The sequence below is a fragment of the Bacillus seohaeanensis genome, assembly GCF_042684945.1.
Classification (GTDB): domain Bacteria; phylum Bacillota; class Bacilli; order Bacillales; family Bacillaceae_B; genus Rossellomorea; species Rossellomorea seohaeanensis.
The window spans coordinates 1-57,671 of sequence record NZ_JBHUMF010000021.1 but is presented as its reverse complement, the minus strand read 5'-3'; the positions used below and the strand labels follow the sequence as shown (position 1 = coordinate 57,671).

Genomic DNA, 57,671 nt, shown 5'->3' with positions numbered 1-57,671 from the left:
GATCCCCGTCCCCATACCGAACTGTCTCTCCATCCCAGAAAGTTATCTCTGCAGGAATGGAGAAAGTACTTTTTAATAACTTTTTATAAAACATTTTATCAATCATTTATAACACCTCAAAACATTGAATTAGACATTCTCCTTACCATCCCTATAAAACCGATAAGCTAAATCGGAAAAGATATCAAAAAAATATATTAGTTGAAGTCTGCGCTTCAATAGGATTATTTCCAGAAATGTATTTACATGTAGAAAATTTCTATTGTCATTATTAGTAAAATACATCTTCATTTTTATTTTACACACGCTACCAAAATCAAACAAATATTTAAACTCAAACATTACTACTATACAATTACCATTCTAAAAGGATGAAGACAAAAAAGACTGCCTTTAAAAGAGCCATTCGAATCTTCTAAGACAGTCTTTATTAAATAATGATTAGGATTGTTTTATATAGAAATTATATTACTACTCTCAAATCCGAGTATATTTCTTATATCGATACAACTAATTCTTCTTCATAGGTAGTCAATGCCTTTTCAAGCATGCTTAACCCCTCATCAATCTGTTCTTTTGTCACATTCAATGGCGGAATCATTCTGATTACTTCGCTCTGGTTTCCACAAAAGTAAAATAGGACACCATTTTCTAACGCCAGATCTAATATTTTAAATAAAGCATCTCCATCTGGTTCATTCGTTTTAGGATTAATAATTTCAATTCCTATCATAAGTCCAACTGCACGTATGTTACCGATAACATCGTGTCTCTCTTTTAACTGCTGTAATTTTCCCACCGCATATGTGCCTACTTCTTTCGTATTTTCTAGAAGATTTTCCTCCTCGAAAACATCGAGAACGGCTAATGCTGCTGAACAAGCGATTGGATTTCCACCAAAAGTAGTTCCATGACTTCCTAGAGGCCATTTCTTCATTAATTCATTCGAAGCGACTGTTGCACTTAATGGAAGTCCATTTGCAATACCTTTTGCAATCGCCATAATGTCTGGTGTAACATCGAAGGTCTGGGCAGCAAACCACTCACCTGTCCTTCCAAATCCCGTTTGAACCTCATCGAAAATAAGAAGAATATTATGTTGATCACATATTTCACGTACCTTTTTCAACCAAGACTTCGGTGGAATAATGTAACCACCTTCCCCCAGTACAGGTTCAACGATAACAGCAGCAACCTCTTCCGGCGTCACTTGGTGATTAAACAATCGCTTAAAATCTTTTTCCAATTGCTCGACAACATACGTTTCAGGATCAAGACCTTCCGGACATTCATCCGTACTCGCATAAGGTACTTGATAGGATCCTGACGGTTGTAAAAATTTACGATATTTACTTTTTGAAGTCGTTACACTTAGAGCTCCCATTGAACGACCGTGGAAACAGCCGGTAAACGAAACAACATAAGGACGCTCTGTAACATGTTTTGCTAGCTTAATAGCTCCTTCAATTGCTTCCGTACCACTATTTGCAAAGAAGAAACAATCCAAATTCCCAGGTAAAATAGCTGCTAACCGATCTGCTAGAGTTAAAATCGATTCATAAATAATCACACCAGACGGTCCATGCCCCAACTGATCAGCACCGTCTTTAATTGCTTGAACAACTTTTGGATGACGATGACCTACATTCGTTGTTGCAATCCCAGATGTAAAATCTAAGTACTTTTTGCCATCTACCCCGTAATAATAGCAACCTTCTTCCTTTACTACTGGCAAATTCGGATGATCTTTCGCCATGCTAGGTGCTAAACGGTTTGACATATTTTCTACAAGGTGACTCCAATCTTTTGCCATCAAAACTACCTCCAAGCATTTTACAGTTCATATTTTGCTAACAGCAAGCCCCTATATTAATTTAAAATTAGAAAAATTCAATATAGAAAGCAGCTGCTACGTATTGTTCCTTTACGATTTAGTAAGGATACTAAAAGCTTTTACTAATAAAAGTTATCTTATCATGATAATTAAAAGAATAATAGATGCGCCATTAAGGCAGCAACCGGTAACGTAATAATCGTTCTTTGCAGGAAGATCACGAACAGTTCCACAAAGGTAATAGGAATTTTAGACTTTATTAGTAAAATACCAATTTCCGACATATAGATAAGCTGTGTTAAGGACATCACCGCAATGACAAAGCGAGTTATTTCAGACTCAATTCCACTTCCAATAACTGCTGGTAAAAACATATCTGCAAAGCCTACAAGGATGGCAGGTGCAGCTGCTCCAGCTTCTGGAATTTGTAAAAGATTCAAAATTGGTACTAGAGGATACGATAAATAAGTGAATACTGGAGTAAATTCAGCAACAACAAGAGCAACGGTACCTAATGCCATTACTAGTGGAATTAACCCAAACCAAATATCGACTACATTGTAAACCCCTTTTACAAAAACCTTACGAATACTCTTCACTTGTCCAGCCTTTTCAACAGCTTTTTCAATGCCCCAACGGAAGCTAGAGACACCTTCTGGAACAGTCTCATTAATTTGTTTTCCAACAGGTTCATAATATGTATCCTTTTTTAATGAAAGCGGTGGAATTCTAGGACAAATAATCGCCGCAACCACACCACACACAACAACGGTAAAGTAAAATTCAACAAACATATGATCCATCCCAATAAACGTTGCAATGACTAAACTAAAAGCAATGGAAGCAATAGAAAAGTTCGTTGCTACTACCGCAGCTTCTCTTTTTGAGTAATAACCAGATTCATATTGCTGAGTCGTTAACAAAACACCAACGGTCCCGCTCCCCATCCAAGATGCAACAGCATCAACTGATGAACGTCCTGGAAGTTTGAATAGTGGGTACATTATTTTACGAACAACTGAACCGATAAAATCCATTAAACCGAACTCTAGTAATAATGGCATAAAAAGACTGGCAAATAAAAACCAAACCATTAAGACAGGAATTAAATCAAACAGCACAACACCACCGGTTAACTTGGATGAAATTACTTCCGGACCAACTTCTAATAATGTAAAAATGGCAAATACAGCACCAATCACTCTTAATGCTAACCATAGTGGACTAACATCAAATAAACTGGATAAAAATTCATTCTTTTTAATAAAAGGAACCGGAACTAGCTTTACTAGCAAACTCCCTAGTGCAGACACCCCTAGAACACTCGTCATAAATAATGGTATGTATTCAGAAATAGCTCCTTGAAGTCCATCAGCTAGAACTCCTAGTCCAATGGTTACTTTTCCATTCACAGAAATAGGTACAAGGAAAAGAAGTACACCAATTAATGATGGTAATAGAAATTTTACTAACTGCTTTGATGTATAAGCTTGTTTTACACTCACTTCCCCTGTTGCTTTTAACTGTTTAACTCCCATAAGTAACTCCCCCATCTGTATGTTATTTGTATATTAAATTTATAATTTTTTAAAATCATGATTATAGTTAATAACTATACATTAATATGAATAAAAATTCAATGATAGTTTTTGATTTTCAAAAAAAGGACCTGTTTACCTACTTGTTTATGTAGGAAACAGATCCTTTCTTTAAAAATATTTTACTATGCTAATGCTTTTCACTAAATCATGCCTTTGTAGGGGATACAGACATCCTATTTATTTTCGAAACCAATCCGCATTCTCATCCATATGCAAAAAAGCAATATCTGTATCGACTTCCCCTGTTATCCTGTCTAGCTCTAAGTCTTGACCACCTAGCCATTTTGCAAAATCAAATTGAATAGGTTCTTGGTCACCACCTAGCGCAATCCATGTTTTCATTTCTCTTGGTAAATAAGCAGATGTGTGAATGGTTCCTGCCCAACTACTATATAAAGTAGAAAATACCCCTTTATCCGAGTCATTCAGCAATCGAAAAGCATGGTGCGCTTCGGATAAGTTCTCTTTATTTTCTTGCATAATATCTAATCGTCGTTTAGAATCCACGAGATGATTGCGATTCTCCTGTTTCATGATTTCAAAGTGATTCGTGCAAACGTTCGACTGCCGAACCTCTACACCACGTGGAGATGTCTCAACAATATATGTCTTACCACTTTGATCATACACGACGTAACTAAACGAGTGTCTGTGGGGAATCTCTTTTAACATTGCTACTGCTTCTTCCACACTCGCACAAGATTCCAAAATAAGTCTTCCAATCATACAACAAATAAATCCATCACCTGGGTTTTTCCTATGCATAAAATTATATCCAATCACCAACCCTTTTTCGTTCATGCCATCCATTCGTCCCGTCACCCGTTGGCTTGGACCAACAATCGCATACCCTTGATCGGTTGGTTGGTAAAAAGTATAGCGCCCTTCATAGGTTTTTGGATGGTAATCATAATTACGGATTAAATAATTGTCCCCTGTCAAAATCGAGCATCCAGATCGAACATAATTCAAACGGTAACCACCAAACTCCTTCAACACTCGTTCCATCGGCCATTCCAGTGCTGTTTGAAGTCCAAGTAGTTCCTCCCATACACCAGGAGCGAAAGGCATAATCGCTTGTTTAACCTCCTCTACTCCTACCGTAAACCGTGGTTTTCTCACCTTCCACTGGTTTTCACGATTTTTAACAGAAAGCGAATCTTTTAACTTTTCCCCTTGCATATATCCAAAATCATAATGTGTCCCACGAAATTGTATAATCTCACTGTATATTTGCTTCACGTCATATCCCTCATTTGTAATAGAACTAATAGTATTTAGGATAATTGATAGTTATGGAAAAAGAAAGGAAATGATTTTCCCCAATACAGATAATAATTAACCGTTATGAACAGAAACAGCAAAATGTCGCTTTCATTCTATAACTAGAACACCTATTTCCAGTTTTAAAAACACACCTACCATTTTCTTGATCAAACGTTTGTTTAATACTATGAGCCTTTACATAACAGCTTTTTTCTCGTTTAATCAAACGTTTGTTCAAATATTAATAGACACTACAAGTCAACTATTTTTAACTATTCCTTTTATCCAATAGCTATCTTGAACACTTCTTTTGATTATTAAAAAGCATGCTGGAGCAATTTCTTAATCAAACGTTTGTTTAATACTGTGAACCTTGTTACATTAATGTTTTATACTTTCAATCAAACGTTTGTTCAAACTTTTTGAAGGACTTTATATAAGCAAAAAAGGTTACCTATAACATTAGGATTGTCTCCTAGTGTACAAGTATCCATAGTACTAACTTCCTTGTAAGGCTTCTTTCAACTTCTCCTTCTCTGCTTTACTAAACGTTACACCTTTTCCCATTGTTTCATGATTCGATGCCAATCACGGATGACATACTTAAGCTCTCAACCGTCCCAACTAACAAGGTTTAATACTTTCTTCCAGCCTCTTGGTGATTCAGAAAGGATCGCAAATGTTTTTGTGATTTCAAATTTAATTTCTGCCATTATTTATCCACTCCTACCTTGTAAAAGATTATTGTGTTCAGAAAAATAGTATTTCTTGAATTAGAAACTAATTTATTTAGTCCAACTATCGCTATTTTTTAGTATAATTATTATATAAGAGGAGGATTTATACATGAAGAAAACAGCGCTATTAATCATTTTGTCACTACTGATCGCAGCTTTATATGGTTGTGGAACAGGTAAAGACAACGTTACAACAGCAGCTACAGATGAAAATGTAACAGAGAAAAAAGAAGAAAAAGCAACAGAGCAAGAAGAAAACACGGAAGAACAAAAGGAAGAAAATATAGAGGAAAGTAGTAACAAAAGTCAAGAAGAATTACACCAAGAAATCGATGCCTTAAAGCAAGAAAAAGAGATGTTTCTAGAAGCAGATAAACTTGGACGAGATTTATATTGGGGAATGGTTTACGGAGATGTTGAAACTTTAAAACCTTTGTTTACTGATAACTTCCAAATCTATAATAATAAAATTGTAAAAGAAGAAAATGGGAAGACCTATGAAACACCGTTAGATAATTTTCAAACAGAAGGATACAAAAACCATAAAGCTACCTTTGAAATCGGTACATTTTTCCTTCACGAGGAAGAGTCACTATATATTATTTATGATATCTATCCACCAAGTGAGGAGGCATTATTTCATTTAAATGTTAAATTTGTTAAGGACGAGAATGGAGCTCTGAAGATCGGAAGTATTGCCTTTGACGCTTAATACTAAAAAGCAATAAACTTATCATCTACTGCATATAAGCTGCAGGGAACTCTCAAGGAAGTCTATGCTGAAAAAACATAGACTTTAGCTCAACTATTTTGATAGTACAAAAAAGCCCAAGTCTTGGTTTCTTTTTAAATAAAGTGACCTAGGGTTGGGCTTTTTTCTTTATTAATACTGGTATAACTATTTGTTAAAACATACTCAACTGATAATTCTTTGATAACAACTCTAATAATCTCATACCTGCAACACTGTTTCCTTTTTCACCTAAAGCGGGACCAAAAATTCCGATACCAAATCTTCCTGGAACAGCTCCCATAATACCACCAGACACACCACTTTTTGCTGGAATCCCAATTTTGATAGCAAACTCTCCGGATTCATTATACATTCCACATGTCACCATAAATGTTTTACAAATACGGGCTACATCTACAGGCATAATTTGTTTCCCGCTTAAAGGATCCCTTCCATCCATCGCAAACACCATTCCGATTCTAGCCAAATCCAAACAATTCATTTCAATCGCACACTGCTTCGTATACAAATCGATTAATTGCTCTACATCCTCATCCAAAATATTATGCTGTTTTAAAAAATAACATAAAGCTCTGTTTAAATGTGCCGTTTTGAATTCCGAACGTGCGATTTCTTCGTTATAACCGATTTTTGTATGGCTTGCCATTTCCTGAATAAAGGATAAAAGTCGCTGAAGTCTTTCTTCAACAGTATCTCCTTTAATCATGTGGGTCACGACAAGTGCTCCTGAATTGATCATAGGATTTAATGGTTTGGAGGGCGCCGTCGTTTCCAACTTACCAATTGAATTAAAAGGTTCTCCAGTCGGCTCCATTCCAACATGCTCAAACACATAGTCCGGACCTCTGTCCATCAGGACAAGGGCCAAGCTAATCACTTTTGACACACTTTGAAGTGTAAACTTTTTTTCAACATCTCCTGCTGACACACACCGTCCATCAGGATAATAGATAGCGATAGACAAATCGTCTGGATTTGCTTTCCCAAGTGCAGGAATATAGTCCGCAACTTTACCGCTTTTTGCACAAGTCCTCGCTTCTTCTACTAATACCTTTAACTCATCACTAGATTGACATGCCATATTCATCACCGTTAGTAGTATGAACCAAATATTTTATAATATGAAAAAGGCTAGTAATAAAAGTATCTTTTTCATTGGGTGTTTTCTAAAGGCTTTTTTCGTAAAGTGTGTTGCTTTTTAACGGAAAACTAAGTTTAACCAACTGAGTGGATTGAAGCGAAACCGTTTCTTCAGCAAGATAAGGCGTTGTTAGCCCCCTATTACAGGAAACGTAAAAAGGCAACACCCAACAAGGTAGTTGCCTTTTCTTTAAAATGAGTTGCGTGACACCATTGATTTTTTCTAGCTTGCTTCAGCAAATTTTTTAGACTCCGTCGCTTTCCTTCCATGCAAGAAATAATAAAGAATGGTACAAACAAATACCACTATAGCCATACTAATGTACAATCCACGATAACCAATTACCGGAATGAAAAAGCCTAGTAAGAATGGTCCTACTCCAATCCCTGCATCCAAAAAGATAAAGAAAGTCGAGGTCGCCAGCCCCATCCGATGGCGTGGGGCTACTTTAACCGAAATAGCCTGCGCACTAGACATAAATGTTCCATATCCAAAGCCAACAAAAACTCCCGCTAACAAAATGAAATAGCCCTGATGTGCTTGGCTAAGAACTAATAAGCCAATTGCAAATAATATAAAGGATGGATACATGACAAAATTTTCACCTTTTTTATCAAACCATTTACCTGTTAGTGGCCTAGATACTAAAGTGGCTGCAGCATAGACAATAAAGAAGAAACTTGCCACATCAACTAAATGGATTTCCTCTGAATAGGCTGTAAGAAAGGTTAGGATGCTTGAATAGCCGAAACCAACAAAGGCACTAATAATTGCAATCGGGAATGCCTTCGATTCGAAGAAGTTACTTAACTTAAATCCTTTCATATTATCTAACTGCCCTTGTGTTAATACCACTTTAGGTACTTTTAAAAAGAATACAGCGGCAAAACTAGCGATGATTAGAACTGAACAGACAATGAAGTTCATGTTAAATCCTACATGTTGATTAAGAAACATACCTAAAAAAGGACCAACAGCTGCCGCTAGAGTGACACTTAACGCATAATATCCAGTACCTTCTCCTCGTCGCTCATTCGGAATAACACTCGCAACAATAGTACCTGTCGCTGTTGAAGCAACTCCAAATCCTACACCATTCAAGAAACGATTAACAAACAAGAAGGACAAACTGTTTACTATAAAATATAAAAGTGTAGTAAGTAACAAGATAATAAAACCAATATAAAGTATCTTTTTTCGTCCGACACGTTCAATAGATCTACCAGCAAAAAGCCGTGCAACAAGTGCCCCTAATACAAAAATGCCAGATGCAAGACCAGCCTCACTTGGCGAGGCGTGAAATTGATCTGTCGCAAATGTGGTTATAGATACCATCAATAAATAAAATGTAAAGTAAAGAAAAAAGTTACTTGCTGAGACAATTAGGAAGTCCTTTGTCCATAATTTTGGTTTATTCATTTTCATCCCCCTCACTGTTGAGAATGTTATTTCTAATTTTAGGAAGAATTTCAAAAGCTGCTTGTTTCTCTTCTTCTGAAATACCTTTCATAACACTATGCTCCATCTCTGTAATTTTTTTGCGACATGCCTTATATACCTCTTCACCTGATTCAGTTAATTGAATTTTCTTTTCACGCTTATCCTTCCCAGGAACTTGTTTCATGATCTGTTTCTCTTCCAAACGCTGAACCGTCCTCGTAATCGTAGGCTTTTCAACATTATAATGAGTTGAAATATCTACAAGCGTAGAAGGGCCATTGTCTTTTACATAAAAAATAATTTGCCATTGGGAATAAGACAAATCAAACGGTGCCAGTAATTCATTTAACTTACTTATAAGTGGTCTATATAAAAATAAGTAACGCTGAAAAAAACCTTGCAATGAATTCCCTCCTAAAATATAGTTACCCAGAGTAATTATTACCAAAGGTAACTATACGCCTTCCCCAGAAAATTGTCAATGAGGATGCGAAGATAAGGCATATTACTTGCTAACAATAGTATGAATCACTCCTATTAAAGGATTTTTTGAACTAGTAGAAGAAGTAGCTCAATATGGAAGATCAAATATGCTGGTGAAGTACTATTCACCATTTGAAAGGGGAATTTGTTATGAGAGATGACTTCCGATTTTCACACCGCCTTAAGGTTCGGTACTCAGAAATTGATGGACAAAAGATTGTTTTTAACGCTCATTACTTAACTTATATTGATGTGGCAGTAACGGAATATTTCCATGAAGGCTTACAGCTTGAAGTGGGCTCCGATTTTGATTTTGTCCTAGCTAAATCAACTTTGGAGTATAAAAGAGCCGCTCATTTAAATGATTGGCTAACTATTTGGTGCCGTATGAAAAAAGTTGGTCATTCAAGTATGACGATGAATTTTATCATTACGAGAGATGGAGAAGAAGATCCACTTCTCACAGCGGAAATTATCTACGTCAGCTACAACCTAGGAAAGAAGAAAACACAACCGGTCCCTGACTATGTCCGTGAACGAATTGATCAGTTTGAAAAAGGGAACTTCTTATAAGAAAAGGTGAGATCCTCCTCGAATTTCTCTAAGTTTTATCGCAAGAGTACTAGTGTCAGTGGGTCCTAGATTGTTCTTTCTTTTTCACTCCTTTATCACGAAAGGCCCACTTTCTTTGAGAAAATAAGCCATTCAAAAAAGCTGTCCGAATCGACAGCTTTTTTCCTTACTTTATTTAAGAAACAGGCACTTCTTCTGACACTTCTCTTCTTTTTATCCACTTGAAGTCATCAGCAATTTCATAAGAGGCCGGCGTCATTTCTTTCAATTGTTCAAAGGAAAGCTCGTCCACTAACTCTACTAAATAAAGAATACCCTCTCGAATTTTAAATACGGCATATTCCGTGACAATCGTGTCTACTCTATTTTTAGCAGTTAAAGGATAGGTACATTTCGGAAGTATCTTCGGTTCCCCTTTTGGAGACAAGTGCGTCATAGCCACAATCACTCGTTTCGCTCCTACGACAAGATCCATTGCACCTCCAACGCCGAGTACGTCTTTCCCCGGCACCGCCCAGCTCGCAATATCACCATCTTCTGAAACTTGCAATGCACCAATTACAGTGGCATCCAAATGTCCCCCACGCATGATGCAGAAAGATAAGGAGCTATCAAAATAGGAAGCATGATCCAAGGCTGTAATAGGTTTTACGCCTGAAGAATTAACCAAATCCCAATCCACTTCAGTTTGACTCGGGTCAGGCTCAGGTCCTACCCCTAGAACTCCATTCTCGGAATGTAGTGTGACAAGTCCCTTTGGTAAATAATCGGCAACTAATGTCGGAATACCAATTCCAAGGTTAACAACACCTGACGTTAATTCTTGTGCACAGCGCCATGCCATATAGCGTTTGATGGATTCATTCATTATTCTTCCTCCTTTTTCACAACGATATCAACGAAGATAAATGGTGTAACAATGGAATCTGGATCCAACTCCCCGATTTCAACAATCTCGTCCACTTCAACAATCGTCAATTTGGCCGCAGTTGCCATGATTGGATTAAAGTTGCGAGCAGCTTTTCGATAGACAAGATTCCCCGCTTTATCTGCCTTATGTGCCTTAATAACCGCTACATCAGCATACAATGATTGCTCCAGAATATGTTCCCGTCCATTATAAATACGAGTCTCTTTACCACGGCCCAAGTCCGTCCCAGCCGCAGTTGGTGTATAAAATGCAGGAATTCCTGCCCCTCCCAAACGAATGGCCTCAGTAAACGTACCTTGGGGCAGTAAATCAATATCTACCAGACCCTCACGATATGCTTTAACTAACTCTTTATTTGTTGAGAAAAAGCTGCCAATCACTTTTTTGATACGGTTTTGCACAAACAAATCATTAAGAACAGAAATGGTTCCAAGGCTATTGCAGATAAGGGTAATATCATGGATGCTATCCTCGTGGATCACTGCTTGAGATAAGTATCGTGGCATCCCAGCAAACCCAAATCCCCCTACCATCATCGTAGGTACTTCTGGAATATGCTTTACTGCTTCTTCAGCTGTTAGAAATTGAACATTTGTTTCAATCACATCAATTGTATCGCTCATTATCCATTCCCCTTTGTGTAAATTTGTTTGTTGCCGTTTAGGACGAATATGACAAAATATATATTATCAATACTATTCAAAATGTTATGTTACTAGTGAATATTCTGTCAATAGTGTTTTTAAAACTTTGTAAATTTATTGAAATAGTCACAGATTTATAAATTCACTAACTAGCGGTTACGATTAACTACAACCTAATTCCTACCCGTGGAAGAATAGCCACGATTTGGAACTTATCGCTATACTGAAATAACATTTAGATTCTTCTGATATATCTGAAAACTATATTGACAAAATATGGGTTGGTTGTATAATAAAAATTGTATTGTTGTTCGATTAGAGAAAGTTTTATCACTTTAGCCTAAATACGACTTCCGGTGCAGTTACACGGAAGCAAGGGAAGGATGAGAGTTGTTATGAAACTAGACGAGGTGTCAAAACAAATCACAACACCGTTGGATGCTCCTGCGTTTCCACGTGGTCCTTACAAATTTAATAACCGAGAATACATGAACATCATTTATCGTACAGACAAGGATGCACTAAGAAAAATCGTACCCGAACCACTAGAGATTGACGAACCTCTTGTTAAGTTCGAGGTTATTCGCATGCCAGACGTTACCGGTTTAGGCTCTTACACGGAATCTGGACAGGTCATCCCCGTCCAATTCAACGGGGAAAAAGGGGACTATGTGCACTCCATGTACGTGGACAACCATCCAGCGATTGCTGCAGGTCGTGAAATAAGTGCATATCCAAAAAAACTTGGAAAACCAAATTTCTTTATCGACTCTGACACGTTAGTCGGGACGCTAGATTACGGTTCTTTACGCGTTGCAACCGCTACAATGGGGTATAAGCATCGCCCGCTTGATCCAGAAAAGGCTCGTGCAGAGATTTGCAAGCCGTACTTTATGCTCAAGCATTTACGTCACAACGATGGAACACCACGAATTTGTGAACTTGTACGCGGTGAGATTACAGACATCACTATTCATGGTGCTTGGACATCCCCTGCACGTTTACAGTTATTTGCCCATGCGCTGGCACCACTAGCTGATTTGCCTGTGCTAGAAGTTGTATATGCGTCCCATATTCTCACCGATCTTACCCTACCTCGTACTAGTGTAGTCCATGACTACCTTGCTACAGAAGGGAAAGTCCGGGATAGAGAATTGCTCAGTCAAAAATAAAGTGACCACGAGCAGTAGGTTTCCTACATAAGGTGATAACATCCCCCAAAATGCTATTTCAAAAATAAAAAATATAGTATTTAAGAAAGAGGCACATTTATTTAAAAAGGTATATAAATATTAAGACCACCTTTCCTGGTACCAGGAAAGGTGGTCTTAAAAATAAAGTTCGCAATGAGAAATGCTATTTCTTACGAATGTAAAATAAATGCCATTAATGATTTATCCTCCTTAAAGTTCCAATCAACAAAAATATCACTTACTACTTTATTAAAAATATCCTCAAACTTGCCGTACCGATGAAAGTAACCTTTTTCTAACTCATCCTTTGTGAATCTTAGTTCCCTTTGAAACCCGTTTGCTATTAACGCCTTCTCAATTTGAACAAGTATGCCTTTCCTTTCAATCAAGCAGATTGATGGAGAAATAGGATAGATCTGAATATTATCTGGGACTTTTTCAACCAACATGCTAATTCTCCCTATCTCCAATTCTACCCTTTGAATATCAATATCTTCTTTAATAACTTGACCTACTTCTTCCCCTAAAACAAAAATAAGAATGCCAGAGTTATTTGGAAAGTTCCAATCATGATAGGTCTCTTCCACCTCCACGTCAAGGGTCACCTGTACTACACCTTTTATTTCATCTAAAAGGTGATTAATAATAACGGTTCTAGCACCATCCACATACTTGTTCTGCCCTTGTTGTAATAAGATATCTTCCATTGGAGTTAAAAAACCACGTATATATGTGACGAGATGATTCCCAGTAACAGCAGTACGACACGACTGAGGCCCTTTCCCAAATTTTTTCCTTAACAATTTACTAATATAACTACTAATGTACTCTTCTTTGTTATGATTCATCATCCACCTTCTATCTCCTTTTCCTCAATAAACAAGAACGTTCCAATATCATTTCCTATGTAAAATAAACCTCTATTCTTTAGTATGTACCAAAGCCTTCCTTGTTAAAAATAAAATCAAAATCCAATAAAAAAAACATGTTGTATTAGGGGAATTCCTACTTACAACATGTTTTTTTATTTACTAATGGCTGTTTTCATAAAGTTTGTTATTTGTGGAAAATGTATCGTTGTCTTCCTCTCCAATCCACTCCGAGTTTTCCATTGTTGTTAAAAGCAACACCCTTTTAGAAAACAGCCCTATTAACTCATCAAATATTCCTCTTTGGTAAAAATAAAAATAATATAATTTCGGTCACTTTCGTAGTCCCACATAATAAACATATCTTCGATAAGGCGGTTAAATAGGTCTTCAAACAGGCTTTTGTGTTTAAAATATCCTCTCTTTATTTCCCTAACTTGATAGAGTAATAAATCTAGATTTCCTCTTTGATAAACTAAATTTTCTAGTGGCAAAAGAACTCCCTTCGATTCTACGGCACAAATATTCTGTGTAAATTTCACTACCTTTAAACTAGTTGGTCTCCTATGATAACGAGAGCCTACTCCTTCAATCAAGTTAAAAAGGGTATCCTCAAAAAATACGTCTATTTTAGCTTCATGATCAGAATGGGCTTTTTCTAATAGAACTACTCCTGTGTTTGCATCATAATTCCAATCATGAAGGAAATTTCTAAACTCACCATCTAAAATCTTTGAAACCTCTGGTATAAAATCCTCGATAACAGCACCTATTACAGATGACCGAAAATTAATAGCCAGATTAAGCTCGTTATTCCCTATTAATACTTCTTCTGCAGGTGTCATAAATTTCCGAATGTACACGTATAATCTGGTTCCTTTAAACATTACAAAACATGTTTCTGGGCCTTTGCCAAATCTGCGTTTCAACAGCTTACTAAACGTGCTGCTAAGATATAGCAAATCCTCTTGTTTAGGTTGTTTAATCATCAATCTCTCCTTCTAATAAAAAAATAAAAAAAGCCTAACTTCTAGAAAAAGAAGTTAGGCCACGGGTAAGACGACTATTTTTATAGTTTCTTCCATTTACCAAACAAGTTACGTATATTCGTTTGTTTTATGTAAAGATGTATCACGACTAAGATGACTAATGACTGCAAGACATTAGACATAAGTATTTTAACATAAGCTTTGCTATACAGCAATAATTTAGGGCATAATTGGCAATTTCACCTCAATACAGGTCCCATCCGTACTACTCTTAACATTAAAATCGCCCTTATGCTCCTCAATTATTTTATAACTTACAGACATCCCAAGCCCTGTCCCTTGTTCTTTCGTTGTAAAAAATGGTTCATTTATGCGACTTAGAGTATCAAAAGGAATTCCATGTCCTTGATCTATAATCCGGATTTGAACACTATCCTCATTAAGAAGGATCCCCTCGACCTGAATCCTCCCTCCATCTGGCATTGCTTCAATGGCATTTTTTATGTAATTTATAAATACTTGTTTTAGTTGATTTTCATCACCCAATACAGTTTCCCCTTCAAGGTTAAACCTTTTTTCAATCTGAATATCATTTAACAACGCTTGTGATTCCATTAACGTCAGGACCTGTTCTAATAATAAGCGGACATTCAATTTTTTATGCTTTATTTTAGTTGGCTTTGCTATAACCATTAGTTCTTTTAGAATTGCTTCAATCCGATCAATTTCTGATTCTATAATTTTAAAATACATAGGTTTACCTTTATACTCACTCATTGTTAATTGTAAAAAACCTTTTATGGCTGTAATGGGATTTCGAATTTCATGTGCAATCCCAGCGGCTAATTGTCCTGCAGCCACTTGTTTTTCTGACATTAACTCTCTTTCTTTCTTAATCAAAGTAATATCTTTTAAAACGACATAAGTCCCAACTACTTCATTATCAAAAAGGATAGGGAAAGTAGTTAGATTCACATCTAGTAGAGCTCCTAGCTTCCTACGGACTTGAGAATCAAAACTAGTTAGTTCTTTATAATCTTTTTCAAAGAAGAATGTTTGTGTTTCATTTAAAGCTGTTGGCACAAAAACATCACTTAGCTTCATATGCAGCAACTCCAACCTAGAATACTCCAATAATGTTTCACAGATATCATTAACATAGACTAATTGCCCATCCCTGCTAAATATAAAGAACGGATCTGCTTTTTTTGATAAAACAGAAAAGTCCTTATCCACATTAGTATCAATGTATATCTCCAATAAACTATTTAAACGCCTTATTTTCTCTCTCCTCATTTGGATACTACCCCTCCCATTTTCTAATGTACATAAAAAAAGCCAAAATAAGCGTAGGTATTCCTACGTCTTACTTTGGCTTAAAATTCTAGCATTAACATGTCTAGAGAATCATTACCTATTTATAACATATAACAATCTTTTCATTACCAACAGGTTGCACAATTAGATTAGGGCAACTATCCCTATATCCACTATTAATATTATACTTATTTTTTAAAAAATTCAAATATTTTTTGTTACTTTTATTCATTAAAAAATGGGGATTCTTCTTTTAAAATACCTATCAAAACTCAAAACCTATTGACCAGCCCATGCTTTCACTGTGGAAATAAGGGATTCTTTTTGCTGTTGCAATTGTTTCTTTCTATGACCGTTTGCTCCGGAAGGATGAGGAAAACCAAATAAATAAGCGTGTTGTGAAAGTTTTCCTTCCTTAAGTAATTTATGAAAAACAGACTCTACTGTTTTTCCTAGTGGAATAATAAGTGCGGATTGCTGAATTTGACCTAGTTCTTCTGGAAATACTTCATAAGCGTACGAAGTCAATAATGAGGACTGATGGATACCGGGTTGGTGACCAGTATAGTTTTTCCCTTGATAAAAAACAGGGTATTTAATAATAGCTGTAGTATGTAGTAGTTGTCTGTTCTCATTAAATAGCGATGCAGAGCTGCTAACATGAATAGCCTCAGGGATACCACACTCATCTAGCATATGAATTAAATTAGAGCGGATAGTCCCGGAGAAACTGGCGGCTATTTTAACCTCTTTTAATATCCGCTCAGTATTATCGTAGGAATCTAAGCTTTTTAATAATTGTTCAAAAGCGGTTTTCATTTGATTCCAACCAGGAGTAATCCCTACCATTACAATGATTGCCTTATTGTTTATATACTCGTTATGAGGTGCATAATACATACTTAAACCTTCAGCCTTTTCGATTAAAAATCGATCTGTCAATAGATCTTGTTTTGTAAGAGTTTTTTGAGGCCTTAACGTTTGTATTGCAGGCAAAAATAATTGAAATTTGGTATTTAACACTTCTGCATCTCCTAACTAATCCGGTACTGGAGCAATCAAAACTCATGTTTTTTGATATTATGGACAAAATCCCAAATGAAAATAATGCTACCTCTAGTAAAAGGGTATCCTTATTTAGGCTACAAAACATCGCTGATTTATCTCCACTTCTACCAATCCGCTATACCCGTTCAACTCAAAATGGTATTTAAACCACGCTAAAAGCACCTGTCTCTTTGCCCATTCTAAACCATTGAAAGCTAGGGGAAGGCACCCATATCACCCTTTCCAACGTTAAGCAGAAAGACAACAATGAAAAAGCGCTAAATATGGCGCTTTTTCATTGTTGTCTAACTATCGCTTTTGCTTGTTTTTATTACCTGTTAGATTGCTTACAGCATCCGTAGCTCCATCAACGGCGTTCATCGCAACATTCTCCGTTGTTTCTAATGCACTATGAACTGCATGAAAAGCAGCTCCGGCTGTGTTTTTAATACCCTCTGATACAGCTTTTTCATTCTGCTTGTTTTCATTTGATTTATTTGACATTTTGTTTCACCTCCTAAACAGTAGGATGTGTAATTTACGGTTAATAATTCAGGATTACGGGACAAAAGACAGGCACTATTTAATGTATTTTATAAATAATTAGGAAAGTTTCTTATTAAAGATTTCCCCTAACAAGGACACCTTACTTTTATTTAGAATAGTGAGCACGTTCACCATCGCTATGATTTAGCATGTTCTTCATTCAACTCCCTTGTTACCCCTACCTCACTATTACTTTTTGACTTTAGTCAATCAACCCATTTAGTACTGAAGCGACACGTACAGAATGACTGAAAGGCGTTATTCCTTTCTAATCATTCTGTAGTGCTGGCGTTCGAAGTATTAAGTGTCCATCTAAATAATTAAATAAGGCTATTTTCGCAACGTTTGTTGCTTTTTAACGGAAAACTAAGTTTAAACCCACTGAGTTGATTGGAGCGGAGGGCACTTGACTCCTCAGGAAGGGAAGGAAGTGTCCATAGCGGAAATCAACGGGATAAATGTATAAGTAAAAACAACAATCTATGCGAAAAGAGCCTTAAATAAAAAGAGTACTCTCAAAAGAGAATACTCCTAGTATATTTATCTCCCAACCCTTAAACCCGTTTTTGTATTAACAAGGCTGGAATTAACATCAAAATGGCCGGTATGATATAAAAAGCTGCAATAGCATAAAACCCTACAAAAGATGAAACAACAAGTAGAGTCGTTGCAAGGGTTTTATTTTTTCCAATTTGGAAAGCCCCGATTACGCCGATTATCCCACAAATGATTCCTAAGAAGCCTATGTTTCCGAATGTATATGAGTCATCAATCACTGCAAATAATTGAGCTGTTAAAGAAATTAAGATTCCTAAAATTCCTCCAGTCATCGCTAAACCTTTCATATATAACAACACCCTTTCACATTAAGTTATTTTTGTAAAAACACGATTAGGTTATCAAAAAATAGAAGCATTAGAATATCAAAAGCTAATACAAGCCAAAAACCCATTTTTCTATAAAACATAAAGGTGACACCGTTAGTCAGCGCTACAAATGGAAAATATAACAAAATTAAATCAGCTGTCAAAAGGGCCCCTTGTTCAAGGTTAACGTTATTTACCCAATTGTTTGCAATTAAACCTAAAACTAAAAATCTAATTAAAATAAGAAAAGTAAAAAGAATATTTTTGAAATGTATCAATGTCTTAAATGGTTTGATGGAGGTTACTTCCTCTTCTTGTGAAGCATCCCCTGACTGTGTAGGAACATCGCTTGGAAACGAAGTCTGAAAAGATTCTAGTAATCCTTTGCAGTCACTACATTGTTCGATATGTTCCTCTATTATTTCTTTCGTACTTTCTTCTACTTCGTCATAAAATGGGATTAATTCATTACATAACTTATGAATCTTCATCTGTTCATCCATCACTTTCACCTCTTTCTAAGTTGGCAAGGATCTTCTTCCTTACTCTAAATAACCTAGACTTAATTGATGATACTGGCATATCCAAGAGAGAAGCTATCTCATCGTACTTATACCCATAATGTTCTTTTGCTAGAAAAATGGTTTTATCTAATTTAGGAATATTTGATAATGCGTTAAAAATTGTTTCTTTCTGTATCATTAATCCTTCTGGATTAGAAGTATCAACTAGTAAATCAGAAATAATTTCTCCATCCTCCATGAGCGATGGTTTTTTCTTCCGATAATGGTCGATCACTAAATTTTTTGCGACAGATACAAGCCACGTTCTTATATATTTCACTTCTAAAATTTTTTCAGGATTCCTTAGCATTCTAGAAAAAACCTCTTGAATGATGTCTTCTGATAACTGTTCATCCCTTGTTAACTTTAGTAAGAAGTGCTTTAAATACGAATAATTTTTTTCATATTCCTCTTCAATAACATTCAATGGATTAATACTAAATTTTTTAAACATAGGATATCCCTCTCTACTAGCCAGCTTCATAAGTGAGACGAACTAAACACTAAAAAGTTGCATGACTAAATAAAAAAATTTTTCTATGAGTTGTTATTATCAATACTCACTTTTCTTTTATAGACAGAAGGTGATAATACATCGCCTTAACATTTTCACAATTGGAGGTGCAGAAAATGAAGGAAAAGTCTTCTATCAACAAAAAAGATGAGGTATCAATTCAAGCCCCAGTAATATGTACAAAAAATCCTAATTGTTGTGAACAAAAAGGATGTCCTGGACTTTATAAAGTGCTGCCAGGAAATGTTTTAGCATGGCAAGGTTCTTGTTGTTATATTGGATAAAAAATTTAAGGAGATGAATCAAATGGACGTAACAAACATTTTAGTAAAAGAAATACCAGCTAATGGTTTAGCCGAATTATCTAGCGAAGAAAAAGGCTTAGTAAATCAAGTTCTTGAACATATCCAGGGTAAAGATGTAGCCGTACAAGCCACTCCAGTACTGAAAACATATGAGGCAACTTATTTTGGGCATAAAGAAAACAACGCTCCGTCAGACAGTACGAAGGCTATTATTCAAGAAAACAGATTTATTAAGTTTACTGACAAATTAAAAGTTCATTTATTTAAATCAACAAATATGGAAAAAGGAAATAGTTCCTTTATTGCTCAAGCAATCGCACTAAAAGAAGAGCACGAAAAGAAAACGAAGCAAATTGTAACATTTTTAAACGGCGAATTACTCGCTGATACTTTCTTAGATACAGAAGATCAGACTCTTGAACTTCCAGAAGACTTTGCTGAACTTTCAAATGCTGAAAAAGGTGAAACAGATGTTAGCGTTCAAGGTTTACCGTGTATCCAGGATGGTTGTTGCTCATTTAGATACAATGGATTACCGTGGAATCCATTAGTAGAATATAATTGGTGTGGTGCAAATTGCGGTAGTGGAACACCTGTAAATTCACTTGACCGATGCTGCAGAACACATGATTATTGCTATGGGTCGTATTCTAGTTATCCAGGACGCTGCGCATGTGATGAAAACCTAATCAACTGTGCTAGTTATACTGATAATGCTGGTGGTTCTCGTGTTATCACGGCATTCCAAGCAAAAATGCTTTATCAAGGATGCTAATATAGTGAAAGAAAAAACCTCGAAATTGAATTTCGAGGTTTTTTTGTTGTATTACCTATAATCTTATTGGACATTACAAGTTTTAATATACTACAATGAATTCCATAATTGTAAAAAAACAAATAAATTCAAACTTTAGACGGAACTATACTGTATAGGTCTACTAGATTACGTAGTAATATAGGACGAACTATAAAAAACTCATATAGGTAAAACAAAAAGATCAAGTTTGTTTTACCTATATGAGTCTACTTTTCCATCCCTACTCTAAATTATTATAGAATTCCCTTATATTATTTAATGCCTTTTGATGACTTTTAGAAATAGCTTGTTGCGATTTGTTTAGAATTTTAGCTATCTCTACATCCTTTAAACCATGAATGTAAGCAAGCGTTAATATCTCTCTTTGATTTATAGTCAGACAAGATAAAGAATCATATAAACGTGTATCTGATACTATATCTTCAAGTTTCCCTAAACTGTCCTCAAATGCCTCTTCTGGCAAGTTATCTCTAGTCTCTTCCGGAACTAATTCAAGTAGTGATGAATTCTCATTTTCAGATTGAGACTGATCTAATGTAAGAAGGTTTCTCTCTCGATTCTTTCTTTGCTTCTTATCAAAATTTACTGAGTTGAAATGGATCATTGTCGATAGATAGGAAGTAAACCTAAGTATGAAATAGTGTTCTTTAAATGCTTGATCTAATTTCCTAATTGAATGGGAATTAGAATTACATATAGCTTTTTCAAAAATTTTTAAATTGCTCTCTCTAGATAGAAAAGAAACCATCACTTTATTTTCCATCAACCGGGGATTCTCTTTTTTAAAATCGGATAGTGTTCCTTTACAGTCCTTTATTACCGTCATTGTCCATGTACCTTTCTCTAACTTCATTAGAACTGTCTTTCTCCGAGTTACATAGATTCTTTATCTTTTTTGAGGAATCCGCCGCACACTGTACTAATCCAACAATTAATTCTCTCTCTTCTTGTGATAACTCTTTATCATGGAGTAAATTGGTATATAGACTTTGAATTTCCCTCGTTTTACAGAAGCAAGTCATTAATTGGTTAATATCCATTATCCTATCACTTCCTCATTTATGTTTAATTTCTTTAATAACGTCTGACAGTTGCATTATCACTGTCTCTAACTTCTCAATTTTTCTTTCGAATCTAACAAAAAGATAAATTGTTATTGCTATCGGAAATCCAAAATTACCTAGTAAAGCTACCCATATAGGTAAATCAACAGGCATCATATATTTTCCTCCCTTCTTTTTTCTTAAAGAAAAAAAGAAGAAACCTACTACAACTTTTTCAACCTGTTTTTTGCATCATTTCTTTAAATTCAAAGAATCCAGGAGTAGAGTTAACATCATAACTTTTAATGGATTCAAATAGCTTAATTTTTATTTCTTGAGATAGATCCTCTCTATCTAGTGGGTTGGTTTGTAAGAAGGATTTTCTGATTTTTGGTTCAAATAACTCTATTATTAACTGGATATTATGAGTTCTGTTTTTTTCTTGAGTCATTAACTGATATAAATTATTCATTTTATTTCCTCCTCCTTAGTTAAATCCAAAGAATGTTCTACTAGTTAAAGAAACTAAATTAGGTAAAAAAACAACCTTTGAGGTTATTTTTTCCATGAAAACAGGTGTACTATTTTCTTAATTAAGTATAAAACAAGAACATATGTTTGTGTATTGAGAAAACAAATCACTGAACATACTAATTTCTTTACTATTTACTTTCCTATTTTCCTACAAACAAGAAAATTAGTATTATTGTCCCTGAGTAAGGGAATAAATTCCTTATCATAAAGCATCTTGTAGGAAGTCGTTTTTACCAAAGGAAAAAGGCTGTCGATAAATTCGACAGCCTTAAAGTAATATCTATTATTATTTTTCGCATTTTCCTATAAAAGCTTTTATAGAATATTAGAATAAAGGTGGTTCTTCTTCATTAAATAACACAATATCAGTATCTACTTGACCACTACCGAACAACGGTGGCTCTTCTTCATTAAATGGTTTCATTACTCCAACAGCAGAATTTACTGTAACTAATAACAGTAATACTGTTGAGGCCTTTATTAAAAACTTTTTCATTTTTATTTCCTCCTTAAATATTCTCTAATAGTTTATATGCCTGTTCAAAATATATTGCAGCTTTCTTATATTTTCTGTCATCATAATAATATCGAGCAAGTAGGCGTAAATTCTTTGCTTGTTCCATCTTATTATTCTTTTGCTCATAGTATGGAATGACAGTTTCTAATAAAAATGTTTCAAATTCATGTGTATAATTCGTGATAAGGTAATTATATGTTTGGAAGTCAATAGTTTGAGGGGAACTCTCAAGCTTTAAATTGCTGATAATCGCTTGTCCTTTCCTTAACCAGTTATAGGCGTTATCTCGATCCCCTTTGCTGAAGTACTCTTTAGTCAGACTAAAAATAGGTTTTAGAATGGAGATATCTGATGCCTCTCGTTTGTGATAACACGATAAAAAATGGTTAATTGCTTCTTCAGACTTTCCTTGAAGCGAAAGCAAATGACCAAGGTTCTGATCGGATAAAGAAATTAACCAGTCACTATCAATAATAGTCGAAAGCTCTCTTGCTTGTTTGTAACAATCAATAGCTTTTTCATACTCCTTATTTCTCCCATGACAAATCCCTAACAAAATATGACATTCTACACATCTTTTCATGTTATATTTTCTTTGATAATACTCTAGAGCTTTATTAGTATAGTTAATGGTTAAATAAGTATTCCACAACTTACTTGCCGTTAATGCAAGAGAATAATATAGGTCACTCTCTTCTTCTTCATAAGAATAGACATCGAAATGAAAAATCTTCTGAGCCTTTTTAAAGTATTCAAATGCGCTAGAAAAGTCATAGTTAATATAATGATAGTTTGCAATAAACTTTAACCAATAATATTCTTCACTTTTAGTAAAATGGAATCTTTGTCGTTTCAAGAGTTCTATTTGTTCTTTTGCAGATTTTAGGTCTCGCTTTAATAAAAAGTACCTAATTTTTTGAATCTCAAATAGCTTTAGAAAACCATAATGGTCAACACTATCTATTTCGCGATTTAAGCTCTTGAATAAGGTCTCCGCATTTTCTATATCGGATTTTAACAAGGATTCAAAAAACTCAACACAAAGATCTGGAATTCTAGAATCTATGGGAACTTCAGGATCAATGTTTAGCTTCTCACATATTAAACTGATAATATCCATACTACTATCGACCTGGTTATTTTCAATTTTAGATAAATAGGATATGGAAATAATTCCAGAAGCTAATTCCTCTTGAGTCATTTGCTTTTTCGTTCGATAATATTTGATTTTACTACCTATCTCCATATTGTCACCTTGCCTTCATATTACTAATAATTTACATATTCTTCAATGATATTTATTAATTTTCAAACTATTCAAGTTGTATCTGGAAATTTCACAAATAATATACTATTTTATCAGAAATTTTTACTAAATATCGACAATAATTGTTAAATATAGAAACGCAAAAAGGACTCTAGGTTGAGTCCTTTTGATTTATATAAAATCCTCATGATGGATTTACTATTAGAGGTGGTACTCGGAATTGAACCGAGGATAATGGTTTTGCAGACCATCGCCTTAACCTCTTGGCTATACCACCTTGTTTAATCCTTATATTAAGTAAAGTACATTATCCATTAAAAAATACAACCTACTTCAATATTTATTTAAAAGTTTTTGAGAAATCTACTATCCCATTACCAGTATATGAAGGAGAAAACTCCATTAGATTTGTAGATTTAATTAATTGTGCATATAATTCAGGCTCAGTAAGCTGCCGATTAAATTTCTTTTTACTCATTTCAATAATTAATGCTAATGCCCCTGCAATAAATGGAGCTGCCATGGAGGTTCCACTCATAACTCTATACTCATTATTTGGGAATGTAGAAAATATATTTCTACCCGGAGCAACGACATCTAATTGATTGTTATTATTTGAATAAGCCGATGGAGATAAATTCTCATCTACTGATCCTACTTGTATTACTCCATTGTAATATCCTGGATACATGTACTCCTCTTTTAGCGAACCATCTCCCTCATTTCCAGAAGCAACGACAACTAATATATTTTTACTAACCAAATAATTTACTGCTTCTTTTAGTAAAGGATTATCTGTTTTGGTTCCAAGTGATAAGCACACAATGTCCACTTTTTCATTCTTTTCTCCTCTCCATGAAACGGCATAGTATAGGGCTCTTATTAACGAGAGGATACTTCCACTACCGTTATATTTCATTGTTTTTAATATTAATAACTTTGCTCTGGGAGCGATTCCTATCTCATAGTTTACGTTATTAGCAGCAATTATTCCTGAAACGTGGGTACCATGTCCATTGTTATCATCATATTTATCAAATTGGGAGGAATAGTCGTCTGTAAAATTTGCTCCTCCGATAATATTTTCAGAAAGGTGTTCATGATCTGTATCGCATCCAGTATCAATTACAGCAACGATACTTCCTTCCCCAAATATTCCCTGACCCCACATTTCCCTAGCATTTACAGCCTCAATTCCCCAATTAAAGCGTGTGTCGTTTTCTTGAATTTGTATTTGGTGTGGCATTAATTTCATACATTTTCCCTCCTTTACGTATAAAGAAGTTATTTCAATGAATGTAACAACCAGGCTTGGATAAATGTGTTCTAGGTGAGTAAAACTTATTGTTCTTTTCTAACTTGTTCTAGCTATTGATTGAAGTGCAAGACGAAGACCCCCGGCAAGAGCGCAGCGCGTGGCTAGTTCGCTGTAAAAAAGATAAAATCCCCAAAAGGCAAAGGACACCTTTTGGGGATAGTATTTTAGTTATGTCCTAGCCTCTTTAGAACATTTCCTTAATATTCTTCTGCTTTCCATTCCTTTTCCGATTTGCCTACAAGGAATGAAACTACCATATCTCCAGTCACGTTAACGCTAGTTCGTGCCATATCTAGAATAGCATCTATTGCAAGGATCAAAGCTAAACCTTCTATTGGAAGACCAGCACTACTCAATACGACTGTTGCCATAATAGAAGCTGTACCAGGAACCCCTGCGGTACCTACCGATGCAATTGTAGCAGTTAATACGATAAGTATATAATGTATGACAGTCAATTCAATTCCATACACCGAACTTACAAATACCGCCACTATCGCAGGATAAATTCCACCACAAGCATCCATATTAATGGTCGCTCCTAAAGGTGCAACAAAGTTAGCAATCTTTTTTGATATTTTTAATTTCTTAGTTATGACATTAATGGTAACAGGAAGTGTTCCATAGCTACTTCTAGTGGTAAAGGCTACAGCCATAGCAGGAAAAGATCTATAAAAGAAGCCCAAGGGATTAACCCTTCCTACAAATCCAATCAAAGAACCATAAGTAAAGATTACATGAATCAGACATGCTATATACACTGTAACAACTAACAATATTAGTGGAATTAGGGTGTCTAACCCATAACTAGAAGATGTATTTGCCATCAATCCAAATACGCCAATCGGTGATAACCTAATAATGATATTCGTTAGCTGAAAAAACGTCTTGGATAGTCCATTAAAAAATGTAATAACAATCGCTACTTCTTTTATATTTCTTTGTTGCGCGGTTAGTAGTGCAACTCCAATTAGTACACTAAATAGTACAATCGGAATAATTTCTCCATTAGCCATATTTTCAATTGGATTTGAAGGCATAAAGTTAAGAAAAACTTCATTGAAGGTAGGAACTTCTCTTCCTTCAAAATTCTTTTCCAAATTTAATATTATTCCTTTTCCTGGATTAATTAGTTTAGCAACAACTATTCCTATAGAGCTTGCCAATACTGCAGTTAATAAGAAAAGGCCAATAGTTTTCACACCTATTCTTTTTAGTTGCAAAGTATCTTTAATTGTCACAATGCTGCTTATTAGAGTAGTAAACACTAAAGGAATTACAAGCATTTTCAATAAGGAAATAAAGGCTATTCCTACTGTTTCAAAAACAATTGCTGCTTCTTTGAAAACTATTCCAGATATAATTCCCACTAACATTGTAATGAGTATTTGTAAGCCCAACCTCACTTTATACCTATTAAACCAAAGCACAATTAAAACAATTGCAATAGAAAGGACTATCCCCATAATTAATTCCATCTACTACTACCTCCTTTTTATTCCTACCAAAATACTTGGTACTTTGAAGTTAAGATAAAAAGAAGTATTACTCTTAAAAAAAACAACAAAAAAGAAGAGAAAAGTTTTCTCTTCCTTTTTGTCCTTTTTGTATTTTTAACCTATTCTTGAATTGATAACTCCTTTGTTAGCTCCCCTTTATTAAACCCAACAATTTTTTTGATAATTTCTTCAGACTCATTTTTAAAAATTATAAGTGGCGTGGCTCTTTCTTGAAATTTATTAAACTCGTGAAGAGCTTGAGAATCATTTACAATGTCCTTTTCAATAAAGGTGACCCTATTTTCAATTAACCAATTTTTTAACATTGTACAAAATCTACATGTATCTGTTGAATAAACATAAACTTTCATTTTGACATACCTCCAATTATTTTCTCTACCATAGAAAGAAATTAGAGATACTCATTTCACAACCTGTTTTGGACGATTTTTGATTCAAAAATGTTTGTTTTTTAGAAGTTAAAATAAAATTTTCCGAAATAGAAGAGAATAGATGGACCGTATTGGATTATTTCTGAAATAAATCATGAGTTGGATATTGAACACCCCCAGTATTCACAAGGGATTGAGCCATAATCAATTTAGGCTCTTTTCTCACAGATTGTTGTTTTTATTTGTGAATTTTCCCCGTTGCTTTCCGTTAGAAAGCTACAATCCTTACCAAAACGGCCTTAATTTATAAAAAACTATTGAAAAGATATTGAATTGTATTGGTTTGGACATAAAAAATCCCGGGTTCTTACTAAGAAAAACCCGAGATAATATTGCGTCAGGACCGAAAATCGGAAATGTTTATTATTTTGTTACCCTTTTAAAATTAACTGTGAAACGCATTCCACATGCATTGTTTGTGGAAACATATCCACCGGTTGTACTTCCAACGTCTCATATCCACCATCTTCTAAAATCCGCAAGTCTCTTGCAAGCGTAGATGGATTACAAGAAACGTAAACAACCTTCTTCGGCCTCATGGATAGAATTGTATTAAGCAATGCCTCGTCACAGCCTTTACGCGGTGGATCGACGACTAGGACGTCTGCTTGAATTCCTTGTTCGTACCAGTTAGGGATAACAACTTCAGCAGGCCCTACTTCAAACTCAACATTATTCATTTCATTGAGTTTTGCGTTATTTTTGGCGTCATCGATTGCTTGTGGAACAATTTCTACCCCATACACTTTTTTGGCCTTTTGGGCAAGGAATAACGAGATGGTCCCGATTCCACAGTAAGCATCAATAACAGTTTCTTCTCCGTTCAAGTCTGCATATTCCAATGCCTTTTCGTATAGAACTCGTGTTTGTTCTGGATTAACTTGATAAAACGAACGTGCAGAGATGGCAAATTTGATGTTGCCAATATAATCGTAGATGACTTCTTGTCCCCAGAGAACATGCGTTTCGTCACCCATAATAACATTTGTTTTCTTCGAATTAACGTTTTGAATAACTGATTTTAAGCCATCAATACTTTTTACGAGTTCTTCCACTATCTTTTCTTTATGCGGGAGTTTCGCGGTTCTTGTAACGAGCACGACCATTACTTCGCCCGTTTCATATGCTGTTCTCGTCATAATATGCCTTAATGTTCCGCGGTGATTCGCTTCATCATATGGCTGAATGCCAAGTCGCTCGCAAATAGCTTTCACATGTTGAATGACTTCATCGTTTTTCTCAAATTGAACGATACATTTGTCCATATCGATAATTTCATGGCTTCGTTTTTGATAAAAGCCTGCGACGAAGCGCCCATCTTTTTCCCCAACGGGCACTTGAGCTTTGTTTCGATATCTCCATGGTTCTTCCATTCCTAATGTCGGATGGACTTTAATATTATCGAGTTTTCCAATGCGAGTCATAACTTCACGGACATGTTTTTCCTTAAATTCAAGTTGTCCTTCATACGTCAAATGCTGAATTTGGCAGCCACCGCACTCATGATAAATTGGGCAAGGTGGATCTTGGCGCTTCGGACTCTCCTTTGTACGTTCCATTAGTTTTCCAAAACCATAGCCTTTACTCGCTTTAACAACTTTGACTGTACCTTTTTCTTCTGGTAAAGCATCAGGCACGAATAACGGGTAACCTTCAACCTTTGTTACGCCATTTCCATCATGGGTCAAATCCTCAAAAGTAGCTTCTTCTATAAAATCATTTTTTTTAACAGGTGCTCTTTTACTCATTATAATCTTCCTTTTCTCGTTCCAACGTAAGCTTTTCTGATTGTACCACAAACAGCATGTGAAATTGAAACTTTCAAACAAACAGAAATGGAGAATCTGCTTGCCATCCTGGTCCGCTAGAATTTGTACATATGCCCGGCATCGTCAACAAGCATTTTCCAGCCGCATAGTATAAGAACAAAATCAATTATAAAGGCTGTTTTCATAAAGGGTGTTGCTTTTTAGTTGAAAACTAAGTTAGACCTACTGAGTTAATTTCCGCTACGGGCTGAATTTATAAGTGAAAACAACAATCTATGAGAAAAGAGCCATTATAAAAAAGGGGCATATCACACATGATGTTTCCACATACAGAACTGCGCTATATCAATGATCAGGTGGGTTTTGGCGTTTTTGCAAAGAAGTTTATTCCTAAGGGGACAATAACGTGGGCTTTAGATGAGCTAGACCAAATACTAGAACCAGCGTTTGTTGCTAAATTGGATAAAACAAGACGCAAATTTCTTATGAAATATGCCTACCGTAACAAAAAAGGCGACTATATTCTTTGCTGGGATCTTGGTAGGTATGTAAATCACAGTTTTCATGCGAATTGCATGGGAACAGCCTATGATTTTGAAATTGCTATTCGGGATATTCTTCCGGGTGAACAATTAACAAGTGATTATGGAACATTAAATGTTAGCGCATCTTTTAAAGGTACATCAAAGAAGGGAACCGGTCGGAAAAAGGTTCACTCTGATGATCTTTTACGATTTTACAAGGAATGGGATCAACAAGTACTGGAGGCTTTCAAGCATTTTAATGATGTCGACCAACCGTTAATTCACCTCATTCGACCGGAATTCAAGAAAAACGTGATAATCGCTGCCAATGAGCACATTCTTCTCGATTCCATTAAAAATAACTATTATGATCGTTCCGCTAAAGGAAAAAAGTAGGGTGTAACACTAAAAAATGTTGTGGATTACAATTGAAAACAACCTCTATTCGATTCAGACACCCTTAAAACCGCTTTTTCTCTAACACTTACCAAGAAACTACTTTACTCAAAATGTTAATTAGGGAAAAAGTTTTACTTCTAGTACTTCCTATCCTTTTTATCAATTTAAACTGGGTTTTGCTTGTAATTTTTATTATTTTTGTATATCTTTTTTGTAATCTGGTGTTTTACCTAATCGATTACCGGAACGTAAAAAATAAAGAAACTCGAAATTACAAAGTAGGTTGATAATATGGAAGCGGATTTCATTGTAAATCTAATATTAATTGGAAATGTATTTTTAGGTGTTCTTTTCACATTGAAATCACGTAAATGGTGGCTTCCGTACATATTAATGGCTCTGACATTTGTGACACTTGCTTTAGGGTTTGGTTATGCGATTTTATTTAATGGCGAGTCCATTTTGGCTTACCTCTTTATTTTTGTCGTCGGACAGCTTATCTGGGCTTTTGCCTTTGTAATGGTCGCTCAGTTATTGTCTTGGATTATTCGGAAGCTACCGCTGCGTCACAAGCAACAAATCGGCTGGGGATTTTTATTTGGATTCCCTTTATCATTTTTAATGTTTTTATTAGTTCAATAGGATTTAGTTCCAAAATAAAAAATGCTTGAGTCCATGCGTTGGCTCAAGCATTTCTTTTTATCCCACATTAACAAATCAGCAGGCGGAACTTCCCTTTACCTATCCGCCCGATCCTCTTCACGGATTTTGTCCAATGGTACAAATACTTCAAGATGACGATAGAGGTTTTCAAATTCAGCAGGAAGTACCCCACCTAGCTCACCATCCACGTTCAATTGAACTTTGTCTTTTGATTGGACTTTAATTCTATTTGCTTGTGTGTAGATAACATTGGGATCTTTCACGTGTTCTCCGCGAATTGCCAGCGATGCAATCCGAATAAATTCTGCTAAGTTTGTTTTTTTCAAAATCAGCAAGGAAAAAAGACCATCATTGATTGATGCGTCTGGTGCAAGACGTTCAAAGCCTCCAACAGAGTTTGTCAATCCAATGAGAAACAGCATTGCTTCTCCTTCAAACAGCTTTCCATCATACTCAATACTTACTTCTGTCGCCTTAATAGATGGAAGCATTTCGATACCTTTCAGATAATAAGCAAGTTGTCCCATCATTGTTTTTAATTTGCTAGGGACTTCATATGTTAACTCCGTAATACGTCCGCCTCCAGCAATATTAATGAAATAACGATCATTCATCCGTCCGATATCGACGGGAATCGTGTCACCTTTAATAATAATATCAACAGCACCCTTAATATCACGCGGAATGTGCAAGGCACGAGCAAAGTCATTTGTCGTTCCCATTGGCACAAGTCCTAGTTTTGGGCGGTACTCTTGCTCCGCTAAACCGTTGACCACTTCATTAAGTGTACCGTCTCCCCCTGCAGCAACAACTAGGTCATATTTTCGTTCAACCGCTATCTTAGCCGCCTCCGTAGCATCACCTTCACAAGTAGTTGCGTGACAAGACGTCTCATATCCTGCTTGTTCTAATTTAATTAATACTTCAGCGAGATTCTTTTTAAAAATCTCCCGACCTGAAGTTGGATTATAGATAATTCTTGCACGTTTCATACCCCATCATCCTAATCTTTTATATTCCGAATAAACGTAAAAACAAATTTAATAAATTACATACTATCTTAACCGAAACCCCTATGAAGTAAAAGTTCCTCTATTAGATAGAAATCATACTAGTTATTATATGTTTAGTTTTTGATCGGCATCCTTCCCCAAGTAGAATCCACTTTCACTTCATGAAGAAAAATACCAACATTATATTAATTATCTACCGCAAACTATCATACATCTTTTTCACGAAAAAATCTAATAGGAATACAACTCCTCTTTAACACTTTATCGTGATGAGGGACGGACCTTTATTAGATCACGAAAGGTCCGTCCCCTATTACGTTAATGCATTATCGCAGCCGGGGACGGACCTTTCATTATTGGATTGTGACATTTAATTGGTAGGCATTGGCTATATGGATAGTGTGTGTTGCTTTTCCTATTTTTAGTGTTCCCGATATCGGTGTCGACATTCCTTCAGGTGAGTTTATCGGAGGCACTTCTTCTGTTTGTGCCGCCCGTTTCTCAATAAAGTTCCAGCCTTTCTCCTCTCCATTTAGCTGCTCAATGTTTACTGCATCAAGCAATACATCTGCTGAGCTTGGTAGTTGGAGACTTACCTCTCCTCCGTCTGTTACAGTCCATGATTTTTTCATTGTTCTCGGTTTCATTTTTACCGGTTGATGTCCACCATCTACTTCTAATGCCACCTTCGAAGGGACGACAATCGTTGGAGACAGTTCTCCATTACTACGGAAAAACGGATTGCCGCTATTATGTGGTAGTCCTTTGAATGTTAGATATAATGTATCCCCTTGCTTTTTACTAGAAAGGTAGTCAGAGGCTTCCTTTAAAGGTACCTCTCCTTTTGCCATCGACACTCGATACGTACCAAAGACGCTTACTTCACTACTAGTAGAACTTTCTACCGTTAATGGACTATCCCCTGCCTTCACGACGACTCGTTTAATGGAATCTTCCAATCCTTCATTGTACTCAGGTATTTCTAACGTATTTTCTTCATAGCTCATCCACGTATTAAACTTTTCTGTCAAACCAGTCATTTGCAGGACAGATAGTCCAATTCCAACTGTCCCAATGATTCCAACAAAAAATATACTTATAAAATCATATTTGACTGTAGTATTTTCCTTATTTGTAAAAAATAAATACACTAAAATTTCTATCCCTAAGATAATAAATAAAACAGGCCACCATCCTGTCATTACGTAAGCACTATCCCACTTCAACAGTTGAGATAAAAGGAGGAACACTCCTAGCAAAAGAAGTGCAGCTCCCATTGAAATGGATCCTACTCTCCATGTCCTCATTCCGACATCTCCTCTTTTTCTTTTCTTTTTTTACTACCAATCAGCAGTTTAAATCCGCCTCCGATCAGCAGAACACAAACAAAAGCTGTTTGTGAGTACTGGTTAATCCAATAGTACAAGTCAAAATTAATATATCTAGAAATCACCGGTGAAAATATATTCGTAACAAGATAATATCCACCAAGTAGCACAAGTCCAATTCCGATCCATCTTTGATGATTAATGAAATAGGAGATGACAGGAACATCCTCCACCGGTTCTTTTCCATACTTAGAAGCGCGTTGCAAGCCGTCAAAAAAGCTATAAAACCAGATAATCGGCACTAAGAATAGAAAAAGCCCTAAACGAAGTGCATCTAGGATATAGATAGAAAATAAGAATGCAGCCATGAGCTGGATACCTCGACGTTGCAAGCCTAAGTAAAGATGTCCGGCTCCAGGAAACATGGATAAAAACGTTGCGATTGCCTTGCTTTTCTTTCCATCCTGATGTCTTCCTTCGAATTCCTCTAAAATTGAACGATCTTCCAAAACTTCACCATTTTCTTTTTTCTTCAACAGCTGCATTGTGTCGAAAAAGCTGTACACCCACAAAGCAGGCAGCAGCAATAAGAATACAAGGAATTCTCCTCGTCCAGTTAATACTGTCACAAACAGAAACATGGAACCTAATCCCAAAAATCCAGCGAGTAGTGTCACACCGCGGTTCATTAAACCTAATTGAAAATGGCCTAAGCCAGGTAATACAGATAAAATAATCGTGTAAAAACGCTCTGATTCCGCTGAAGAAGTGGTACCACTGTGCTCACCAGAAGTGTGGACTGTTTTTTCTTTGATGATCCTAGAAGCGGATATTGCGGAATCAACTAAATTGATCATATACAGTAAAAATGCTAATCCTCCCGGTATAAGAGAGAGTGCACCTCCCCCGCCTACCCCAATGACAAAGCTAATTCCTAAAAGACCAACAATACCAATGAAGTATAAAAAGCCCCTCATAAACTTTCCTAAATAAAGCAAACCGCCACCCGGAAAAAAGGCTAATAAAAAAGCGATAATTGGTTTTTTCATTTTACTCTGCCTCCTTCGTTTCTTCCTCAACTCGATTGATGAGGGACGTTGTTGTATTCATTAAACTCTCCGTAAGGGAAGGTTGATTTGACTTTTCAAATTTAGAAACAGCACCTGTAAGCTGTGTAAATACACCGGTTGTCATTAATAGCAACGTCATCGCCACCGCTAAGGCATAATGGAAAGCCTTTTGCTCATACCATCGCCCTCGAACAACACGCTTCGGCTCCTGTTTTTGAAATGAACTGTTAATTTCAGCTGTAGAACGAATGATTTCCTCCGTATACTCGCTTGGATTTGTAACGGTTGGAAGGGCATTCTCAGCGAGCTCAATTGCTTGCATATAGGAGTCCATGCAGTGATCACAGTCATATAAATGCGTTTCATATTTACTTCTCGTTGATTCATCTACATCATCTGTCACATATTTCATCCATTCATCCATAGTAATATGCTTCATATGAAATCATCCTCCCTCCAATGTTTTCTCATCCACGTGCGCGCTCTATACAGTTTGGTTTCAATCGTTTTTACTTGCACTTGTTGCTCTTCTGCAAGCTGCTGATACGACTTCTCCTCTAAATAATACCCTTCAATTACTTCCTGATAAGTATCTGGTATCTCATGTAATCTCTTTCTTACAAGCTGCCTTTGCTCTTTTTTTAAAATTTTAGTTTCAACCAAATTTCGATTCTGTCCATTGAAGTTTTGTTGTGGATGTGACGGGAGCTCTTCCACCATATCCTCTTGTTGCCGAGCAGCTTTGCGTTTACAATCGATTGCATGGTTAACAGCAATTCGTGTTATCCATGTTTTGAAACCTTGATGCTGATAGTGAGGGAGAGAGGTATAAATCTTCATCCACACTTCCTGGGAAGCATCTTCTGCATCTTTTTGATTTCGTAACACACCAAAAACACTTCGGAACACATAATCCCGGTACTTCTCAACCAACATTCTGAAAGCATGTTCACTTCCATTCTTCACTTGTTCCACTAGTGGCTCCTGCAACCTCTCCCCTCCTCTCTCACGCTGTCATCCTAATAGACGAACGAACTATATCAAACCCCTACACTAAAAATGAAAAAATTTTTGTTACCTCATTTTTGGGGTCTGACACCTTGGGGTCTGACCCACTTCATTCTTTTTGGGTCTGGCACCTGGGATCCGGACACATTACACTTCTTTTGGGTCTGGCACTCCGGACCCGGACACATTACACTCCTTTGGGGTCTGGCACCTCGGACCCGGACACATTACACTCCTTTGGGGTCTGGCACCCCGGACCCGGACACATTACACTCCTTTGGGGTCTGGCACCCCGGACCCGGACACATTACACTCCTTTGGGGTCTGGCACCTCGGACCCGGACACATTACACTTCTTTTGGGTCTGGCACCCCGGACCCGGACACATTACACTCCTTTGGGGTCTGGCACCCCGGACCCGGACACATTACACTTCTTTTGGGTCTGGCACCCCGGACCCGGACACATTACACTCAGTAACCACCTACAGCAAGGTCAGTGCCAAAGCAGCCTCTAATTCTAGCATTTCCACCACATCAAAAAACCGTCCAAGGATGTTATACCTCTAGACGGTTTTAGTTGAACAAAGTGACATTTCGTTGTTTAAGGAAGTGAAGCGTGTCATCAAGTGATGCGTTTTGAAATTGATAGACTTCTTGAACAATATCTTTCCAGCGTTGAATATCCCGCATTTGGTATTCTCTAATATTGCGATAGGTCATTACCTTCAATGTCTCATTGCGTAAAAAATAGCATTGGTTACCTTGAAAACGAACAGCAGTAATTCTTCTCATCGTAACATTTTCATCAGTATCTAAATAGGAAGAATCAATATCTGCGATCAAGTCCTCTTCCTCAAGCGGCCTCCATTCGATTTCTTTCGTTACAAATGTTTTACCATTAGAACGACGATTTATTTCAAATAAGAAACGATCTTTTTGCGTAAAAATAATCTCTTCCCCAAACCCATGAAGAAGGTGACGCTTTCGTGCCTCTAACTCGACCGGTTTCATAATCGGTGACCCATATCCAACATCAACATAATAACGGTGATCATCTAGCGTAATCATCAATCCCAAATGCCCAGGTTGGACACGGACAAATTGACAATCAAAGCCTAAACTTTTTAAGAGTCTTCCAAAATTAATATTAAGTGTAAAGCAAGTTCCTCCCCATCCTTTATCATACAAATTATCTACGAAGGTAGATAAAGAAGGTACCCGTTTCTCTCCATAGGAATAATAATAAAACTTGCTAAACGTCTCATACGGAATCCGTACCAAATGTTGCTGGATAAGTCTTTGCAAATAATTTAAAGTTGGTGTTTCTATATCCATATTTAAATATTCCGTGTAGCGCCTTATTTCTTGCATTCTATCACTCTTTCTATAAGGCAGATAATGAACGAATAGAGAAAATTTCCCTATTACCACATCTTTTACCTCTAACATTTAAGCTACTAAAAAAGTAATGGAAAACAACATTATTAAAGTTAACCTCCATTTACTCTCTCTCTATCATAAGTGATTTTATCAAAATTCGCAGTTAAAATTTGATGTCATCTCTCTAACAATTCTGCCTACCAACAATAAATTCCTGCTTTTTTACTCAACCAATGTTGGAATTTAACACTTTAAAGGAATGGGGGACGGACCTCGAAATTCGAGGTCCGTCCCCCATTCCTTTAAAGCATAAAAAAAACGACCAATATAGTTATCGGTCGTTGTAATCGTTAGTTGTGTACCCCTGCATGTGCTCCTGCTACTAATCTTCTGACATTTTGTTCAGAAGTTTTCAATAAGTCCGGTGTAAATCCATTGTTCATAATTTTATTCTCTTCATTGAAATAGGAAATGACTTCTGCGTCGAATTCAATTTCAATCAAATCACGAATATCCGTAATTCGAAGAGCAACCATGATTGCAATAAGGTGTGCAACAGTCAATGATTTCTTTTTAAAATTAACTAATTCGTTGATCGTTGCCACTCTAAGACCAGTCAAACGGTGAAGATCTCCTTGAGTCATACCTCTGTCTCTTAGAATTTTACCGAGCTTAATATGAACTTTATGGGGAAACTTCTCTAATGTCTCTATAACTATAGCATTAGTCTTTTGATGTATCATTCTTGGAACCCCCTATCACTAATCATAATACCGCGAATTACGTCATTCGTGAATAGGGAATCGATTCCAATCCGAAAAGCGCAAGCGGCTTGTTCAGCTCGCGAAGAAAATAGGGAAATACCCGAAAGGCGCTTTTTGCCTTTAGGGGATTTCCTCTTTTTCACAGCGAGTTAGCCGCTGGAGCTAGACAATTAGAAAAGCGCAAGCGGCTCGTTCAGCTCGCGAAGAAAATAGGGAAATACCCAAAAGGCGCTTTTTGCCTTTAGGGGATTTCCTCTTTTTCACAGCGAGCTAGCCGCTGGAGCTAGACAATCCGAAAAGCGCAAGCGGCTCGCACAACTCGCGAAGAAAATAGGGAAATACCCAAAAGGCGCTTTTTGCCTTTAGGGGATTTCCTCTTTTTCACAGCGAGTTAGCCGCTGGAGCTAGACAATCCGAAAAGCGCAAGCGGCTCGCACAACTCGCGAAGAAAATAGGTAGTCCCATTAAGCATTCAATATATCCTGCACTTCATTTATTTTTAGTTTAGAGATGTAGGAGATCTTATCGCAATCATGAAAATATGCTAGGAACGTTTCACCAGAAGACTCTATTCTATAGACCTTTTTCAAATTAACAATGTAAGACCGATGAGTTTTAAAAAAGTAATCTGGTAACCTTTCCTCTATTTCTTGCAACGATTCCGTCGTTTCATACCGCTCATTTTTTGTATGGATAACTGATTTTCTACCTTCTTTCTCGATAAATAGAATATCCTCCATTAATAGGAATATATGAAAGTTTTGGGATTTAACCACTAGTTTTCTTGGTGCTTTGTTTTTATTCCTATCGAGTCTTCTTTCAATCGCTTGCTTGGCCTTATCTAATGCAACAAATAGCCTTGTGCGCTCTATCGGCTTTACCAAATAATCAACTACCGACATGCTATAAGCCTCTACTGCATATTCATCATAGCCAGTAGTAAAGATTACTTGAATAGTAGGATTTATTTCCCTACACATTTTAACTGCTTCGACGCCATTTATACCTGGCATATTGATATCAACAAGAATGATATCGGGTCTTTTTTCCATCACTGTTTTAATCAAATCTTCTCCATTTTCTGCTTCTCCCACCATCTTCACTCCAGGAAACATTTCAGTAAAATGGAACAAAATCATTCTAGAGGGGGAGTCATCATCCGCAATCACGACTTTTAAGTTTTCCAACCTATACATCCCTCTCTTTCTGCAAAAAATTCAGATGGTCCCAACCTTATTCTTGCAAAAAAGCAGCCATCCTTTCTCTCATTTCATTTATTTTCAATTTAGAAACACTGGCATTCATATCAAAATCATAGAAATAGGAAACATAGGACTCTTTTTGCGGAACTATATGAGATACTTTCTGTAAATTAATAATATAAGAACGATGAGCTAGGAAAAAGTGGTTATCCAATTTTTCTAGTATTTTTGAAATGCTTTCACTTGTTTCAAAAACCTGCTTTTCCGTATAAACTAAACACTTTTTCTCTGATTTTTCAATAAAAAATATTTCATCAAGTGGAACAAAATACGTACAATTCTTCTGTTTAATAGGTAAATTCTTTATCTTTTCATAGCGTTTTTCTTTTTGAGTATAGGTAATTATTTCTCTTGCTTTCTCTAATGCTTGATATAATCTAGTTTTTTCGTATGGTTTAACAACATAATCAATGGCATGCAACCGAAATGCCTCTACTGCGTATTCTTCATAGCCTGTAATAAAAATAACCTGCAATGTGGGATAAAAGCTTAAACATTCTTTCATTGCCTCAATACCATTCTTTTTAGGCATATTAATATCCGTTATAACTAAATCCGGTTTTAACCGCATGACTAAATCAATTAGCTGCTCACCATCATTACATTTCCCAACCACTTGAAAGCCGCCTTGAATATTCTCAATAAAATGTTCCAGTACTTCAAGCGACTCCTGATTATCGTCTGCCAATAATAGTTTTATTTGATTCATAATTTCCCCCCTCCTTGTACCAGCGGCAGGAATCTTTTGGTCAAAAACGACCTACTCTATGCTATTAAAAATGCTTATCTCAATATGTTGTATAGTATTAGTCAACTGAAGCTCATGCTCTTTTAAACTTAAAAGGTGGGAATAATGTGGGAAATAAAATTGAAGGCCTTTTCACACATAAGCTTAATTATTGGCTTAACCGCCGTTTTCTCTGCTATTATCCCACTAATCCAGTAGCATAAAACACATCTCTTATGACCATTTTATCAAATCAAATCGGCTTCTTCCTCTGTAAAAAAACGGAAAAACCGCACCTCTATAAGGTGAATTTTCAACCAATCTAGGTTTTATCGCCTGTTAATGTTATATAAAGGCTCTTTTCGCATAGATTGTTGTTTTTACTTATACATTCAACTCGTTATTTTCTGAACCCTTGAACAGCCTATAATCGACATTAAGTTTATGTTTCCTGCTACCACTATTTTCCCCTTTTATGATGAAAAGTACAAATAGTTACATTGTGATAAACACACTACAAATGACCCGTTTATTTCATCCATTAAATTAATTAACACTATTATTTACCATTATTATATAACCTTTTTCACAATCCAAGTATAAAATTAGTCATTATTTGTAATAAATAAAAATTTTTTTGATAAATATAGGACTTTTTAACCCTAATACACTCCTGTTCGTGCTATATATTCGACATTTAACGACTACTATATTGAATAGAAAGCACCGGAAATTTATGATAAATAAGAAGAAAAATTGTTGATAACACTCATAAAACATTAAATACTATTCATTCACTACACCTTAGGAATGACAATTACCTTTATAACTGCTTCAAAAGTTAGATTGTTTGATAGGGGGAAATACCAATGGATATCAAAGAAAACATAAAAAGTAAGCCTATTCGAAAGGATAGTTCGAATCTCCATTCTACACTCATGATGAAAGATATCGATTCTGTCTACACAAGTTCTACTATGGATCAGTTGCTATCTACTATCGGCTGTTTTGATTATGATGTGGTAGAGGATGAAACATTTTGGTCCGATCAAGTGTTTACAATATTCGACATAAACAATGATAATAGCTTTGTTCCTACCTATGAAACACTTTTAACATTTATTCACCCTGATGACCAATCCTATTATGATCAAGCCATCAAGAATGCTTTACACCAAAGTAAAAGCTACTCTATCGAATATCGAATTGTAGACAAAAATAGTGTCATTAAAACAATCCGAGAACAAGCCAACATCATTGTAGATGAAAATGGTAACTCAATTCGAATTATTGGTACAGTTTTGGATATATCAAAAATCAAAAAAACAGAGAAATTACTACTGGAAAAAGAACAGCCGTTTGAGACATTTTATCATTCACTTGACACCGCTATTTGGTCGATGGATGCAAATATGGAAGAATGGATTTTCTGTTCAAATGCAATAGAAAACATAACTGGCTTTCCGGCTGATCTATTCTTGAATTACCAACTATCTTGGACTGATTTAATTCATCCATTATATATTGACCATTTCTATATTAATTACCAAAAAGTACTGTCTGGGCAAGATACAAACATGCAATATAAAATTTTATGTAGAAATGGAGAAGAAAAATGGATTCAGGAAAGGACTATTCCAGTTCTCAATGAAAAAAATGAACTCATTCGATTAGATGGAATTATCTCTGATATTACAGAGAAAAAACAGATAGAAGATAAGATAAATAAATTGGCATTTCTTGACGACATAACAGGATTACCCAATAGAGTAACATTAGAAAAAAGAATCGAATCCCAAATTCAGAAATTAGAAGACTCTTTAGAAGCTTTTGCACTACTTCTTATCGATATGGACCGATTTAGACAAATAAATGACTCATTTGGTCGTGCTGTCGGTGATCAATTAATAAAACAAATTGCCTTTCGACTTACAGAATGTGTTAGGGAAAAAGGGGTTGTAGCTAGAATGGTTGGCGATGAATTTTGCATTCTTCTCCCTAATGTCCATGATATAGATGCTCCTGTAAAACTTGCCGAGACCATTACCCAAAGCCTCCAAGAGCTCTTTATTATTGATAATTATGAGTTATATGTTACGGCAAGTATCGGAATTAGCATGTATCCACATGATGGAAAAACAAGTGAAGCTCTATTAAGTAATACGGATGTTGCATTAAATCGTGCCAAAAAGCTAGGACGGAATATTGTTAAAGTTTACAGTCCATCTATGAGCATGGAAGCCCACCGAGTATTCAAGCTAGAGAAAGACCTGCGAAAAGCAATTTCTAATCAGGAATTTTTTCTTGTCTATCAGCCAATTGTTGATGCAAATACCAATATGATTAAAAGTGCAGAGGCGTTAATTCGATGGGCACACCCTGAATTGGGGATCATCCCACCTTCAGAATTTATTCCGTTGGCAGAAGAAAACGGATTTATTTTGGAAATTACGGACTGGACGTTACAAACTGCATGTCATCAGATGAACCAATGGAGACAGCACGGGTTGCCACTCGTACCTATTTCTGTAAATATTTCAGCAAAGAGGTTACTCCGGAATGATTTTAAAGAGATGATTAACCAAATATTGATTGAGACAAAAATAAACCCTTCCTATATTGAGTTGGAAATTACCGAAAGTACCTTAATTAAAAATGAACAAGTTATCATTAACCGTATCGAAGAGATTAAAAAACTCGGTGTCCGTTTGGCATTGGATGACTTTGGAACAGGTTACTCTTCCTTAATCTATTTAAAGCAATTTAAAGTCGACACAATTAAAATTGATCGTTTTTTTATACAAGATTTACTGACAAGTGACGCGGCTATTACAAAGTCAATCATTTATCTTGCAAAAGGATTAAATATGAGTGTCATAGCGGAAGGTGTTGAAACGAAAGAACAACTTAACTTTCTTCGAGACCAAAATTGCCACTATATTCAAGGGTACCTCTATAGCAAACCAGTCTCATCCGATGATTTTCAAAACCATTTACAAAATGAATACATCGCAATACACTGAAGTATTTTAGAAGAATGAAGGAGATTAAACATGCAATTATTACGCAACTTGAAAATTTCTCGAAAGTTATATCTATTAATTATTACTAGTGCACTTTTTTTAAGTGTTATAGGGTTTATTGGCTATTATTATACGAATGAAATGGCTAAAAAGTCAGAAACGATGTATAAAGACCTTTTGATTCCGACACAATGGTTAGGAGAAATTCTAACACATAACCGAGCTCTTGACGCTAATACATTAGAGTTAATGAGTGCCACGGACCCAGCAAGAAATAAAGAACTACTGGATAATATAAAGCAAAGTACAGAAAAAATTGATCAATTGATTAGCAAATACGAGAAAATTGATTTGCAATCCAAAGAAAAAGAAACACTCCAAACCTATAAACAAAATTTGGTTGAACTACGTGCTAATAGAAAAAAAGTCATCGATTTAGCCCAACAGAATAAAAATAGTGAAGCGTATAGCCTCTATTTAACAGAAGTTAGAGAAAAAAGAATTATTGCAACGGAACTGCTTGATGATTTAAAAACACTTAATACAGAGTACGTCGCAAAAATAAACAAGCAAAATAAAGATGATTTAAAAACAGCAACTACCATGTTAATCTCTTTTATTCTTGTAGCACTAATTGTTTCTAGTATTCTTGGAATATTAATTTCTAATATGATTGTAAAGCCTTTACAAGAAATAAAGAGTTTACTCGCTAAAGCTGAAAAAGGAGACTTTACGGTAAATGGAACTTATCAATCAAAAGATGAAATTGGCTTATTAACTACATCTTTTAATAGCATGATAGAAGGTTTACGTAGCATTATTAAAACTGTCAGTGAAACTTCTCAACAGGTAGCAGCTTCTTCTGAGGAACTTAGTGCAAGCGCAGAGCAAAGCAGTAAAGCGAGTGAACATATCTCTACTACTATTCAAGAACTGGCTACCGGATCGGAGAGCCAAGTTCGTAGTATAGAGGAAAGTTATCAATCCATTAAAGAAATAACTAACCACACGGAACAAATTGCCATGAATGCAGAAACAGCCTCTTCAACAGTTTTACAGACGACAGAAGTGTCTAAAGAAGGAAACGAGGCAATAGAAAAAGTGATGCAACAAATGAATGCTATTAATGAAAACGTAAATGGTTTATCCCATACAGTTGTGGCACTAAATGAACGTTCAAAAGAAATCGGTAAAATTAATGAGGTCATTACGGATATTGCTGCTCAGACTAATTTGTTAGCATTAAATGCGGCCATTGAAGCAGCACGGGCAGGCGAGCATGGCAGAGGATTTTCTGTAGTAGCTGATGAAGTTAGAAAACTAGCAGAACAATCAGCAGACTCAGCAGAGCAGATAGCAAGCTTAATCTCCATTATCCAAAAAGAAAATGATCATACACTTGAGTCAATGACAACAACTAGTACTGCCGTTAAAACTGGTCTTGGTGTTGTTCAAGAAGCAGGCGGCTCATTTGGAAAAATTGAGAATTCAATACACGAAGTCGCAACCCAAATCAACAGTGTTTCAGCTGCAGTAAAAGAATTGAAAATCGGAGCAGAACAAGTCAACCAATCAATGGTTGTCGTAAGCGAAGTCGCTGAAACAGCAGCATCTGGTACTCAAAATGTATCAGCAGCTACTGAAGAACAGCTAGCCTCAATGGAAGAAATAACCGCTTCTTCTTCCGCTCTAGCGAACATGGCGGAGGAATTACAAGAGATGATTATACGAATTAAGCTATAGTTTCTACTGATCGCTTACATCTACTGAGCCATTTTGTTGGATTAGCGAGTGTCTTTCTTCAGAAAAAATTAGGGGATAGATCCCTTTGCCTCTTGGATGAGTAGGTGAATCATTCTTGTACTAGGCAAAATGGGAACTATCTCCTTTTCTATTTAAAAAGTAGATATTCCCACTCACCGTATTTCCCCCGATAACAGGGAACTCGCACCGCAAATGTAAGGAAGATTATACAGACAAAGAGGCTGCCCTTAGGGACAGCCTCTTTGTCGATAGCTTGAGTTAAATAAACACGTTTTCCCCTACTATTTGTGGCAGTTGAATGATATCAAAAATAGCCTTCACTTGTGCCTGCACATTCGAAATCGTAACAGAAATAGCGTTATCATGATTTTTAATCGTATCTATTAAATTAATTAGTAATCCAATTCCTGTTGAATCGACGAAAGAAACGTGGGAAAGGTCAATAGTTATTTTCTCAAAGGCAAGTAAAGCTGGAATGATTTCCTGTTCCATCATTTCTGTTACTTCTATGTCTAAGTCTCCTTCGAAGAAAATGGTTACCTTTTTCTCTTCTGCCATCATCATCTCATATTTAAACATGTAAATACCTCTCCTCAAAGTCAGAACTAAAGCTTATTCTACCATTTTCATCTAACGTCGCTTCAATATGATGGATATCCTGGTCAAAGGCGTGAGAAAATTTCCCAATTTGGATAATTGTTCCTTCTCTTGCTAAGTCTATCATTATTTTTTGATCAGCTGGAACGATAATGCGTGTACTCACACCTGCTACAGCGCCTGCTTCTTTTATAAAAGCACCTAGTCTTGCGTATACTACTCCACCTCTTAAAACCCCATTGATTTTCACATTTCCACCTGATTGTATTTTTGTATTAAAACACCCTTGTCCAAATATAGTCACGTCTCCACTACAATAAATAGAACTATTTAGAGCATATAATAATTCGATAAAATTCTTTTCGTTATTCACTAGTCTATAGTTAGATTGGAACTGTTGCATAATAGATAAAAGAGCTTGAAGTTGTTCAAAGGTATGCCATTTACTAGGCATAGTAGATAAAAAGCAGTCACGTAAATGCACAGCAAGCTCTTCCCACTCCTTGTCTAACCACCCTTTCCCTTTCGTTATAACTTCTTTGAATTGTTTCACTATCGATGGAATGTTTTGGAATCTCTTTTCCAATAATAATTTAATTAGTGGAAGCAATCCTTTGCTTTCATAATCACTTAATTTTAATGCAGGAACTTTACTCAATTGATCTATTGATTGAATTAGTTTCGTAACATCTTGTTCAAGCTCGTCTACTAAGAGAAGTAATTCGGAAATAAATAAATTATCTTTTCCAGAAGAAATGGAACTACCAATTATATTACGATGGATGATAATCGAGTCCTTCGCATTTATTGTCGCCATATCAACATTTTTTGTAACGGTAACCATTCCAGTTGCTTCGACTTTCATTTCACTGGTGACATTACCGAGAATATCAACATCACCGTTAAAACGTATGTTTCCTGTTGATATATCTACATCCTCATGATGAATCATTTTATCCATAATAGAAACCTTTACTAATTGGCTTGATTGCTCGATCATCGGCCTGCCAGGTTTCATTGCCACAATCTTGGTGTCGTTTTCCATCAATAACACGCCTTTTTCAGTACGTACAATCAAAGGGTAGGTCTGTTTAGCTGGTAACAGCTCGTTCGTTACCGTGACACCTGGGAGCCCAGGGGTAGGTGGATGAATAACTGCAATCACTTGCCCTTTGCTTACAGTAGGTATATATTTTAACTCCCGATAATCCACATTTCCGTTTTCTAGTATTTTAGGTCCTTCTTCTTTCAAATCAACGTCAGACTTTAATTCTATGTAGCCATTTTGTCCTTCTGTCGACTCTTTCCCTTTTGCAATGATAAAACTACCAACTTCTTTTGTCTCAATCGCTTTCATGATTTCTGTATGATGAAATCCGTGAATAACCTTTAATGATTCCAACTTTAGTAAGACATCCTCGTATGTTAGGGTGTTTTGCCATTCCACTTCTTCGTGAGCTTCTAAAAAAAGATGGCTCTCCGGCTTCGTATCTTTTACATATCTGCTAATTTTCTTACCAGGCTCGACATGCAGCGTAACCGTTAGCTTTTGAGAGTCCATTTCCATATTCCATATCGTTTCGATGATTTCATCTTCCGTATGAATTTCAAATTTCACATCTTTTGTTACGACTACAGAACCTTCTATTCGTTCGCCATTTCTATACAGATTAATTCCTTTTCCCACTGTAATTGTTGGGTATTCCATTGGAGAAGGTTTGCTGACTAGTTGTCCACCTTCCACCCAAACTTTCCCTTCTGTCTGCATACTAGCTAGAAAATTGGGTTGCTCTTTTTCCTTCGTGATATTCTTTTCTGGCTCAATTGATTGCTCCAAGATTCTAGAAGTTAATTCTTCTGCAATAACTTCCTCTAATGGCGGGCTAGTTTCTTTCTCATTCTCATTTTTTGTTAGTTTAACGACCGCTGGTTTAGAGCGAAAAAAATTCTTCGATTCCTGCTGAATAATTTCGATGGAAACATCGTCTTTTTCTGCTCCTAATATCCCCAACCCAATGTTTACAGCATCTATGACATTTTTCCCTTTAGAAACAATAGACTGTGCCATACTAAATCTGCTCCTTTACGTTAGAACCGGAGAATTAAAACTTGAAATGTCACTCTTATCCTCATTTACTTTTAGTAAAACCATCGTAATATCATCCCTTTGTGAAACACCTTCTGTAAAATCCTGAACAGATTGCATGACACGCTTCTCTATCTCTTCCACTTTTTCATGATGGTTCTCTAAAAGGGTTTGAACTAGCCGATCTGTTTGGTACTGCTCGCGATTTTCGTTCATTGCTTCAATAATTCCATCTGTATAAAAGAAAACCAAATCCTCTTCCTGGACTTGAATAGTTCTTTCTTCATATTTTTGACCAAGTAACCCACCGACCATAATACCTTTAACTTTTGGAATCTCTTGCACCGTTCCTTCCTTGCCACTGATATGAAGTGGTAGAACATGACCTGCATTGGCATAAGTTAGCACTCCCGTAGAAGGGTCCCAATCAGCACAAAATAGCGTAACGAATGATTTTAATGATCGTAAATCTGCACATATTGCCTGATTCATGGCTGTTAATGTCTCACCTGGTCCCTTCGTGCTTTCCGCTGCACTTCGGAAGGCCCCCCTAGTCAAAATCATTAACATCGCTGCAGGTATCCCCTTCCCCATTACATCCCCGATCACAATACGAATCTTCCCATTAAGGAGTGGATAGAAATCATAATAATCGCCTCCTATTAACCTTGCTGGAAGAGAAGATCCTTTAATTTCTCCACCCTCCATTTGCGGAGGTGGACCATTCAATAGTTTTGTTTGGATATTCCGTGCCAAATTAATTTCTCTTTCTAATGTCTTATCCACTGCTTGGTCGTTATTCCTACCTGTTGGAGTGGGATGAATGTAAGTAAAACCATCTAAATACATCAAACCACCTCCCCTTGAACCGCTTCTAAGATTTTAAACAACCCAATGGTATCGAAAATGTCATATGTCACCTCATTTATTCCTTGTAGATTAATATTCCAGTCATTTTCTTGTGACAGATAAAAGAGTTCTATTATAGCCCCTACTCCCGTCGAGTCAATGAATTCTAATTGTGATAGATCTAATATGAGGTGTTCGGTGTTTTCAAGTTCATTAAAAGACTTTAAAAATTCATTAACCGTTGAAAAATCAAGGATTCCTTGCACATAAAATATTATCGAACTTGCCTGTAGATTTTTTTCAATGGATAATAACATTTGAGTACCATCCTTTCTATAGTTTAAATTTGTTCATATACTGGAGAAGCGTATTGGCGATCATAGACATTTCACTTGATTGCAAATGTAACGATTGAAGTACATCAAAAAGGGATATCGTTATATCGGTTGTAGCTGCTGTCCGCTCTTTTGCCAATTCCTTCATTGTTTCTATTTTTTCCACTAGTTCTACTGCTAACGGATCGTTTTTTTGATGTTGAAGATAGTTATTTACTTTATCTAGAAAATCAATAATTTCAAATAACTGTTCCCTTGTATTAATTGTCGCCTCTGAGGAAATCGAATAGATTTTTTCTATTGATTGGGCAGCATCTGCTTCTAAAAGAAGGGATAACCTTTGAATATTCATAGCTTGTTCACTTGTATCTTTAATCGTTTGACGCAGTGTAACCACCATTCTATTTGCGCTCTCGGACAGTTTCTGCAATTCCCCTCCGTCATTTACTTTACTATTTGCAGTTAAATTACCTGCTTCTAGTAAATGGACTTGGCTTCTAATTCGTTGAATATTTTCATAGATTCGGTTAAAGAAACCTGCCCCAAAAAGAAATAGTACTAATAAAGAAATTGCTCCCGTTACGATAAGAATAATCGAATGGCTATAAAGCGGCTTACTTATACTTCCGTAATCTAGAGACAAATAAACGACTTGAGACTCGTTGATTGGTAAAAACATTTTGTAATACTTTCGTCCATCAATTTTTTCTATATGTGTAAACTTTCTATTTGGATCTTTTTTCAAGAAATCAAGATCTTTTGAAGTTTGTAATGTAAAATCTCCGGCCTCTACTTTCTTCATGGGTGGAAAAAAGTCATTTTCTAAAGTCGGATCTTGAAAAACTTTTGGATTCAGAACAGCAACTTCCTCCACCACTTTATTCATTTTTCTTATTTGGTCCACACGTTCTTGAGGTCCGACTTTCTCCATATACAGACTCACTTCATTCGCTTCCATATATGGATTAATAATATAATCCGAATTTGGTACATGATAATAGGCGTATTTGAAATAGACTGCTTCATTTTTATGCGAGGCTGATTGGGAAATCGGTAAAATGACAGTATTGGTATTTGTAAATGTAGCTCCCGAAAGATTAGGGTTTTTATTAGTAAGTAGTTGCTTCCCCATCTCAAAGAGACCAACCTCTTTGAGGCCAAAACCAATCTCTTCTTCTTCTGTCGCATAGACACCGACAATATCATCTTTTAAATCGTTTTCTTTAAAAATAGTGATTCCTGCAACCCCAACTTCTTCTTTTATTACTTTCAGGTACTCGTTGGTAACTTGATTCGGTTGTTTCTCCTTAAGTAACTCGGCTATACGCTTAGAATACGAAACTAGTTCTGTATCAATCTGCTGCTCAATTATTTCTGCAGCAGTACTTGTTTCCTCTAAATTACTTACGATATTATTTGCGAGAATTTCTGCCTCATTACTTACTTGGGAAGAAATTTGCTCGTTCATAAAATATAACTGTATTACACCAGATACGATGGTAATAATGACTAAAATCGATAATATCTTTAGTAAGAACTGTCTTCTTAAGGTCTTAATATTTCCATTTATCACTTATCCTCTCCCCCCCTGTCTTTTATCTGTCCAAAATCACTTGACGCCTGTTGCAAAGGGTTTGCATGGACCTTACCTTGTAGTTCATCCTCTTTTTTAGTAAATTTGAGAATAATCGTTGATCCTCTTTCATTATTTGATAAAATTATTTGTTTGGTCATTTTCAGCATAAGGTGAAAGCCTTGTCCCATTGATTTTTTCGTTGAATACCCCGCCATTAACGTCATACTAGGCAGGTTTTTCAAATCAAATCCCGGTCCACGATCCTCTACAATAACGTACACTTGGTTATTATCACGTTTTACTATTACGCTTCCTTCTTCAGCGTGCTTGATAATATTTGTAATAACTTCCGAAATCGCAAGTAGCCAGTTCATCATATTTCTAGTTCCTACTTGCATCTGTTCAAGAGTCTCCCGGATTTCTTTTCTACTATTTGGGATATCCGCTCTTTCTTTTATTTCTCCCATGTAGACTATTTCGCCAAATGAAAGTTGATTAATTTCTTCCGGAGTAGATAATAACAGCTTCTTGTTTGTTACAGCATAAATAACATCTCGGTATATATCCCATTCTGTATTTGTTTCTAGTTGTTTCTGTCTATCTACTAATGTAGAGCAGGATTTCGATTTCTCATTTTTTAATACCTCGTGTAAATAACAGGCATCTTCTTTATAAATATTTGTTAATTCCCATTTCGTTTGAGGAGAGATATCTAATTGTTCTATATTCCCGAGAACATCATCTCTTTCTTGTATCCAATAAACCAGTTGTTTACTTAAGTTTAGAAAAGAAGATTCTTCTCCCTTTTCCTCTTTAAAAGATTGATAGAATAAGCGGTCAGACTCTCCTGTCGCTTTTCCTACAGCACTAGAAAGTTTGCTAGCAATAAATCCAGCAACCGCTCTTGCTTGTACACTTGTAAAAGAATACTTTGCATGTAGATCATCCGGCTTCTTACGTGCTACCGTAGCAGGGCCTATGCTTATATGCGTTCTTTTATTTTTTTGTTTGATAGGAAGCAAATTTTTGATCATTGCTTTAATAATAACCACTTCCTTTCCTCAGACGACAATATCCCTCAGATACAAAAGCTTCAGGTAGCAGTACGATGGTCAAACGCGGAATGTTTTGTCTCATTCTCTCGTTTGAGGCATCCTATTTCCCTGAAGCTCTGCTAATATGGAAACCCCGTCGTTCTCATCAATTGCAAATCTTAATTCCTTTTACTATGGGGATATTTAATCGTTTTACCTATGCTAAATCTATTTTCTTTTTCAACTTCTTCTAAAATAATTGGAAAACCTTTTTGCTTTAGAGTAGTGATACGTTCTTTACATTCGAAGCGTTTTTATACTGTTTCGTCCACTTTTTTCTTATTTTATATATAAAATATACATATAGGACTATTATCCTGTCTAGGCAAGTTAGGGCATCTTAAACGCATAAAAGAACATAATACGTCTCAAAACTGGTAGATTGAGTAAAAAAAGGGACCTAATACGACAAAATTTACAAGAGGTGGAAAATAACTTTATTCTAATAATTAGTACTATCTATACTAAAATGGAGAGTTGGAATACGAAGATTATAAAGAGAATTCGTCATAAAAAAACTGATTAAGCTCACACTTTCTCAGAATGTTTATTGGACACTTCCCTAGACTTTTCGGATAAAATATAAGGTTTACTAGACAAATAGTTAGTACTCTCTAGCAGGCAACTTTGTGGAGATTCTACCCACAAAAAAAGAAAATCTCCTAATGATTCAGAGATTTTCTTTATTACTTTTTTATTCATTTATATTTTTAGTATGTTCCTAACACCTTCTGTATCTTAAACATCAATTCGTTTACATTTAATGGCTTCGCAATATATTGGTCGAAACCAAGCTGAACTGCTTTTTCAATATCGGTAGGCATTGCATTCGCACTTAACCCAATCACAGGCACTTCCATTGTATATTCCTTCGACTTTAGCCTCTCTATTACTTGGTAACCAGTCATATCGGGAAGGCTTATATCTAGAAGGATTAAATCAATCGCTTCCGCCGATGCTACTGTTATTCCCTCCTCTCCTGTGCGAGCAGAAAATAGTTGGTAACCTGGACGTAATTTAAATATTTCTCTCACTAAGTGTAAGTTAGATTCATTGTCTTCTATATACAGGATATTTAAATCTTTTTCATCCTCTTGATTAGTATTTTCACCTTGACTACCGGTTCCTTCAGGGAGCAGTTTTTGGCTACTAGCGTCGACGGGAAGACTTATCCAAAAGTCACTACCTTCCCCTTGTATACTCGTTACCCCTACAGAGCCTCCCATTAACTGTACTAATTGTTTTACTAAGGGTAGCCCAATTCCCACCCCTTGCTCCTTCGTACCTATAATTCTGTAGAAAGGAGTAAATATTCGACCGTATTCCTTTTCAGAAAAACCTTGGCCAGTATCTTTAATGTGTAATCTGACACTATTACCGTCTGTTTCAATGGAAACATCTACTCTTCCATTTTCCCGATTATATTTAATAGCATTATCTAAAAGATTAAGCAATACTTGTTTTAAACGTAAAGGATCAGCAAAAACATACAACGGTTGCTCCTCCACCAATTGTAAATGAATAGTTATATTTTTCTTCTTAGTCAATGGTTGGACCATATTTACACATTCCTTAATCTGTCTAGTAAGATCCATAATTTCGAGTGAAACTTGTAGGTTACCAGTTTCAATTCTAGACAAATCCAACACTTCATTAATTAACGTTAGTAAATGTCTTCCACCGTTTAGAATTTCTTGTACAAAAGACTGTTGGTTTTCCTGCAAACTTCGGTCAAGTTCTAATAATTGAGCAAATCCAAGTATCCCATTTAAAGGCGTCCGAAGCTCATGGCTCATCTTTGATAAAAACTCTGACTTCGACCTATTTGCTTTTTCTGCTTCTTCTTTTGCTTTTAAAATGGATCTTTCCATTTGCTTCCGTTCAGTTATATCTTCTAATGTCCAAAGATGCCCATTGTAATCATCACTAGCTATCGGAACATAATTTCTAATATAGTACCTACCGTTAAGAAATTTTACTTCTTCTATGTCTGGAACACCTTTATTGATTAGTTCTTCGACTTTTTCATTTGACCAACTTTGTTTAGCATAGAAGATACTTTCCGATTTCTCTTCCCCAATACCAATGAGAGGATCGGAATCTTCACTAATCCCGAACATATCCCGGAAGCGTTGATTTACTAGAGTAAGTCGTCGGTTACGATCAGTAAGGAATATACCAACATTTAGACTGTTAATTAATGTTTTTTGAATAGTATTAGATTCTCTTAGCTTCAGCTCTTGTTGCTTCTCTAAAGTAATATCCATAAAGGAGGCGAGTACATCGATTTTTCCCTCCTCGTTTAAAATAATTGGCCTTGTATTAATAGAAAGCCACTGCTTAATTACCCCATTTATTTTGACCCCCACTACCGAGCCAGTAAGGGGAATCCCTGTTTGCAACGTGTAGATAGCAGGTATCTCTGTAAAAGGCATTGGGGAACCATCTTCTTTTACAAATTCAACTCCCATCTCTCCCGCTGTTCTCTCTGTATAATGTCCCTGTTTCAAGCCAAGAACCTTTTCAACATTTTCATTCAAGTTCGTAATATAGTAGGAATGATCCATGATAAATATTGCTTCCGACATCGTGTTAAGAACCGTTCGATATAAATTCTCCTTTCGACGAAGTGCATCTTCTATCATTTTTTTCCGTGTAATATCAATACTCGATCCAATGACTTCTACCGTTTTACCACCCTTAATAACAGGTCGTAACGATGCTAAATATTGAACTCCATTTACGTCGCCTTCATATTGCGTAATATTCCCTTCCCACGCTTCCTGATAGATAAGAAATTTCTTTTCTGCCTGATCCTTTGGGAAAAAGGCATCTAAAGGCTTACCAACAACTTCTTTCGGTGATAAACCAATACGATAAAGCAATTCACCGTCACATAACGTATGGATAAATGTATCTCCATGTTTGATGAATTTAAATATCATGCCTTGTTGCTGACGAATCGTATCTCGCAATTCCACCTGTGCTTTATGGACTCTCTTTTCATATTTCGCTAAATCCTTCATGGCTTTGCCAATCAAAAATGCTCCCTGAATTTGCCCCTTGCTATCCATTATTGGAACAAGATTAATATTTAACGAATTCCCATTTCCAAGGAGAGTAGCAGTAAAATATCGGGATTCCCCACTTTTTACTTTTTGAAATTGAAATGATAAATAATCGTGTTCTTCTTTTTTAAAAAATTCCATGTATGGTTTACCTAGTAACTCCTCCACATTTGCATGAAAGAAGTGCTGACTTTTTTCATTACTACTTGTTACCTTCCCGTCTAAGTCAACGGAAAAAACTAAATGAGGAAAATTAGTGAATAAAGACTGATAATAATCCTGCGGAAGTAAGTATCTATTATTACTTCTGCGATTTTTGATAAAGAATACTAAACTTGTAACAATAGCTCCAATTACAAAAAATAAGATATTTATACTAGTAGGGGCTCCCATAAATCCCCCTCCTTCAATCAAATTATTTGTTGCTCTAAAAATAGGAAAAATGACTACTTTTTTGACATAATAATACAGGATTTCTCCATTTCAGTAAATTCCTCTTCCAAAAGTGGATAAAAAGACCTAATATAGTAAAAAAGTTGGTTAAAAGCAGGAGGTTGGTAAGAATGAAATGTTTAGTGTTTACTGTATTAGTGGAGAAAAGTAGAGAAAAACTAGTCTATGTATCAAAAAGGTATGGCTTAACATCAAAAGAAACCATCCAAGCCAGCCAACAACTAGATCAAATCCTTAATCTATCTAGTAACCAACTAATAGAAAAATAAAATTTTCATCTAAATAGATACCAAAACATAGACCTTAAAGTACATATATTCTTCCTTAATGTTGAATTTAATTTGTAACTTTATAGGTATGCTTAATAGATATTACGTTCTTATATAAAAGCTGTTTCCTAAAGGATTATTGTGAAAACGTGGAGTAGAGTTAGAGTGAATGGAAACAGAAGACACTTGACTCCTAAAGAAAAACCGAGTGCCTGAAGCGGAAAGGAACAGTCCATTACCCACAGACAATCAACTTTACGAAAACAGCCTATATAAAAAATGACGTGCTGGCTAAAACAAAATAAGCAGCACGTCATATCGTTACTTTCTAGTAACAAGTTGTCCATTTCTACTTGCATTGTTACCTAACCGCATTTGTACGGACTTCAGCTATAGTAATGAACATCTCAGTATTTACTTTCCTGCACTTTCTCAAAACCACTTTTATCGCAAAACTTGGTTTAATAGAGTCGTTTTAATACTTTCGTATACTTCTTCCCAAATTTCTTCGTTTCCTACATACTGGGATGTAAGGCGCCCGAACATTTCCTTACGCTTTTCTTCAAAAAGTTCATGGTCTTTCGGTGGAAGCTTAGCGTTTTCCTCATTCACAAGCTGTTGTACCATTGGTGCACGTGGCCCCCACACAGCAACTTCCTGCCCCTCTTCATTAATAAAAATAAAAATAGGAATAGAACGGGATGTTCCATTGGTTAAATATTGATCCATCAGCTCTAAGTTTTGATCGCGTAAAAGTAGGCTCACTTCCATATTTGCTTCTTCTGCGACTTTCAATAGAACTGGAACGTTTACCATTGCATCTCCACACCAGTCTTCTGTTAATACAATAACCTTAAGGTTTTTATCAACAATCGTTTTTAACACCGTTTCTTCCCCTGCAGGTATCGTAAAACCATTTAGTACAGTTTGGACATTTTCTTTATTTACACTCATGCTCTCCATGTATGCTTCTGGAGACATTCCTTTTTGAAACCAGTCGTTTAAATTCATGTATTCTTCCTCCTATTATCTAGCAGGTGGGAGGGCTTGATCCCTTTCTAGTAAAACGGATGAAAGGAAAAGACAAAAGCTTTTTATCATCGTTCAAGCCACTCCCACTTTCTCTATCTACGATAAACTAACGGTACATTTGTAGCTGTCATTCAAATGTCAAGTTCAAATAATAGCTCTCCCATTTAATTTTATTCTCCCTATAAGAATATTCATGTTTTGCCTATTCTTCAAGTAAATCCTCTTACCAATTGTAATAAATTTAATTGTTTCCAGATTCGTTCAATACTATAATAAGAATAATGAACTGTTCTAGTATCATTTATTAATAAACATAAGGGTTACTCCTTCTCACTTTTTCATTCAGACCAGAAGAGAAAAGTCTATTAGATGTAATGGGGATTTGTTGTTTTTCCTTAACTTAGGCTTCCTGCCAATGAAAATTTGAGCATAAAAAAAGCTGACCAATATGTCAGTAGAAGGTTTATCCTAATTAATACTGTGGTTGTTATTTGTATTGACCCTGACTAGTCAGCTTAATCATTAATAGAGCTTTCAATTATTCTTTTTATTTTCTTATAATAATGATTCAGCTCAACAACACTTTCTGCACCTTTAAGTTTTTCCAGATAAAAACTTACCTTGGAGTATAGCTCTGGTGCCAATTCAACCTTGATTCTCTTTTGGCTTGACATCATCAACCGGTTTCACCCCATCGTGTTTTGATGATCCTCCCTTAGAGGTCGACTCGAGCTGATATTGCGAAAGCTCTTGAATATAGGATGCTTTTGTAACCGCAAGATTTTGCTCAATTTTTCTTGTTATAACGGAACTACCTCCGATACCTGATAATAAACTAATGTAGATGCAATACCATATCGGCACTGTGTCAATAACCGGCAAAACGGATAAGTAACCTGCCAACACTCCAATGATTATATCTTTAGATGACCCAAAAATGTAGTGCTTATCCCCTTTATCATCGACAAATTTTCGCGGGAAAGTAAAATGACCATTTTTAAATACCAGAACATGTCCTAAGCCTCCAAGACCACCCATTAACATCGGTAACAAGATCACTTCAATTAAGGACATAACAGCCACCCTCTGGAATGATTTACTATTATTATACATTATTTACAGAAAATTCAGAATAAGTAATTGGACGCATCTTTGTCCACTATAAAGGAGTAGGAATAATGAGAAAGATTGTGATTAAAGTCTCATCACTTGATAAGCTTCGGTTTCAAAACTACATGACGATGCTCAAAAAGGCTGAAACGAAGGCCGAAGCAGACATGTATTTTCGCCTAGCCAAAGAAATTATCCAGAAAGCTGGCCATAAAGAAAGAAAAACGATTTAGACTCCATTCATTGATTCAGGTATATTTTCTCAGCAAGCTCTTCTACCTTACAAACAACAATTCCCTGTTATACCTTGATACGAAAAAGTGTATGTGCCCTATGCTCTACATAGGAAACTCGACAGATACTTTGCCCACATTCGATTGTTTTAACAGTTCTTTCTTTTATTAGCTAATCTTTTTTCCATTACTAAAGTTTTTTTGTTTTCAAATCGTGTTTTTTAGCATATGATTGTAGTATTCATTTTTTAGGGGGGTGTAATGGTGAGAAGAAAAAATGCCTTAACATTCCTACTGATGTTTATTCTTTTTTCTTTCTTACTTGTCAGTTATCATGGTACTGTCAAAACTACACACCCAGTAAATTCAGCTGATGCTATTTTAATTTACGACCTAGGAAGCGAACTGCTTCTAAAGGATGATAACGACAAAAAGTATATATTCACATTATTCTTTTCTACTTTACTTGTTATCATTTTAATCCAATTACTTTTGTTATTCCATCAGCTTCCTGTATGGTATTTTGCCAAAAAGAATAAAATACTTAATCCGATATTCTATCAGTCTAACTTCTTAATCCAATCTCTTTGATTTTTAAACAACTAAAAATCAAGGAGGTCCTTATTATGATGCTTTGGATACGTTTTTTAATGATTGGATTCTTTTCCATTACGGCTTTAAGCTTAGTATCTTTTCAATGTATGGAAATATTTCATGCATTTTCGGATTTAATGAAAAATAAATAGAGATTATCGAGTGTGCAAGCTGATGCTTGTACACTTTTTTTGTTTAGGAGATTTTTATTAAATGCGAAGAGGACTTAAACAAGCCTTTTTTCCCTATTCACAGGGTTACTGGACAAAATTTTAGATTTTCTAGACAATTTTTCTTACTTTTCGGACACTTCCATAGGTTTATTAGACACTTTCTTGTGTTTTCTGGACAAATCCCCACGCTTTGTGGACAAACTTACTTTTTTTGTAAATAACTTTATCCTACATTAACGCAATGTGTCCCCGCAATGTGTCCCTGGAACAATTCCCGTAATCTGTGCCTGGTACATTTCAAGCATTCTATACCAGGCACAATTCAAGCGATTTGTTCCTGGCACACACCTCACACACCTCAAAAAGTCGACCTCAACAAAAAGGTTCTACGTCAAATGTTGGGGTAACATAGGCTACCGCGCTTTTGCTTGGTGGCCTTTTATAAG

The 57,671-nt window shown here is 35.9% G+C and carries 57 protein-coding genes and 1 tRNA gene (1 of these 58 running past the window's edge); 12 read left to right on the top strand and 46 right to left on the bottom strand.

The window, feature by feature from the left end; genetic code table 11:
• The 4 genes from ACFSUL_RS09350 to ACFSUL_RS09335 form a co-directional block, all read right to left on the bottom strand.
• Positions 1-106, bottom strand: the start of a protein-coding gene (locus ACFSUL_RS09350; protein WP_377934787.1) for a class I SAM-dependent methyltransferase. 1,082 nt of this gene lie to the left of the window's left edge; only the first 106 of its 1,188 coding nucleotides appear in the window; the start codon lies at positions 104-106; its stop codon lies off the left edge, out of view.
• A 390-nt stretch (positions 107-496) separates the two neighbouring features.
• Positions 497-1,813 carry an aspartate aminotransferase family protein gene (locus ACFSUL_RS09345; RefSeq protein ID WP_377934785.1) on the bottom strand — a complete coding sequence of 439 codons (1,317 nt, stop codon included), beginning with the start codon at positions 1,811-1,813 and terminating at the stop codon, positions 497-499.
• Between the two features lie 170 nt (positions 1,814-1,983).
• Positions 1,984-3,372: a YjiH family protein gene (locus ACFSUL_RS09340; protein ID WP_377934783.1), complete on the bottom strand. Its 1,389-nt coding sequence runs from the start codon at positions 3,370-3,372 to the stop codon at positions 1,984-1,986.
• Positions 3,373-3,612: 240 nt separating this feature from the next.
• A complete protein-coding gene (locus ACFSUL_RS09335) occupies positions 3,613-4,677 on the bottom strand; it encodes a C45 family autoproteolytic acyltransferase/hydolase (protein ID WP_377934781.1) in 1,065 nt (354 codons plus the stop codon).
• Positions 4,678-5,547: 870 nt separating this feature from the next.
• Between ACFSUL_RS09335 and ACFSUL_RS09330 the strand changes: the two genes are divergently transcribed.
• Complete coding sequence (locus ACFSUL_RS09330; RefSeq protein ID WP_377934779.1) at positions 5,548-6,150, top strand: hypothetical protein; 603 nt, start codon at positions 5,548-5,550, stop codon at positions 6,148-6,150.
• 193 nt (positions 6,151-6,343) lie between these two features.
• On the opposite strand, the gene glsA is transcribed toward ACFSUL_RS09330, so the two are convergent.
• From glsA to ACFSUL_RS09315, 3 genes are all read right to left on the bottom strand, one after another.
• The gene (gene glsA, locus ACFSUL_RS09325; RefSeq protein ID WP_377934777.1) at positions 6,344-7,273 is read right to left on the bottom strand and encodes a glutaminase A; all 930 of its coding nucleotides are present in this window, start codon (positions 7,271-7,273) and stop codon (positions 6,344-6,346) included.
• Between the two features lie 282 nt (positions 7,274-7,555).
• Complete coding sequence (locus tag ACFSUL_RS09320) at positions 7,556-8,752, bottom strand: MFS transporter (protein WP_377934775.1); 1,197 nt, start codon at positions 8,750-8,752, stop codon at positions 7,556-7,558.
• Positions 8,745-9,176, bottom strand: coding sequence for a MarR family winged helix-turn-helix transcriptional regulator (locus tag ACFSUL_RS09315; RefSeq protein ID WP_377934773.1), 432 nt, complete (start codon positions 9,174-9,176; stop codon positions 8,745-8,747). The genes ACFSUL_RS09320 and ACFSUL_RS09315 overlap by 8 nt, the downstream gene beginning before the upstream one ends.
• Positions 9,177-9,406: 230 nt before the next feature.
• On the opposite strand from ACFSUL_RS09315, the gene ACFSUL_RS09310 reads away from it, so the two are divergent.
• The gene (locus ACFSUL_RS09310) at positions 9,407-9,829 is read left to right on the top strand and encodes an acyl-CoA thioesterase (protein WP_377934771.1); all 423 of its coding nucleotides are present in this window, start codon (positions 9,407-9,409) and stop codon (positions 9,827-9,829) included.
• A 175-nt stretch (positions 9,830-10,004) separates the two neighbouring features.
• Here the strand turns inward: ACFSUL_RS09310 and ACFSUL_RS09305 are convergent, their stop codons facing one another.
• Together ACFSUL_RS09305 and ACFSUL_RS09300 are read right to left on the bottom strand one after the other, a co-directional pair.
• On the bottom strand, positions 10,005-10,697 hold the full coding sequence (locus tag ACFSUL_RS09305) for a 3-oxoacid CoA-transferase subunit B (RefSeq protein WP_377934769.1): 693 nt from the start codon (positions 10,695-10,697) through the stop codon (positions 10,005-10,007).
• On the bottom strand, positions 10,697-11,383 hold the full coding sequence (locus tag ACFSUL_RS09300) for a CoA transferase subunit A (RefSeq protein WP_377934767.1): 687 nt from the start codon (positions 11,381-11,383) through the stop codon (positions 10,697-10,699). The genes ACFSUL_RS09305 and ACFSUL_RS09300 overlap by 1 nt, the downstream gene beginning before the upstream one ends.
• 416 nt (positions 11,384-11,799) lie before the next feature.
• Between ACFSUL_RS09300 and ACFSUL_RS09295 the strand changes: the two genes are divergently transcribed.
• Complete coding sequence (locus tag ACFSUL_RS09295; protein ID WP_377934765.1) at positions 11,800-12,576, top strand: acetoacetate decarboxylase; 777 nt, start codon at positions 11,800-11,802, stop codon at positions 12,574-12,576.
• Between the two features lie 191 nt (positions 12,577-12,767).
• Here ACFSUL_RS09295 and ACFSUL_RS09290 read toward each other — a convergent pair whose 3' ends face one another.
• From ACFSUL_RS09290 to ACFSUL_RS09255, 8 genes are all read right to left on the bottom strand, one after another.
• Complete coding sequence (locus ACFSUL_RS09290) at positions 12,768-13,448, bottom strand: Na-translocating system protein MpsC family protein (protein ID WP_377934763.1); 681 nt, start codon at positions 13,446-13,448, stop codon at positions 12,768-12,770.
• Between the two features lie 299 nt (positions 13,449-13,747).
• Positions 13,748-14,455 (bottom strand): Na-translocating system protein MpsC family protein, encoded by a 708-nt coding sequence (locus ACFSUL_RS09285; RefSeq protein ID WP_377934760.1) that lies wholly within the window; start codon positions 14,453-14,455, stop codon positions 13,748-13,750.
• A 219-nt stretch (positions 14,456-14,674) separates the two neighbouring features.
• Positions 14,675-15,751, bottom strand: coding sequence for an ATP-binding protein (locus ACFSUL_RS09280; protein WP_377934758.1), 1,077 nt, complete (start codon positions 15,749-15,751; stop codon positions 14,675-14,677).
• Between the two features lie 300 nt (positions 15,752-16,051).
• On the bottom strand, positions 16,052-16,795 hold the full coding sequence (locus ACFSUL_RS09275; RefSeq protein ID WP_377934756.1) for a hypothetical protein: 744 nt from the start codon (positions 16,793-16,795) through the stop codon (positions 16,052-16,054).
• 333 nt (positions 16,796-17,128) lie between these two features.
• The gene (locus ACFSUL_RS09270) at positions 17,129-17,323 is read right to left on the bottom strand and encodes a hypothetical protein (protein ID WP_377934754.1); all 195 of its coding nucleotides are present in this window, start codon (positions 17,321-17,323) and stop codon (positions 17,129-17,131) included.
• 596 nt (positions 17,324-17,919) lie between these two features.
• Positions 17,920-18,210 (bottom strand): hypothetical protein, encoded by a 291-nt coding sequence (locus ACFSUL_RS09265; protein ID WP_377934752.1) that lies wholly within the window; start codon positions 18,208-18,210, stop codon positions 17,920-17,922.
• 26 nt (positions 18,211-18,236) lie between these two features.
• On the bottom strand, positions 18,237-18,734 hold the full coding sequence (locus tag ACFSUL_RS09260) for a zf-HC2 domain-containing protein (protein ID WP_377934750.1): 498 nt from the start codon (positions 18,732-18,734) through the stop codon (positions 18,237-18,239).
• On the bottom strand, positions 18,727-19,248 hold the full coding sequence (locus ACFSUL_RS09255; RefSeq protein WP_377934748.1) for an RNA polymerase sigma factor: 522 nt from the start codon (positions 19,246-19,248) through the stop codon (positions 18,727-18,729). The genes ACFSUL_RS09260 and ACFSUL_RS09255 overlap by 8 nt, the downstream gene beginning before the upstream one ends.
• 176 nt (positions 19,249-19,424) lie before the next feature.
• Here ACFSUL_RS09255 and ACFSUL_RS09250 point away from each other — a divergent pair, with 176 nt between their 5' ends.
• Entirely contained in the window at positions 19,425-19,592 is a 168-nt protein-coding gene (locus ACFSUL_RS09250) for a hypothetical protein (protein WP_377934746.1), read from the top strand.
• A 22-nt stretch (positions 19,593-19,614) separates the two neighbouring features.
• Complete coding sequence (locus tag ACFSUL_RS09245; RefSeq protein WP_377934744.1) at positions 19,615-20,388, top strand: hypothetical protein; 774 nt, start codon at positions 19,615-19,617, stop codon at positions 20,386-20,388.
• A 262-nt stretch (positions 20,389-20,650) separates the two neighbouring features.
• Here ACFSUL_RS09245 and ACFSUL_RS09240 read toward each other — a convergent pair whose 3' ends face one another.
• The 11 genes from ACFSUL_RS09240 to rlmD all read right to left on the bottom strand — a co-directional run bounded on the left by ACFSUL_RS09240 (position 20,651) and on the right by rlmD (position 28,808).
• Positions 20,651-21,283, bottom strand: a complete 633-nt coding sequence (locus ACFSUL_RS09240) for a sigma-70 family RNA polymerase sigma factor (RefSeq protein ID WP_377934742.1) — start codon at positions 21,281-21,283, stop codon at positions 20,651-20,653.
• On the bottom strand, positions 21,234-21,470 hold the full coding sequence (locus ACFSUL_RS09235; RefSeq protein ID WP_377934740.1) for a hypothetical protein: 237 nt from the start codon (positions 21,468-21,470) through the stop codon (positions 21,234-21,236). The genes ACFSUL_RS09240 and ACFSUL_RS09235 overlap by 50 nt, the downstream gene beginning before the upstream one ends.
• 15 nt (positions 21,471-21,485) lie before the next feature.
• The gene (locus ACFSUL_RS09230; protein ID WP_084778666.1) at positions 21,486-21,650 is read right to left on the bottom strand and encodes a YvrJ family protein; all 165 of its coding nucleotides are present in this window, start codon (positions 21,648-21,650) and stop codon (positions 21,486-21,488) included.
• 58 nt (positions 21,651-21,708) lie between these two features.
• Positions 21,709-21,945 (bottom strand): helix-turn-helix domain-containing protein, encoded by a 237-nt coding sequence (locus tag ACFSUL_RS09225; protein ID WP_377934737.1) that lies wholly within the window; start codon positions 21,943-21,945, stop codon positions 21,709-21,711.
• Between the two features lie 387 nt (positions 21,946-22,332).
• Positions 22,333-22,503, bottom strand: a complete 171-nt coding sequence (locus tag ACFSUL_RS09220; protein WP_377934735.1) for a hypothetical protein — start codon at positions 22,501-22,503, stop codon at positions 22,333-22,335.
• A 13-nt stretch (positions 22,504-22,516) separates the two neighbouring features.
• Complete coding sequence (locus ACFSUL_RS09215) at positions 22,517-23,770, bottom strand: helix-turn-helix domain-containing protein (protein WP_377934733.1); 1,254 nt, start codon at positions 23,768-23,770, stop codon at positions 22,517-22,519.
• Positions 23,771-23,996: 226 nt separating this feature from the next.
• Positions 23,997-24,068 (bottom strand) — tRNA-Cys (locus tag ACFSUL_RS09210).
• A 63-nt stretch (positions 24,069-24,131) separates the two neighbouring features.
• Positions 24,132-25,046 (bottom strand): S8 family peptidase, encoded by a 915-nt coding sequence (locus ACFSUL_RS09205; RefSeq protein ID WP_377934730.1) that lies wholly within the window; start codon positions 25,044-25,046, stop codon positions 24,132-24,134.
• A gap of 260 nt (positions 25,047-25,306) precedes the next feature.
• Positions 25,307-26,587 carry a dicarboxylate/amino acid:cation symporter gene (locus ACFSUL_RS09200; RefSeq protein ID WP_377934728.1) on the bottom strand — a complete coding sequence of 427 codons (1,281 nt, stop codon included), beginning with the start codon at positions 26,585-26,587 and terminating at the stop codon, positions 25,307-25,309.
• 140 nt (positions 26,588-26,727) lie between these two features.
• Entirely contained in the window at positions 26,728-26,979 is a 252-nt protein-coding gene (locus ACFSUL_RS09195; protein ID WP_377934726.1) for a glutaredoxin family protein, read from the bottom strand.
• A gap of 452 nt (positions 26,980-27,431) precedes the next feature.
• Positions 27,432-28,808, bottom strand: coding sequence for a 23S rRNA (uracil(1939)-C(5))-methyltransferase RlmD (gene rlmD, locus ACFSUL_RS09190; RefSeq protein WP_377934724.1), 1,377 nt, complete (start codon positions 28,806-28,808; stop codon positions 27,432-27,434).
• Between the two features lie 335 nt (positions 28,809-29,143).
• Here rlmD and ACFSUL_RS09185 point away from each other — a divergent pair, with 335 nt between their 5' ends.
• Positions 29,144-29,749: an SET domain-containing protein gene (locus tag ACFSUL_RS09185; protein ID WP_377934722.1), complete on the top strand. Its 606-nt coding sequence runs from the start codon at positions 29,144-29,146 to the stop codon at positions 29,747-29,749.
• 294 nt (positions 29,750-30,043) lie between these two features.
• Positions 30,044-30,394 (top strand): hypothetical protein, encoded by a 351-nt coding sequence (locus ACFSUL_RS09180; RefSeq protein ID WP_377934720.1) that lies wholly within the window; start codon positions 30,044-30,046, stop codon positions 30,392-30,394.
• A 95-nt stretch (positions 30,395-30,489) separates the two neighbouring features.
• Here the strand turns inward: ACFSUL_RS09180 and ACFSUL_RS09175 are convergent, their stop codons facing one another.
• The 9 genes from ACFSUL_RS09175 to ACFSUL_RS09135 form a co-directional block, all read right to left on the bottom strand.
• The gene (locus ACFSUL_RS09175) at positions 30,490-31,407 is read right to left on the bottom strand and encodes a diacylglycerol kinase (RefSeq protein ID WP_377934718.1); all 918 of its coding nucleotides are present in this window, start codon (positions 31,405-31,407) and stop codon (positions 30,490-30,492) included.
• A gap of 374 nt (positions 31,408-31,781) precedes the next feature.
• On the bottom strand, positions 31,782-32,735 hold the full coding sequence (locus tag ACFSUL_RS09170; protein WP_377934716.1) for a LiaF transmembrane domain-containing protein: 954 nt from the start codon (positions 32,733-32,735) through the stop codon (positions 31,782-31,784).
• Complete coding sequence (locus tag ACFSUL_RS09165; protein ID WP_377934714.1) at positions 32,732-33,805, bottom strand: hypothetical protein; 1,074 nt, start codon at positions 33,803-33,805, stop codon at positions 32,732-32,734. The genes ACFSUL_RS09170 and ACFSUL_RS09165 overlap by 4 nt, the downstream gene beginning before the upstream one ends.
• A gap of 1 nt (position 33,806) precedes the next feature.
• Positions 33,807-34,265 carry a hypothetical protein gene (locus tag ACFSUL_RS09160; RefSeq protein ID WP_071414172.1) on the bottom strand — a complete coding sequence of 153 codons (459 nt, stop codon included), beginning with the start codon at positions 34,263-34,265 and terminating at the stop codon, positions 33,807-33,809.
• Positions 34,262-34,816: a sigma-70 family RNA polymerase sigma factor gene (locus tag ACFSUL_RS09155; protein ID WP_377934711.1), complete on the bottom strand. Its 555-nt coding sequence runs from the start codon at positions 34,814-34,816 to the stop codon at positions 34,262-34,264. Before ACFSUL_RS09155 ends, ACFSUL_RS09160 begins: the two co-directional genes overlap by 4 nt.
• Before the next feature lie 593 nt (positions 34,817-35,409).
• Entirely contained in the window at positions 35,410-36,207 is a 798-nt protein-coding gene (locus tag ACFSUL_RS09150; RefSeq protein WP_377934709.1) for an arylamine N-acetyltransferase, read from the bottom strand.
• 359 nt (positions 36,208-36,566) lie between these two features.
• The gene (locus ACFSUL_RS09145) at positions 36,567-36,959 is read right to left on the bottom strand and encodes a helix-turn-helix domain-containing protein (RefSeq protein WP_377934707.1); all 393 of its coding nucleotides are present in this window, start codon (positions 36,957-36,959) and stop codon (positions 36,567-36,569) included.
• A gap of 485 nt (positions 36,960-37,444) precedes the next feature.
• Complete coding sequence (locus ACFSUL_RS09140) at positions 37,445-38,167, bottom strand: LytR/AlgR family response regulator transcription factor (protein WP_377934704.1); 723 nt, start codon at positions 38,165-38,167, stop codon at positions 37,445-37,447.
• 46 nt (positions 38,168-38,213) lie between these two features.
• Positions 38,214-38,951 (bottom strand): LytR/AlgR family response regulator transcription factor, encoded by a 738-nt coding sequence (locus ACFSUL_RS09135; RefSeq protein WP_377934702.1) that lies wholly within the window; start codon positions 38,949-38,951, stop codon positions 38,214-38,216.
• Between the two features lie 887 nt (positions 38,952-39,838).
• On the opposite strand from ACFSUL_RS09135, the gene ACFSUL_RS09130 reads away from it, so the two are divergent.
• Positions 39,839-41,992, top strand: a complete 2,154-nt coding sequence (locus ACFSUL_RS09130; protein WP_377934700.1) for a bifunctional diguanylate cyclase/phosphodiesterase — start codon at positions 39,839-39,841, stop codon at positions 41,990-41,992.
• 30 nt (positions 41,993-42,022) lie between these two features.
• On the top strand, positions 42,023-43,735 hold the full coding sequence (locus ACFSUL_RS21370) for a methyl-accepting chemotaxis protein (protein WP_449237061.1): 1,713 nt from the start codon (positions 42,023-42,025) through the stop codon (positions 43,733-43,735).
• A 279-nt stretch (positions 43,736-44,014) separates the two neighbouring features.
• Here the strand turns inward: ACFSUL_RS21370 and ACFSUL_RS09115 are convergent, their stop codons facing one another.
• The 7 genes from ACFSUL_RS09115 to ACFSUL_RS09085 all read right to left on the bottom strand — a co-directional run bounded on the left by ACFSUL_RS09115 (position 44,015) and on the right by ACFSUL_RS09085 (position 53,754).
• Complete coding sequence (locus ACFSUL_RS09115) at positions 44,015-44,335, bottom strand: STAS domain-containing protein (protein WP_071414164.1); 321 nt, start codon at positions 44,333-44,335, stop codon at positions 44,015-44,017.
• A complete protein-coding gene (locus ACFSUL_RS09110) occupies positions 44,328-46,421 on the bottom strand; it encodes a flagellar assembly protein A (RefSeq protein WP_377934697.1) in 2,094 nt (697 codons plus the stop codon). The genes ACFSUL_RS09115 and ACFSUL_RS09110 overlap by 8 nt, the downstream gene beginning before the upstream one ends.
• 15 nt (positions 46,422-46,436) lie before the next feature.
• Positions 46,437-47,288, bottom strand: coding sequence for a PP2C family protein-serine/threonine phosphatase (locus tag ACFSUL_RS09105; RefSeq protein WP_377934695.1), 852 nt, complete (start codon positions 47,286-47,288; stop codon positions 46,437-46,439).
• On the bottom strand, positions 47,288-47,605 hold the full coding sequence (locus ACFSUL_RS09100; RefSeq protein ID WP_377934693.1) for an STAS domain-containing protein: 318 nt from the start codon (positions 47,603-47,605) through the stop codon (positions 47,288-47,290). The genes ACFSUL_RS09105 and ACFSUL_RS09100 overlap by 1 nt, the downstream gene beginning before the upstream one ends.
• Positions 47,606-47,621: 16 nt before the next feature.
• Positions 47,622-49,196, bottom strand: a complete 1,575-nt coding sequence (locus ACFSUL_RS09095; RefSeq protein ID WP_377934691.1) for a methyl-accepting chemotaxis protein — start codon at positions 49,194-49,196, stop codon at positions 47,622-47,624.
• On the bottom strand, positions 49,193-50,251 hold the full coding sequence (locus ACFSUL_RS09090; RefSeq protein WP_377934689.1) for an ATP-binding protein: 1,059 nt from the start codon (positions 50,249-50,251) through the stop codon (positions 49,193-49,195). The genes ACFSUL_RS09095 and ACFSUL_RS09090 overlap by 4 nt, the downstream gene beginning before the upstream one ends.
• A gap of 752 nt (positions 50,252-51,003) precedes the next feature.
• A complete protein-coding gene (locus tag ACFSUL_RS09085; protein ID WP_377934687.1) occupies positions 51,004-53,754 on the bottom strand; it encodes a PAS domain-containing hybrid sensor histidine kinase/response regulator in 2,751 nt (916 codons plus the stop codon).
• A gap of 170 nt (positions 53,755-53,924) precedes the next feature.
• On the opposite strand from ACFSUL_RS09085, the gene ACFSUL_RS09080 reads away from it, so the two are divergent.
• Positions 53,925-54,083 (top strand): aspartyl-phosphate phosphatase Spo0E family protein, encoded by a 159-nt coding sequence (locus tag ACFSUL_RS09080; protein ID WP_084778664.1) that lies wholly within the window; start codon positions 53,925-53,927, stop codon positions 54,081-54,083.
• Between the two features lie 444 nt (positions 54,084-54,527).
• Here the strand turns inward: ACFSUL_RS09080 and ACFSUL_RS09075 are convergent, their stop codons facing one another.
• Both ACFSUL_RS09075 and ACFSUL_RS09070 read right to left on the bottom strand, forming a co-directional pair.
• The gene (locus tag ACFSUL_RS09075) at positions 54,528-55,094 is read right to left on the bottom strand and encodes a thioredoxin family protein (protein WP_377934684.1); all 567 of its coding nucleotides are present in this window, start codon (positions 55,092-55,094) and stop codon (positions 54,528-54,530) included.
• 666 nt (positions 55,095-55,760) lie between these two features.
• The gene (locus ACFSUL_RS09070; protein WP_071414156.1) at positions 55,761-56,189 is read right to left on the bottom strand and encodes a DUF4257 domain-containing protein; all 429 of its coding nucleotides are present in this window, start codon (positions 56,187-56,189) and stop codon (positions 55,761-55,763) included.
• A 104-nt stretch (positions 56,190-56,293) separates the two neighbouring features.
• On the opposite strand from ACFSUL_RS09070, the gene ACFSUL_RS09065 reads away from it, so the two are divergent.
• Together ACFSUL_RS09065 and ACFSUL_RS09060 are read left to right on the top strand one after the other, a co-directional pair.
• Positions 56,294-56,458 (top strand): hypothetical protein, encoded by a 165-nt coding sequence (locus ACFSUL_RS09065; protein ID WP_377934681.1) that lies wholly within the window; start codon positions 56,294-56,296, stop codon positions 56,456-56,458.
• A 261-nt stretch (positions 56,459-56,719) separates the two neighbouring features.
• Positions 56,720-57,049 carry a hypothetical protein gene (locus tag ACFSUL_RS09060; protein WP_377934679.1) on the top strand — a complete coding sequence of 110 codons (330 nt, stop codon included), beginning with the start codon at positions 56,720-56,722 and terminating at the stop codon, positions 57,047-57,049.
• Positions 57,050-57,671 lie beyond the last annotated feature (622 nt).

What these genes read in the sequence shown, in the direction of transcription:
- ACFSUL_RS09180 (WP_377934720.1), top strand. Translation starts at nt 30,044, where the DNA reads ATGGAAGCGGATTTCATTGTAAATCTAATATTAATTGGAAATGTATTT.
- ACFSUL_RS09060 (WP_377934679.1), top strand. Translation starts at nt 56,720, where the DNA reads ATGGTGAGAAGAAAAAATGCCTTAACATTCCTACTGATGTTTATTCTT.
- ACFSUL_RS09340 (WP_377934783.1), bottom strand. Translation starts at nt 3,372, where the DNA reads ATGGGAGTTAAACAGTTAAAAGCAACAGGGGAAGTGAGTGTAAAACAA.
- ACFSUL_RS09305 (WP_377934769.1), bottom strand. Translation starts at nt 10,697, where the DNA reads ATGAATGAATCCATCAAACGCTATATGGCATGGCGCTGTGCACAAGAA.
- ACFSUL_RS09285 (WP_377934760.1), bottom strand. Translation starts at nt 14,455, where the DNA reads ATGATTAAACAACCTAAACAAGAGGATTTGCTATATCTTAGCAGCACG.
- ACFSUL_RS09110 (WP_377934697.1), bottom strand. Translation starts at nt 46,421, where the DNA reads ATGGCACAGTCTATTGTTTCTAAAGGGAAAAATGTCATAGATGCTGTA.
- ACFSUL_RS09310 (WP_377934771.1), top strand. Translation starts at nt 9,407, where the DNA reads ATGAGAGATGACTTCCGATTTTCACACCGCCTTAAGGTTCGGTACTCA.
- ACFSUL_RS09170 (WP_377934716.1), bottom strand. Translation starts at nt 32,735, where the DNA reads ATGAGGACATGGAGAGTAGGATCCATTTCAATGGGAGCTGCACTTCTT.
- ACFSUL_RS09255 (WP_377934748.1), bottom strand. Translation starts at nt 19,248, where the DNA reads ATGTTTAAAAAATTTAGTATTAATCCATTGAATGTTATTGAAGAGGAA.
- ACFSUL_RS09200 (WP_377934728.1), bottom strand. Translation starts at nt 26,587, where the DNA reads ATGGAATTAATTATGGGGATAGTCCTTTCTATTGCAATTGTTTTAATT.
- ACFSUL_RS09080 (WP_084778664.1), top strand. Translation starts at nt 53,925, where the DNA reads ATGAAATGTTTAGTGTTTACTGTATTAGTGGAGAAAAGTAGAGAAAAA.
- ACFSUL_RS09130 (WP_377934700.1), top strand. Translation starts at nt 39,839, where the DNA reads ATGGATATCAAAGAAAACATAAAAAGTAAGCCTATTCGAAAGGATAGT.
- ACFSUL_RS09195 (WP_377934726.1), bottom strand. Translation starts at nt 26,979, where the DNA reads ATGAAAGTTTATGTTTATTCAACAGATACATGTAGATTTTGTACAATG.
- ACFSUL_RS09220 (WP_377934735.1), bottom strand. Translation starts at nt 22,503, where the DNA reads ATGAAAAAGTTTTTAATAAAGGCCTCAACAGTATTACTGTTATTAGTT.
- ACFSUL_RS09230 (WP_084778666.1), bottom strand. Translation starts at nt 21,650, where the DNA reads ATGATGCCTGTTGATTTACCTATATGGGTAGCTTTACTAGGTAATTTT.
- ACFSUL_RS09205 (WP_377934730.1), bottom strand. Translation starts at nt 25,046, where the DNA reads ATGAAATTAATGCCACACCAAATACAAATTCAAGAAAACGACACACGC.
- ACFSUL_RS09290 (WP_377934763.1), bottom strand. Translation starts at nt 13,448, where the DNA reads ATGATGAATCATAACAAAGAAGAGTACATTAGTAGTTATATTAGTAAA.
- ACFSUL_RS09280 (WP_377934758.1), bottom strand. Translation starts at nt 15,751, where the DNA reads ATGAGGAGAGAGAAAATAAGGCGTTTAAATAGTTTATTGGAGATATAC.
- ACFSUL_RS21370 (WP_449237061.1), top strand. Translation starts at nt 42,023, where the DNA reads ATGCAATTATTACGCAACTTGAAAATTTCTCGAAAGTTATATCTATTA.
- ACFSUL_RS09300 (WP_377934767.1), bottom strand. Translation starts at nt 11,383, where the DNA reads ATGAGCGATACAATTGATGTGATTGAAACAAATGTTCAATTTCTAACA.
- ACFSUL_RS09225 (WP_377934737.1), bottom strand. Translation starts at nt 21,945, where the DNA reads ATGAATAATTTATATCAGTTAATGACTCAAGAAAAAAACAGAACTCAT.
- ACFSUL_RS09105 (WP_377934695.1), bottom strand. Translation starts at nt 47,288, where the DNA reads ATGTATTTAGATGGTTTTACTTACATTCATCCCACTCCAACAGGTAGG.
- ACFSUL_RS09085 (WP_377934687.1), bottom strand. Translation starts at nt 53,754, where the DNA reads ATGGGAGCCCCTACTAGTATAAATATCTTATTTTTTGTAATTGGAGCT.
- ACFSUL_RS09135 (WP_377934702.1), bottom strand. Translation starts at nt 38,951, where the DNA reads ATGAATCAAATAAAACTATTATTGGCAGACGATAATCAGGAGTCGCTT.
- ACFSUL_RS09175 (WP_377934718.1), bottom strand. Translation starts at nt 31,407, where the DNA reads ATGAAACGTGCAAGAATTATCTATAATCCAACTTCAGGTCGGGAGATT.
- ACFSUL_RS09115 (WP_071414164.1), bottom strand. Translation starts at nt 44,335, where the DNA reads ATGTTTAAATATGAGATGATGATGGCAGAAGAGAAAAAGGTAACCATT.
- ACFSUL_RS09145 (WP_377934707.1), bottom strand. Translation starts at nt 36,959, where the DNA reads ATGATACATCAAAAGACTAATGCTATAGTTATAGAGACATTAGAGAAG.
- ACFSUL_RS09070 (WP_071414156.1), bottom strand. Translation starts at nt 56,189, where the DNA reads ATGTCCTTAATTGAAGTGATCTTGTTACCGATGTTAATGGGTGGTCTT.
- rlmD (WP_377934724.1), bottom strand. Translation starts at nt 28,808, where the DNA reads ATGAGTAAAAGAGCACCTGTTAAAAAAAATGATTTTATAGAAGAAGCT.
- ACFSUL_RS09345 (WP_377934785.1), bottom strand. Translation starts at nt 1,813, where the DNA reads ATGGCAAAAGATTGGAGTCACCTTGTAGAAAATATGTCAAACCGTTTA.
- ACFSUL_RS09235 (WP_377934740.1), bottom strand. Translation starts at nt 21,470, where the DNA reads ATGGATATTAACCAATTAATGACTTGCTTCTGTAAAACGAGGGAAATT.
- glsA (WP_377934777.1), bottom strand. Translation starts at nt 7,273, where the DNA reads ATGGCATGTCAATCTAGTGATGAGTTAAAGGTATTAGTAGAAGAAGCG.
- ACFSUL_RS09065 (WP_377934681.1), top strand. Translation starts at nt 56,294, where the DNA reads ATGAGAAAGATTGTGATTAAAGTCTCATCACTTGATAAGCTTCGGTTT.
- ACFSUL_RS09270 (WP_377934754.1), bottom strand. Translation starts at nt 17,323, where the DNA reads ATGTCAAATAAATCAAATGAAAACAAGCAGAATGAAAAAGCTGTATCA.
- ACFSUL_RS09185 (WP_377934722.1), top strand. Translation starts at nt 29,144, where the DNA reads ATGATGTTTCCACATACAGAACTGCGCTATATCAATGATCAGGTGGGT.
- ACFSUL_RS09260 (WP_377934750.1), bottom strand. Translation starts at nt 18,734, where the DNA reads ATGGATGAACAGATGAAGATTCATAAGTTATGTAATGAATTAATCCCA.
- ACFSUL_RS09250 (WP_377934746.1), top strand. Translation starts at nt 19,425, where the DNA reads ATGAAGGAAAAGTCTTCTATCAACAAAAAAGATGAGGTATCAATTCAA.
- ACFSUL_RS09100 (WP_377934693.1), bottom strand. Translation starts at nt 47,605, where the DNA reads ATGTTATTATCCATTGAAAAAAATCTACAGGCAAGTTCGATAATATTT.
- ACFSUL_RS09265 (WP_377934752.1), bottom strand. Translation starts at nt 18,210, where the DNA reads ATGAAAGGTTTAGCGATGACTGGAGGAATTTTAGGAATCTTAATTTCT.
- ACFSUL_RS09295 (WP_377934765.1), top strand. Translation starts at nt 11,800, where the DNA reads ATGAAACTAGACGAGGTGTCAAAACAAATCACAACACCGTTGGATGCT.
- ACFSUL_RS09215 (WP_377934733.1), bottom strand. Translation starts at nt 23,770, where the DNA reads ATGGAGATAGGTAGTAAAATCAAATATTATCGAACGAAAAAGCAAATG.
- ACFSUL_RS09240 (WP_377934742.1), bottom strand. Translation starts at nt 21,283, where the DNA reads ATGAAGTTAGAGAAAGGTACATGGACAATGACGGTAATAAAGGACTGT.
- ACFSUL_RS09320 (WP_377934775.1), bottom strand. Translation starts at nt 8,752, where the DNA reads ATGAATAAACCAAAATTATGGACAAAGGACTTCCTAATTGTCTCAGCA.
- ACFSUL_RS09330 (WP_377934779.1), top strand. Translation starts at nt 5,548, where the DNA reads ATGAAGAAAACAGCGCTATTAATCATTTTGTCACTACTGATCGCAGCT.
- ACFSUL_RS09160 (WP_071414172.1), bottom strand. Translation starts at nt 34,265, where the DNA reads ATGAAGCATATTACTATGGATGAATGGATGAAATATGTGACAGATGAT.
- ACFSUL_RS09165 (WP_377934714.1), bottom strand. Translation starts at nt 33,805, where the DNA reads ATGAAAAAACCAATTATCGCTTTTTTATTAGCCTTTTTTCCGGGTGGC.
- ACFSUL_RS09245 (WP_377934744.1), top strand. Translation starts at nt 19,615, where the DNA reads ATGGACGTAACAAACATTTTAGTAAAAGAAATACCAGCTAATGGTTTA.
- ACFSUL_RS09075 (WP_377934684.1), bottom strand. Translation starts at nt 55,094, where the DNA reads ATGAATTTAAACGACTGGTTTCAAAAAGGAATGTCTCCAGAAGCATAC.
- ACFSUL_RS09150 (WP_377934709.1), bottom strand. Translation starts at nt 36,207, where the DNA reads ATGCAAGAAATAAGGCGCTACACGGAATATTTAAATATGGATATAGAA.